Consider the following 57,671-nt stretch of genomic DNA (forward strand, 5'->3'; position numbering starts at 1 on the left):
CAACTTTTTTTCTGTTTGCCAATTTTTTCACCACAACGGTGTTTTATCCGGCAAAATGCCGGTGATTTGCTTTAAATCTGAACAAACTCTGCAGCAAATGCCTCAACCTGTTGCCAATCCGTGTATTCCACTTCTTTGGTGGTATCTGTCTCACCCTTTGTCATCTTCATAATCAGACGGATCATCATCCGGTCAAACCAGCCGTAACGCGGATACAGCAATGCCCCGGCGAATACAGTACAGACTGTCGGCTTCCAGGGTGTCGCGGCCAGGAATTTCCGGACATACACATTTGTCTCTGGTGTCCGTTTTTCCGGTTTACGGGCAGTCAGGTTCACACCAAAGAATGCGGTTTTCATCTGATTCAGTTGCACCGCGTGCAACTTCGCGAATTTATCCAGCGCCCGGTTAAAGTGACCGTAGCGGATAGATGCCCCGACCAGCACCTTCTCATACGGCGCCAGATTCAGCGGCTGATTATCCTGCAAAGAGCGGACATCGCACTCTGCCCCTGCTTTGCGTAAATGCAGGGCAATTTCAGTAATGATTTTTTTTGTCTGCCCGTCATGGCCGGAATAAAGCAACAAGTACGACATGAAACACTCCGTTAATCACGCCAGAACGTCGGCGTCAGCAATACCAGCAAAGTAAAGACTTCCAGACGACCAAATAACATCGTCACGACAAGAATCCATTTCCCGCCCGGATTCAGGGTTGTAAAGTTCTCACCCAGCGTACCCAACCCCGGTCCCAGGTTATTCAGTGTGGTGGCTATCGCAGAGAAAGCGGAAAACTCATCAACACCTGTCGCTATCAGTAACAGCATACTGACCACAAAGACCAGAGCATACGCGGAGAAGAATCCCCAGACAGCTTCGATAATGCGTTCCGGCAATGCCCGGCGGCCCAGCTTGATGGTGTAAACTGCATTCGGATGCACAAGGCGTTTTAGTTCACGCGCCCCCTGAAGGAACAGCAGCATAATGCGGATAACCTTCAGACCACCGCCGGTTGACCCCGCACATCCGCCGACAAATGCCGCACACAGCAGCAGCATCGGCAGGAACAGCGGCCATTTATAGAAACTGTCAGTGGAGAACCCGGCCGTTGTCGCCATCGAGACAACCTGGAAAAACGCCTGGTTGAGGGTTTGTCCCTCCGTAGCATAGACATCAAACTTCCACAAAACCAACGCACAGATCACGACCAGCACGAACTGGAGGGAAATAAACATCCGGAATTCCAGATCCCGCCAGTAAACTCCCAGGCTACGCCCGGTCAGTACCGCAAAGTGCAGGCCATAGTTACAGCCTGAGATCAGCAGGAAAATGGCAATGATGGTGTTAATTGCCGGACTGTTAAAGTAACCGATACTGGCATCATGAGTGGAAAACCCACCGATGGCGATAGTGGAAAAGCTGTGGGATATCGCATCAAAAACATCCATCCCCGCAAACCAGAGGGCAATTGCACAGACGATGGTGAGGAACACATAAATCAGCCAGAGGGTTTTTGCTGTTTCCGCAATCCTCGGGCGCATTTTATTATCTTTCAGCGGCCCCGGCATTTCCGCCCGGTACAGCTGCATTCCCCCGACACCCAGCAGCGGCAGGATAGCAACGGCTAATACGATGATCCCCATCCCGCCCAGCCACTGTAACATCTGCCGGTAGAATAAAATCGCTTTGGGCAGCGTGTCCAGCCCGACCAGTGTGGTGGCACCCGTTGTGGTTAGCCCGGAGAATGATTCAAAAAACGCATCTGTCACCGACAGGTTCGGGCGCTCAGAAAAAATAAAAGGTAATGCCCCGACACTGCCCAGCACCGTCCAGAACAGCACCACAATCAGAAAACCTTCTTTCGGTTTTAACTCACTTTTTTTATTGCGGTTCGGGATCCAGAGCAGCAGACCGATAATCAGTGCTGCCAGGAATGTCTGACTGAATGCTTTACCTGCACCGTCTTTATAGATAAGCGCCACAATCCCGGGAATGATCATGGTGACAGAAAAAATAATGACAAGTAACCCGACAATACGGGTTATGGCGCGAAAATGCATTGCAGCAGAGTCCTCAGAAATCAGTTTCCGGTGGTGTCATCAGGGCATTTAAGCTCAAACATCCCCCGGCTCAGGTCACGTAATTTATCACTAACCTCACTCAGTAAGGTAGCAGGAATCGAAATACGTAACGTCACATCCGAACCGAAATCACTGTTGATTATCGTACCATCCACCTGCCGGACCACTAATTCTGCCTGGCTGATAAAGCTGTAATCACAGGTTATTTCACAGATCACCTGCGGGATTTTAGTTTTCGTTACCAGCAGTTTCAGTGCCTGCTGAACCCCGCTGCCGTATGCACGGACCAGCCCGCCGGTGCCTAATTTTATTCCGCCGAAATAGCGGACAACCACCGCCGTAATTTCCCCGATTCCGCTGCCGAGCAGCGGTGCAATCATCGGTTTACCGGCTGTTCCGGTCGGCTCACCGTCATCAGAAAATCCCAGTTGCTGAGAATCATCCGGACGCCCCGCAACAAATGCCCAGCAATGGTGCCGGGCATCGGGATATTCATCTTTGACAGACTGAATAAATTGCTTTGCTTCATCCACCCCGTCCGTATGCTGCAACAGGGTGATGAAACGGCTTTTTTTTATCTCTTCAGTAAACATAACCGGCTCAGCCGGTATAAGGTACGATTTCATTACGGCAGATTCAGATCCCGCGTCATATTTTCCACACTGTTGTCATGGATAATAATGTTATCCTCAATACGGATACCGCCACAAGGTTTAAACTGCTCAATACGTTTCCAGTCAAAGTGCTGGCTGAACTTACCTTCACGCCATGGTGCCAGCAGAGACTCAATAAAATACAGTCCCGGCTCGATGGTCAGCACCATGCGCGGCTCCAGAATACGGGTGCAGCGCAGGAACGGATACATTGCCGGTGCCGCCAGATGCTCACCCTGATCATTCTGCATAAACCCGGCAGCATCATGAACCTGAAGACCCAGCGGATGGCCAAGCCCATGCGGCAGGAACGGTGTGGTTACCCCTTCACTGACCATAGCTTCCTCAGACATTCCGGTGATTATTTTATGTTTTTTCAGCAGTTTCGCGATGCGGTGATGCATCTGAATATGGTAATCGGTATAGCGGACCCCGGCTTTAATATCACCGATCAGTGACTGCTGCTCATCATTCAAATCTGATACCAGCTGTGCGAAATCGCTGTCAGCATCAGCAGCATATGTCCGGGTTAAATCTGCGGCATAACCATTGAATTCCGCACCGGCATCGATCAGGAAGCTGTGCCGTGTATGCGGTGCGTTTTTATTCAGTTTGGTGTAGTGCAGAACAGCGGCGTTTTCATTAATAGCAACAATATTGTCATAAGGTACATCAGTATCACGATGGCCGGTTGCCATCAGGTACGCCATATTGATATCAAATTCACTCAGGCCGGATAAAAAAGCCTCATGTGCGGCAAGATGCCCGTTAACCGCCATTTTTTGTGCTTCACGCATGCAGGCCAGTTCATAATCTGTTTTATATGAACGATGAAACGCAAAGAAATCCAGCACCGCTTTCGGGTTAATATGATTGCTGCTGATCCCCAGCGCTGCGGCGCGATCGGTGTTCGGCCCGATATACGCAGTGCGGGTTTTATCCTGTGATGCCAGCATGGAGGCAATATCACCGGCATTCTTCAGATGGATGACCTCAACTTCATTTGTCCAGTAAGAAGAAGGTAACGCCTCGACACTGTGCCAGTAATCAACCGGAGAATAGAACCATAATTTCGGTTTATTCACACCATCAGTCCACAGCCAGCAATACGGTACATCAGTTACCGGCACCCATGCTTTAAAATGCACGTTACTTTTAAAAGGATAGTCACGATCATCAAGAAAAATGCGTATCGGTTCACCGGAGTGGATCAGTAACGAATCCAGTTTCTCACGCGCAAGAATATCGCGGGTCCGCTGTAATAATGTTGCGATGTGCTCACGGTAGAGGGATGCCATTTTTTCCATGGGAATTGACCTTTTTTCATTATGATAGTGACAAAAGCTTAGCATGATCTCCGCGATTATGGATATGGCAGGCTATGTCATCCCCGGTTATTTACCGGGAATCTTCGGCGCGTCACGACGTTTTTCTTTTCTGTTTCTGCATATTGAGACATTTTGCGTGATCTTCAGCGCAAAAAATCATCATTTTATTTGCTTTCGTTAACAAAAAAATCACAATTACTCTATCTGGTCATACCACATGGTGTTCTCATCCTTTACGGGAGCGATGCAATATTTAAGGAGAACCGTATGCTTTATCACAGTGAATCAATGAAGGTCAGCTGGGAAAAAGAAGGAATTGCAAAACTTGTTTTTGATGCGCAGGGAGCGATAAACAAACTGGATACCCGGACAATTGCCTCACTGGATGAAGCCGTTGCCTGCCTTGAACAAACACCGCAGCTGAAAGGCCTGATTATTACCTCCGCCAAAGAGAGCTTTATCCTGGGCGCGGATATTACAGAATTTCTGACTCTGTTTAATGCACCGGCGGAACAGTTGACCGAGTGGCTGAATTTCGCCAACCGGTTGTTTAACCGGATTGAAGATCTGCCCGTGCCTACTGTCGCCGCACTGCGGAAATTCACACTCGGCGGTGGGTGCGAGTGCGCACTGACAACAGACTACCGCCTCGCCACTGACGATCTGCGTATCGGCCTGCCGGAAACCAAACTCGGGATAATGCCGGGCTTCGGCGGCTCAGTCCGTCTGCCCCGCCTGATTGGTTGTGATAATGCCCTTGAACTTATCACACAGGGGAAAATTGTGACTGCCGGTGAAGCGCTGAAACTCGGACTGACTGATGGCATTGTACAGGATGATGAATTGATTAACGGTTCACTGATGCTGCTGGAGCAGGCGATCAGTGGCCGGACTAACTGGCAGGCACAACGGCAGCAGAAAAAAGCGGCGTTACAGCTGCACCCTGCAGAATTACAGATGAGCCTTATCACGGCCAAAGCCCTTGTCCGGCAAAAGGCAGGAAAACATTACCCGGCGCCGATGGCTGCAGTAAACGGAATTGAAGCCGGAGCGAAACTCCCGCGCGATGAAGCATTGCGCTGCGAAACCGCGCATTTTGTACCACTGACCCGGACACTCACCGCCGGGGCTCTGGTCTCACTTTTCCTGAATGAACAATATGTTAAAGGCCTTACCCGCCAGCAGACGGTATTACGTGATGCCCCGGAACAGGCCGCTGTTATCGGTGCCGGTATTATGGGTGGCGGTATTGCTTACCAGTCAGCTTACAGCGGTATTCCGGTACACCTGAAAGATATTCAGCCCGCCGCATTGCAGGCCGGTATTGATGAAGCCGTAAAATTGCTGGAAAAACAGTGTCAGTCAGGAAAAATGACCGTGGTTCAGGCCGCCGGAATACGCGCCGCTATCCACCCTGTCCGCCATGATAATGAACTCAGTGACTGCGATATAGTGGTTGAAGCGGTTGTTGAGAACAAAGTCATCAAACAAAAAGTGCTGGCAGATATTGAACAACAGGTTAGTGAACACTGCATTCTGACATCAAACACCTCTTCGATCCCTGTCAGTGAACTGGCTCAGGCGCTGAAACGCCCGCACAATTTCTGCGGAATGCATTTTTTCAATCCCGTACCTAAAATGCCGCTGGTTGAAGTGATCCGGGGAGAGAAAACCTCAGACGATACAATCGCCGCTGTGGTGCACTACGCCCACAAAATGGGAAAAACACCGGTTGTGGTGGGAGATTGTCCGGGATTCTTTATCAACCGGGTACTGTTTCCGTATCTGAACGCCTTTTCTCTGCTGGTCTCCGGCGGAGCGGATATTAAAACGGTTGACCGTGTGATGGAACAGGAATTCGGCTGGCCGATGGGACCGGCGCTGTTGCTCGATGTTGTCGGACTGGATACGGCTAATCATGTACAGCATGTGATGGCTGAGGGCTATCCGGGCCGGATGGTCGTTGAAGAGCACAATGTCATCAGTCTGTTTGCCGGACTGAAACGGCTGGGGCAAAAAAGCCGCCTCGGGTTTTACCGCCATATTGATGACGGCAAAGGCCACCTGCAGAAACAGCCCGATGAGCAGCTCGAAGAAGTGCTTGCACCACTGGGACGCACGCCCCGTGACTTTACTGCAGACGAGATTATCGACCGCCTGATGATTCCGATGGTGAACGAAGTTATCCGCTGCTACGAGGAAGGCATTATCAGCAGCCCGGCAGAAGCAGACCTGGCTCTGGTCTACGGCCTTGGTTTTCCGCCGTTCCGGGGAGGTATTTTCCGTTATCTGGATGATACCAGCACCCGCGCTTTCTGTGAAAAAGCAGAGCAATACAGCACACTGGGTCCGCTTTATACCATTCCGGACAGTCTGCGGGCACATGCTGTTAATAACACTCCTTATTATCCGCAACCGGATAGTCACCCTGTTACTGCACAGTGAGGTTTATATGGAAAAAGTCATGATAATTGATGGTCTCCGCACCTCAATGGGCCGCTCAAAAAACGGTATATTCCGGCATGTCCGTGCGGACACACTCTCAGCAGAAGTGATGAGTGCAGTGATAAAGCGTAACAATATCAATGCAGCCGATATTGATGACATTATCTGGGGGTGTGTGCAGCAGACCGGGGAACAGGGGTTTAACATAGCCCGTCATGCCGCCCTGCTGACAGAGATCCCGCACACCGTGCCTGCCGTCACTGTGAACCGCCTGTGCGGTTCATCAATGCAGGCCCTGCATGATGCCGCCCGCCTGATTCAGACCGGTGACGGTAAACTGGCACTTGCAGGAGGTGTTGAACATATGGGTCATATCCCGATGACACAGGGTATCGATATCAATCCGGCTGCCGCACTGCACACGGCCAAAGCGTCCGGCATGATGGGGCTGACAGCCGAAGCACTGGCACGACAGTTTTCTGTCAGCCGTGAGTCACAGGATGAATTTGCTCTGCGTTCACATCAGCGGGCCGCACAGGCATTCCGTGATAGCAGATTCAGCCGTGAAATCCATCCGGTTCAGGGTCATAACCAGGCCGGAGTACCTGTCATTGCCACCCGGGATGAAACCGTACGCGATAACGGCAGTCTTGCTGAACTTTCGGCATTGAGTCCGGTATTTGATCCGGTCAGCGGTACAGTCACCGCCGGTAATTCCTCAGCAATCTCAGATGGTGCATCCGTAACTCTGCTGTCCGGGGAGCACTATGCCCGTGAGCATGGTTTATCTCCGCGGGCGGTGATTCGGGCGATGAGTGTTACCGGCTGTGAACCGGCACTGATGGGATACGGACCGGTACAGGCAACACAGGCAGTTCTGAAAAAGGCCGGGCTGACGCTGGCAGATATTGATGTTATCGAACTGAACGAAGCATTTGCGGCACAGGCACTTGCCTGCCTGAAAGGTATGGGATTATCTGACTGTTATGATGACAAAGTGAATCTGCATGGCGGCGCGATTGCACTCGGGCATCCGCTCGGCTGTTCCGGCACCCGGATTATCAATTCACTGCTGACGGTCATGGAGCAGCGGGATGCGCAGTTCGGCCTGGCAACGATGTGTATTGGTTTCGGTCAGGGGATAGCAACCGTGATTGAACGTGTCCGCAGCTGATCACTGAGAACGTTATAAATAACAGCGACGTTTTCTGCTTCATCACACGGCACAATACGTCGCTGATACTGCTTTAACTGTTTAGCTGACCTGTTATCAGCATACTCCCGCCGTCAGGGGGCGGGATTTTCTTTAAATAAACTCGAATGCATCACCAAACAGGCGGCCGGCATCTGCACCACGCTCCTGGCAGAAACGTTCGCGGGCGATTTTGGCCATTTCAAAACGACCGGCAATATAGATATCTTTTCCGGCCAGTGAACCAAAATCATCCAGCACCGCACTGAGCACAGTACCGGTGCGCCCGCGCCAGGTATCATCCGGCTGTTCAACAACAGGGATAATTTTCAGGTTCGGATGTGTTTCGGCGAGAGCCTGCAATTCACCGAGGTCATAGAGATAAACATGCTCTCTGGCACCCCAGTAAAACGTGATATCACGCTGCGAATTTTCTTCCAGTGCCGCCAGCAGAACAGAACGGGTGTAAGAAAAACCGGTTCCTCCGGCAATCAGGAGCATCGGTGCGTCACTGTTTTCCCGGAACCAGGCTTTGCCGTGCGGGATATCAATGGTCACCCGGCGGTTATCCAGGATCCGGTCCATCACCGCCATCGCATAAAGATTAAATTCGGATGCTCCGATATGCAGCTCAATTTCCTGCCGGGATGACGGCGCGGATGCCATTGAGAACGGGCGCTTATCCCGTTCATCCATCACCACCATCAGATATTGCCCGGCTTTGAATGAAAAATCACCATCCGGTAATAATTTTATGCGGTATACCGTATCCGTTATAGATTCAACAGAGGTAACTTTGCAGTTTAACGTTGCCATGTGCTCCCTCAATTATCGAGAATATTTAATTCGTCCCATATGGCGTCAACACGTTGTCTGACTTCATCGGTCATAACAATCGGTTTGCCCCACTCGCGCGAGGTTTCGCCGGGCCATTTATTTGTTGCATCCAGTCCCATCTTCGACCCCAGCCCCGATACCGGAGATGCAAAATCGAGATAGTCAATCGGGGTATTCTCCATCATGACAGTGTCCCGGGCCGGATCCATCCGGGTGGTGATCGCCCAGATCACATCATTCCAGTCACGGGCATTGATATCATCATCGCAGACAATGACAAATTTAGTGTACATAAATTGCCGTAAATACGACCAGACTCCCATCATGACCCGCTTTGCATGTCCCGCATACTGCTTTTTCATGGTGACAACGGCCAGGCGGTATGAACACCCTTCCGGCGGCAGATAAAAATCGACAATTTCAGGGAACTGTTTCTGCAGAATCGGCACCAGCACTTCATTCAGTGCCACACCCAGAGTTGCCGGCTCATCCGGCGGACGACCGGTATAGGTTGAGTGATAGATAGGTTCATCACGCTGGGTAATATGTGTGACCGTGAAGACAGGGAAATAATCCACTTCATTATAATAACCGGTATGATCCCCGTACGGCCCTTCCGGTGCGGTTTCGCCCGGCTCAATATACCCTTCAAGGATAATTTCAGCACCGGCAGGAACTTCCAGGTCATTAGAAATGCATTTCACCACTTCGGATTTATTACCGCGCAGTAACCCCGCAAAGGCGTATTCGGATAAGGTATCCGGAACCGGCGTCACCGCACCGAGAATTGTCGCAGGATCAGCGCCCAAGGCCACCGCAACAGGGAAACGTTCCCCCGGGTGTGCCTGACACCATTCCTGAAAATCGAGTGCGCCGCCGCGATGCGATAACCAGCGCATAATCAGTTTATTTTTCCCCAGAACCTGCTGGCGGTAAATACCTAAATTCTGGCGATCTTTAAACGGCCCCCGGGTGACGGTCAGTCCCCAGGTAATCAGCGGTGCCGCATCATCCGGCCAGCAATGCATAACCGGGATTTTTGTCAGATCCACGTCATCGCCGGTGAAAACATGCGTCTGACACGGTGCGGAACTCAGCCGTTTGGTCGGCATATTGAGAACCTGCTTAAACTTCGGCAGCTTATCGATAAGATCACGGAACCCTTTCGGCGGATCCGGTTCTTTCAGGAAAGCCAGCAGTTTACCGACATCATGCAGTGCTTTGACATCTTCCTGCCCCATTCCCATCGCAACCCGTTTGGTTGTGCCGAACAGATTACAGAGCACCGGCATTGAATAACCTTTCGGATTTTCAAACAGCAATGCAGGGCCGCCCGCACGCAGTGTGCGATCAGCAATTTCCGTCATTTCGAGGTAAGGATCGACTTCAGTTTTGATCCGTTTAAGCTCGCCCTGACTTTCCAGAATGGTGAGAAAATCTCTCAGGTCCCGATATTTCATTATGTTATTAATCTGTCAGCAGGTGGAAGGGACTCCATTATAGGAATCCCGCCCACTGTTACAAGTACAGGGATCAACAGCAGCGGAACGGAACCCGGTCTGCCAGGGCGCTGGTATCAAATTGTTCCGGGAATGTTTTGTTGTGCTGAAAGAGTTTGAATCCTTCATTTTTGCCGCTGAAGTAGTGCAGCTCATTTCCGGTGATATGGAAGCCGCTGCCTTCACGCAGCGCCACAACAATCTCATCCGGATTGATGGCACAAAATTCCGCAATCCGCTCATCACGGGTTTCACCCATATGGCCGCTGATGACCGCATCAATATAGTGAGGGTTAATCTGAACAGGGAACAGCCCCAGAGACGGCATCACCACACAGTTACGTACCGGCATATCATTGGTGGTCCGGATGCTCGGCGTGGCAACGTTACACCCGGCACTCCAGCCGATATACGGAATATTCCGTTCACGAATCGCGCGCTGGATTGGCACAACCAGGCCATTCTCATGCAGTAACTGATTCAGCAGCCAGGTATTTCCGCCGCTGACAAGAATGCATTCCGCATTTTCGACAGCCTGAACCGGGGAATCAAAATGTTCGATGCAGGTAACATCAATGCCCAGCGCTTCGGAAAGTTCACGGGCACGCTGGTCGTGATCTGCACGGATAACGGCATATGCAATCAGTACCGCAGAGCGGATCCCGCGGGTTTTTATCATTGCCCGGATGCGCTCCTGTGCATAGCTGAGCCATTGCGGATTACCGGAAAGTTTGCCGTTACTGAGTAAAAAAATGTCCATCGACATTGCCCTTATTATTCTGTCATTATAAATATGATAATTAGTTTATAACTCATTAAATGACATCATTCTACGGTAAAAAGCAACTCAAATAAGGGACTGAATTCACACTCATTTGTCTTAAATCACCATTTGTTGCATTCATAGTAAAACAAATTTGTTATTATCAGGCTTTATATAAGCCCCCGTTTGTGTTGGATAGCGTAATGAAGGATTGGTATTTATTGTACTGCAAACGCGGACAACTTCCGCGGGCAATGGAACATTTGCAGCGGCAGCAGGTGGAATGCCTGACACCGATGGCGAATATTGAAAAAGTGGTTCGCGGCAAACGTGTGACGGTCAATGAGCCCCTGTTCCCGAATTACCTGTTTATTTCTTTTGATCCCGAGACTATTCATACAACCACGATTAACTCAACGCGCGGCGTCAATCATTTCGTCCGTTTCGGACCACTGCCTGCCGTTGTTCCCGCATCATTGATTGAAGAGCTGAAAAATGCCGAATGTGTCAGCCTGTCAGAGCAAAATGTTCCGCAGCCCGGAGATATTGTGGAAATCACTGAAGGGATGTTTAAAGGCCTGGAAGCGATTTATCAGGAGCCGGACGGCGACACCCGCTCCGTGCTGCTGCTGACGCTGATCAGTAAAGAGCTGACCAAAAAAGTGGATAACACCAGCTTTATCCGGAAACTCTGAGTATCTCCGTCACCCGGAAACAAAAAACCGCCCTGTTATTAAGGCGGTTTTTACCTGAAGCAGTATCGCATTACTCTTCGGCTTCTTCATCCTGCGGTTGTGCTTTACTGCGCGGTACATAGAAACGGGCAAAGAACACACCGATTTCAAACAACAGATACATCGGGATAGCCAGCAGCGTCTGCGAGAACACATCCGGTGGTGTCAGCAGCATTCCCACCACAAAAGCCCCGACCAGAATATACGGCCGCTTCTGCTTCAGTGAGGCAACAGTCGTCGCACCACTCCAGCACAACAGGATAATGGCAATCGGCACCTCAAAGGAGATACCAAACGCCATAAACAGCGCCATGACAAAGCTGAGATAGTTATTAATATCTGTCGCAATGACCACATCCTGCGGTGCTGTCGAGGTAAAGAAACCAAACGCCAGCGGGAAGACAACAAAATACGCGAATGCCATCCCCATATAAAACAGCACGGTGCTGAAAAACAGCAGCGGCATTAACAACCGGCGTTCATGCTTATACAGCGCCGGTGCAATAAAAGCCCAGACCTGATACAGGATGTACGGTGCCGAAATAAAAATGGAGACCATAATGGTCAGCTTAATCGGCGCCAGGAACGGTGATGCAACATCCGTTGCGATCATGTTCGAACCCTGCGGCAGTTTGCTCACCAGCGGCGAGGATACCAGCTGATAGATATCATTTGAGAAATACGCCAGCGCAACAAACACAACAAAGACTGCAATCAGGCTGTTGAGAATGCGTTTTCGTAATTCGATTAAATGAGTGATCAGCGGTTGCGTGTCTTCAACAGCCATAACGTACTTTTACCGTAATCTATTAATGTTTCTGTGAATCTGACGCAGCAACGGTTACCGGTGACGGTGCAGGTTCTGTATCACTGACTTCCGGTGATGGCCGGACAGGGGCTTCCTCAGCAACGGCCGGAGATGGTGCTGCCGGAGCCGGATTTTCCGACGCCGGAGTGCCGGCTGATGCCGGACGGACAGACGGAATTTCAAGTTCCTGATCGGCCAGTGCTTCCGGGTCGAGCTGCTTTTTCAGTGTATCCACCGGTTCCTGATAAGAGCGGCGTAATGTATCAGCTGCTTCTTTCAGTTCATCCATCGACGCCTTCAATTCAGGTGAAATGGCTTTACCGGCCTGCTCTTCCATCTTTTTCAGGTTATCCTGCAATTCCTGAAGTTTGAGTTCCTGCGTCAGTTCATTCTGCACATTGGCAGCCATTGAACGCATCACACGGATCCAGCCGGCTACTGTTTTCACAGCAACCGGAAGGCGTTCAGGTCCCAGAACCACAAGTCCGATAACCAATACTAAGATCAGTTCACCAAAACCGATGTCAAACACGGGTTATACCTGCTCTTTGTTTTTATTCTCTGGCTGCTCAGCTGAATCAGCTTTCTTTTCTGCGATATTTTTTTGTTCAAAATCCGCGTCTTTTCCGGCTGTTGTTGTATCTGCTTTGTTCTGATCTTCATCACCGATAGCTTTTTTAAAGCCTTTGATAGATGCACCTAAATCAGATCCCAGAGTACGGAGTTTGTTTGTTCCGAACAGGAGTACAACAATCACAGCAATAATTAACAATTGCCAAATATTAATACCGGCCATTAGTTTTACCTCAAATTGATATGGACCTACTTACTTCATTATATACAACCACAGCCGTATACGGAAATACACGACATAGGCTGAAACCTTGCTTTAACTCAATCTTTACTTCATTTTACCGGATTGCCACCATCCTGTTACCCAGGTAAGTATACCAAAAAACATCAGAACCCAGGGTGCAACCGGTGCTCCGGCCAGATAGAATAAGCTCGCACAGACAAACAATGTCGCACCGATACCCAGTGAGAAATTTGCTTTCCGCTGAGCAGCCTGCTGCTGTTTCATCTGCTCTGCCAGCCGCTCAACACCGGACTGAAGACGGCGCTGCTGTTTAAGACTGTCATACACCAGTTCCGGTAATTCCGGTAGTTTTTCCGCCCAGAACGGTGCTTTTTCTTTGATACTACGGATCACGGCTTTCACGCCAATCTGACTTTTCAGCCACGATTCAAGGAATGGTTTCGCGGTTTTCCACAGATCCAGCTGCGGATAAAGCTGGCGTCCGAGCCCCTCAACATACAGCAGGGTTTTCTGTAATAAAACCAGTTGCGGCTGAACTTCCATATTAAAGCGCCGGGCGGTATTGAACAGGTTCAGCAACACATGACCGAAAGAGATTTCTGCCAGCGGTTTTTCAAAAATCGGTTCACACACCGTACGGATAGCAAATTCAAAATCTTCCACATTGGTATCCGGCGGAACCCAGCCGGAATCCACATGCAGCTCAGCCACTTTACGGTAATCACGGTTGAAGAAGGCAATAAAGTTTTCCGCGAGATAGCGCTTATCTTCTTTATTCAGTGAACCGACAATACCGCAGTCGATACCGATATACTGAGGATCGTCCGGATGCTCACGGCTGACAAAAATATTGCCCGGATGCATATCCGCATGGAAGAAGCTGTCACGGAAAACCTGCGTGAAGAAGACCTGCACGCCACGCTCGGCCAGCAGTTTCATGTTTGTGCCCTGCTCATGCAGAGCCGCAATATCAGAAACCGGAATGCCGTAGATACGCTCCATGATCAGCACATTTTCACGGCAGAGATCCGGATAAACCTCCGGCACATAGAGCATCGGGCTGTTTTCAAAATTACGCCGCAACTGAATAGCATTAGCCGCTTCGCGTTGCAGATTCAGCTCATCCAGCAGTGTTTTTTCATACTCGCGAACGACCTCTTTCGGCCGCAGACGTCTGCCGTCCGGTAACAGGGGAACCATGTTCGCCAGCCGGTACATCAGATGAATATCAGCCTGGATCACCGGCAAAATATCCGGACGGATCACTTTCAGTACCACCGCCTGCCCGTTTTCTTTCAGAACTGCAGTGTGCACCTGAGCAATCGAGGCGGATGCCAGCGGTGTGATATCAAAATCATCAAACCAGGTTTCCACCGGCCCTTCCAGGGCATCTTCAATGGTTTTCTTTGCCAGATTGCCGTCAAATGATGAAACGCGATCCTGCAACAGTGCCAGCTGGTCAGCAATGGCCGGCGGGAACAAGTCCCGGCGGGTGGAGAGCATCTGACCGAACTTTATCCACACCGGCCCCAGTTCCTGAAGCGCCAGACGCAGACGCTCACCCAGCACTTTGTCTTTATGCTTGTTCGGCATCCAGAACAGTGAACGGCGCCAGAGACGGATTGCCCAGCTCAGACGGTTTTTAGGGATCAGTTCATCCAGCCCGTAATTCAGGAGAGTGCGGATGATAAAATAGAGGCGTTTTATTTCACTCGGTCTCATACCCGGTTCCTGCTTTTTTTTCCAGACGGGCGAGGCGCATCTCAAGTTCATCTGCGGTTTGTGCAGCATCCGCAACTTCATCACAGAAATGAGCGGCTTCCAGCGCGGAAGGAGCAAGTGCCCACTCACGGGTGAGCGCGCCGGTCAGATATTCCTGCTGACGGCATACCGCCCGACGGATAAACTGCCCGCCTTTTACGGCAATCTGAGTCAGTGTCTGTGCGGCAATATCGCCGGTATACGGTGCCAGATAATGTGCCGGATCCCATTCCGCCATATCCAGCAGTGCTGAAAAGTGCTGAATGACCTGCATATCGCCGTCAATAATGACATCACCCTGCCGGATCAGAGCTGAAAGCTGTTGTTTGTCTTTCAGTTTCAGCAGCGTGAGAAAACGGGTTTGCAGCACACAGTCTGCCGGGTCTTCCCAGCGGGAAATCACATCCAGCTGTTTTTCACTGAAGATCAGCGTAAACTGCATATCCGGCTCTGTCAGCCTGAGGGTCAGTGTTTTGCCGGTCAGACGGGCGCGGGCCGGTTTCAGTACATTTTCACTGTACAACAGCCGGTTGAGTACCGTTTCCAGAAATCCGGCAACCACAGGGTAAAGTGCCTGCTGACTGACAGGAGACGGGATATTTTCTGCAAACGTATCAGCCATATCAGAATTTGAATCCTTTATGCAGCGCCACAATGCCGCCGGTCATATTGGTGTAGGAAACATGCTCAAATCCGGCATTTTCCATCATGCCTTTCAGGGTTTCCTGATCCGGATGCATGCGGATGGATTCGGCAAGATAGCGGTAGCTGTCCGCATCATTCACAACCGCCTGCCCGATACGCGGCAGCACGTGGAAGGAGTATGCGTCATATACTTTACTCAGCGGTTCAATCACCGGTTTGGAGAATTCCAGCACCAGCAGGCGGCCGCCCGGTTTTAACACACGGAACATGGAACGGAGTGCTTTGTCTTTATCGGTGACATTGCGCAGCCCGAAAGAGATGATGATGCAGTTGAAGTAGTCATCCGGGAACGGCAGTTCTTCGGCGTTCGCCTGAACATAATTCACATTGCCGACAACCCCGTGGTTACGCAGCTTTTCCCGGCCCATTTTCAGCATGGAATCGTTGATATCCGCGAGGATCACCTGACCGTTTTCGCCGACCATACGGGAGAATTTTGCAGTGAAATCACCGGTTCCCCCGGCAAGATCCAGCACCCGCTGACCACGGCGGACACCACTGGCATCAATAGTAAAACGTTTCCAGACACGATGGATGCCGAAAGACATCAGGTCATTCATCAGATCGTATTTTGCGGCAACAGAATGAAAGACGTTTGCCACCATACCTGCTTTTTCGTTTCTGTTAACAGTACGAAAACCAAAATCGATTGTATCCCGGGATTGCTCTTCCATTCTCTTCTTGCCTGTTTTGCCTGTGTGCATGAATTAGTGATCGGAAAAGTGTATCAGCCTTTACCGCAAAACCCTATGCCCATTGTGTTGTTCTGCGAAATTAGCCTGCTCCTCAGGCAGTTCATCCGCAGCGGTATCCTGCTGTTCACTGAGACGGGCTTTCTGCACCAGAATTTCATCCAGCGGGCGTTTTACCTCAACGCCCAGCTCACGGAAGCTTTCTGCCTGTGACAGCAGATTTCCCCGGCCGGTGGTCAGTTTTTTCATCGCCCCGTGATAGGTATTCTGGGCTTTATCCAGCGCCTGGCCGATACCGTCCATTTCCTCGGTAAACAGGCGGAGTTTGTCATAGAGACGGGCGGCACGCTGTGCAATTGCCTGACTGTTTTCATGCTGATGTTCATAACGCCAGAGATTGGCGATTGTCCGCAGCGCCACCAGCAGTGTGGACGGGCTGACCAGCATGATATTGCTTCTGAGGGCTTCATCCAGCAATACACTCTCCTGCCCGACCGCCGCCAGAAATGCCGGTTCGACAGGGATAAACATCAGTACATAATCCAGCGAGTTAATCCCGCTGAGATCCTGATATTCTTTGCGGCTCAGGCCGCGGATGTGCTGACGCACAGAGTTGATGTGTTCCGTCAGTGCCGTCTGCCGGGCTTCCGGGGTGTCACTGTTGAAGTAACGCTCGTAGGCCACCAGCGACACTTTGGCATCCACAATCACCTGTTTGTTCTGCGGCAGGTAAATCACCACATCGGGCTGATAACGGCTTTGCTGTTCATTTTTCAGACTGACCTGAGTGGCGAATTCATGCCCCTCGCGCAGACCGGAGGCTTCCAGGATACGGGCAAGAATAGTTTCCCCCCAGCTCCCCTGCATTTTGTTGTCGCCTTTCAGGGCATTGGTGAGATTGACGGCTTCCTGCGCCATCCGCAGATTGAGCTGCTGCAGGCGCTGAATTTCATGTGTCAGAGTGTGGCGCTCGCGGCTTTCCTGGCTGTAACTTTCCTGCACCTGCCGGTTAAAGTTATCCAGCTGTTCACGGAACGGGCGCAGCAGCATGGACAGGCTCTGGCGGTTGAGTTCATCTGTCCGGCGGCCGCTCTGTTCAAAAATACGGGCGGCCAGGTTTTCAAACTGAGTATTCAGGCGCTGCTCACTGTTAAGCAGCAACCGCTGTTTTTCTTCGGCGGCCAGGCGGCTTTCTTCCAGCCGGGTGGTCAGCTCACGGATTTCCGCTTCCTGTTGTGCACTGATATGACGGGCATTTTCCAGTGACTGTTCACGCTGCTCCCTGGCCTGCTGCCAGTATGCAGCCTGACGCCGGGTTTCATCCAGCAGAGCCAGTTGCGCAATATTATCCTGTAACAGCCGGTTTTTGTCCGCCAGCCGCTGTTGCAGGCTGAACCAGACCACACCGCCGCCCAGCAGAATACCGCTCAGAATGCCGATAAAACCATAAAGCCACTGAATATCCACGATGGCCGTCTCCTCCGCGAGTCACTTACGCCGCTTACGGTAAAATAGCACTGTACAGATGTCCACTGTCTTTTTGCTGTCCGCCGTTTTTTTCGGCGCGCCACGCAAAAATCAATGTAATCCGGTGAAAATGCGGCGCTATCCGCCCATCAGCCCGGCCATCCATTTCAGCCCGAACGCGCCGGGGGCCAGCAGGCCGAATGCCCAGATCACGGCAGAAGACAGGTTCGCCAGCTGAAAATGACGCTGCGGCATTGCACAGATCCCGGCCACCAGCGGTACCACCGCACGGAACGGCCCGAAGAAGCGCCCGAAAAAGACACCCCATATTCCCCATTTTTCAAAGAACTGATGTCCTCTGACCAGGGTTTGCGGGGAGCGGGAAATCGGCCACATATGACGGACATTATCCTTGTAGTAGTAGCCGATGTAATAGGAGATCCAGTCGCCGAAAAAGCCACCGGTGGCCGCCGCGAGGAAGACCGGCAGAAAATTCAGCCCTCCCTCCCCGATCAGCGCCCCGACTCCGAGCAGAATCACTGTTGCCGGAAACAACAGGGAAAGGAATGCGAGAGATTCACCGAATGCCAGCACGAAAACGATCGGCAATGCCCAGATCTCATGTTCACGGACAAATGCGGTAACGGTGGTGATAATATCTGCCGGTGCCAGAAAATCCCCCTTATTGTCTGATATTACTCAAGGAAATGGTTGCGGATTTTGTCGCGGACTGCTGTTGTCAGCCCGATATCTTTCGCCAGCCAGGTATCAATACTGCCATAATGAGAGTGAATACTTTTCAGTGCGGTATTCAGGAAATCAGGCTGTACGGAGTAAACATAGGCGAATTTCTCCACCACCGCTTCCGGCATGGTTTTCGCGTGTTCCGCCAGCAGTTCATGGCGGTAAGGTGCCAGCGTGTCATTGGTCAGCAGGTAATCTTCCATCACCATATCGGTATCCGCGCCGAGTGCAAACAGCACCAGTGCCGAACCCACACCGGTCCGGTCTTTACCGACCGCACAGTGCTGCACAATGCCGCCTTTTTCCGGGTTGCGCAGCATATCGCCGAGTGCATGATACGCAGGGTTGCCCAGCGGCAGCAGTTCATAGAGGCGCAGCATAAAAGCTTTCGGATCAAACCCCGTCAGCGCTTCATTGCCGAGTTTCTCAAGGTTAGCATCCACTTCCTTTGACATCGGATTTGCCGGTGCGTTCGTGTACAGCGCGCCATTCCAGAGACGATCCGGTTTATCAGCAATTTCGCCGCTGTCGCGGTAATCCAGGATCTGAAACAGATTCTGCTCTGTCAGGCGGGTTAAGTCGTTGTCGCTCAGGCGATCCAGCGCCCCGGCACGGAACAGCAGGCCGGGTTTGATTTTACTGCCGTCCGGCAGCACTTTGTTTCCCAGGTCACGAAAATTGATCCCGCCGTCGAGCGGCAATACAGAAGGATGCGGTAATGGCTGTCTGGTCATTGATACCTCTTTATCATTATTATCAGTATGTTCGGCACGATCACTGTATCAGATTTACAGAATGAATGATTAAAAAAAAGCCGCATCACCGGAAAACCCGGCGATACGGCTTGATTCATGAAACCGGTGACGATCAGATGAGATGACGGGCGGCTTCCACCACAATATCCAGGGTATTGGATTCGGTTTTCTTCATCTTCGCTTCATCAGGAATTTCCTGCTGGGTGCGGTTAACGATAACGCCCGCAACCATCCCGGCACGCAGCCCCTGGCTGGCACACATGGTCAGCAGTGTGGCGGATTCCATTTCAAAGTTCATCACGCCCATTTCCTGCCACTCTTTCATTGATCCTTTGAACCGGCGGGTCACACGGCCGCTGAAGGTATCATAACGCTCCTGGCCCGGATAGAAAGTATCAGAAGAAGCGGTCACACCAATATGAACTGTTGCTTTGGCTGCTTTCGCCGCATTGACCAGCGCGGTGGTGCATTCAAAGTCAGCCACGGCCGGGAATTCCATCGGTGCGAAATGCAGGCTTGCACCATCCAGGCGCACAGCCGCCGTGGTCACAAGGACATCACCGACATTAATGTTTTCCTGAATCGCACCGGTGGTACCGATACGCAGGAACGTGCGGATCCCCAGCTGTGCCAGTTCTTCCACCGCGATAGAGGTGGACGGGCCGCCGATACCGGTTGAACAGACGATTACTGCTTTGCCGTCCAGTTCGCCGCGCCATGAGGTGAATTCACGCAGAGACGCGAGATGAACAGGATTATCCATCAGGCGGGCAATTTTTTCGACCCGGTTCGGATCGCCCGGTACGATAGCCAGCGTCGCACCCTGTAAATCTGCTTTAGTCAAACCTAAATGAAATACATCAGCCATCCTGAACTCCTTAGCGAAAAAATGATTATTGAGGACACTGTAACGTGTCACCACACAAAATTTAGTGATTATTATCACTTCATTGATACATGACGATGAATCAATTACATAAAAATGAGATTCAAATCACATAAACAACGGTTTATGCTGAAAATGTCGCCGTACTGCTCTCTGAAAAAACAAAACACAGGTTGATTTTTTATCCGCCTCACTCTACTATCCGCACCATTCCGGCACGCGATGCGTGCTGACAATCACTTTCAGAACGTAAGGAGGTTCATATGACAACATTACTGTGCACTCTTTGCGGGCTCTTGCAGAACTGATTATCACACCGGTATTACAGCGTTATTTCCCCGTATTACCCGTCCCTGTTACCTCTCTGTTTCTTCCTGACTGCCCGCCATAAACCCAAATTTTCACTATTTTCCGGAATGGATTATGGGCAATTATATGCATTTTGTCGCGCCGGGCGTCTCTTATATCGCCTCGGATGCGACGTGGATCGAAAGTAACGCGATCCAACAACTGATCACCACCGCACAATTACCGGGTATGACGGCTGTTGCCGGTATGCCGGATCTGCATCCCGGCAGAGGCTATCCGGTGGGTGCGGCATTTTTCTCTGAAGGCCGTTTTTATCCCGCGCTGGTCGGTAACGACATCGGCTGCGGTATGGCGCTGTATCAGACTGAGCTGAAAGTCAGCAAACTCAACGCGGACAAAGCTGAAAAGCAACTGCGCAGCATGCATGACCATGCGGACGCAGACTGGCTGGCAGAGCATGTGAGCGATCACTTCGCATCACATCCGTTTGCCGCTTCTCTGTCTTCTGTCGGCGGCGGGAATCATTTTGCTGAGTTTCAGCAAATCGATAAGGTCTGTGATGACGGCCTGTTTGCCGCGTCCGGGCTGGATAAACAGCGTGTGATACTGCTGGTTCACAGCGGTTCACGCGGGCTGGGGCAGATGGTTCTGCGTCATCATGTTGAGCAGTTCAGCCACGACGGGCTGACAGAGAACACGCCGGAAGCGGCGGAATATCTGGCAGCACATCAGCAGGCGCTGGATTTTGCACAGCACAACCGGGCGCTGATTGCACTGCGGATGATGCAGCAGTTGCGTACCAACGGTGAGGCAATACTCGATATCAATCACAACCTGGTGGAAGCCTGCACGGTGAACGGCCGTAACGGCTGGCTGCACCGGAAAGGGGCAACCCCGGTGGATCATGATTATGTGGTGATCCCCGGCTCACGCGGTGATTACAGTTATCTGGTGAAACCACATGCAACCGCTGACAGCCTTTACTCTCTCGCGCACGGCGCGGGACGTAAATGGATGCGCACCGAGTGCAAAGGACGCCTTTCTCACCGCTATACCCCGGCGCAGTTATCCCGTACCGATCTCGGCAGCCGGGTGATCTGCGCTAATAAGCAGCTGATTTATGAGGAAGCACCGCAGTCCTATAAATCCATTGAGACTGTGATTGAAAGCCTGTCAGGTGCCGGGCTGATTACCGTGGTGGCGCGGCTGAAACCGTTGCTGACCTACAAAACGAGCGGGGAGTGCTGCTGATGTTATTACAGTTTTCTGCCGCTCACGGCCCGGAAGAGTGCTGTCTGGCGGTGAAGCACGCGCTGCGCCTCTTTTTGCAGGAGGCTGCACAGTCGTCGGTCACAGTGATCTTTGCGGAGGAAATGCCGTCACAGCACGGCCTGCATTCCGCCCTGCTGTCACTGGACGGAGAACATGCGGATGCTCTGGCGGATCGCTGGTGCGGGACATTGCAGTGGCAGTGTGCCAGCCCGCTCCGCCCGAAACACCGGCGTAAAAACTGGTTTATCGGCATCCGTCGTTTTACTGCACCGCAGGCAGTATCAGACAGTGAGATTGTCTTTGAACGTCTGAAATCACAGGGGCCGGGCGGCCAGCATGTGAATAAGACAGAATCCGCTGTCCGTGCCACGCACATTGCCACCGGTATCTCGGTTAAAGTGCAGTCTGAACGCAGCCAGCACGCCAACAAAAAACTGGCCTGCCGCCTGATTGAATGGCATCTGAGCCAATATCAGCAACAGCAGTCCGCATCACTGAACGGCGAGCGCCACCGGTCACATCACCAGATCGAGCGCGGCCGGGCGACACGCTGCTTCAGCGGGCCGGATTTCCGTCCGGTCAGCTGACAGCACATAACACAAAGCCGGTCATTACTGACCGGCTTTTTTCTTCTTTATATATAAATAAACTCAGCGGGATGTCAGCGGATTTTCCCGCAGACGGCGCGCCGCTTCCACCATGTTCGCCAGGGCTTTGCGGGTTTCATCCCAGCCGCGTGTTTTCAGGCCGCAGTCCGGGTTAACCCACAGACGCTCCACCGCAATCTTATCCGCCGCTTTGCGCAGCAGGGCTTCAATCCACTCCACTTCCGGCACATTCGGCGAGTGAATATCATAAACACCCGGCCCGATTTCATTCGGATAATCGAAATCTTCAAATGCTTCCAGCAGTTCCATATCCGAGCGTGATGTTTCAATGGTGATCACATCCGCATCCAGTGCCGCAATAGAATCCATGATGTCATTGAATTCGCAGTAACACATATGGGTGTGGATCTGGGTGTCATTATCCGCGACCGCCGCATTCAGCCGGAAGGCATCTACCGCCCAGGTGAGATACTCCGCCCATTCTGCCCGGCGCAGCGGCAGCCCTTCGCGCAGTGCCGGTTCATCTATCTGGATAATACCGATCCCGGCTTTCTGCAAATCGTCCACTTCATCACGCAGCGCCAGAGCGATCTGTTTGGCAATGGTTTCACGGCTGACATCTTCACGCGGGAATGACCAGCAGAGAATGGTTACCGGCCCGGTCAGCATGCCTTTCACCGGCTTGCTGGTGAGGGATTGCGCGTAGGTCGCCCAGTCAACGGTGATCGGTTCCGGACGGCTGATATCACCGATAATCACCGGCGGTTTCACACAGCGCGAGCCGTAGCTCTGCACCCAGCCGTTCTGCGTAAAGACATAGCCGTCGAGATGCTCGCCGAAATACTCCACCATGTCATTACGTTCCGCTTCGCCGTGAACCAGCACATCCAGTCCGAGCCGTTCCTGCTCATTAATCGCCTGCTTAATATGTTCAGAGATATTAGTGCGGTAGAACGCTTTATCGATATTCCCTTTTTTGAAGTTCAGACGCAGCCCGCGGATTTCCGTGGTTTGTGGGAAAGATCCGATTGTGGTGGTCGGCCACAGCGGCAGGTTAAAACGGCGGCGCTGTTCCTCTGCGCGTTCGGCATACGGCGCGGCGCGTTCGCTGTCGCGGGCGGTTACCGCCGCCAGCCGGGCAGCCACCGCAGCATTGTGAACACGGGAAGAATCACGGCGGCGGGTAATCGGGGCACTGTATTCCGCCAGCGCGGCGATATCATCTGCCGAGCCGCTATTGACCGCGCGGGTCAGCAATGCCAGTTCCTCACATTTCTGCTGTGCGAAGGCAAACCAGCTTTTGACTTCTTCATCCAGTTTGGTTTCATCACGCAGGTCAATCGGGCTGTGAAGCAATGAGCAGGATGTCCCGATCCACAGGTCACGTTTTCCGGCCAGCGGGGCGATTACATCATATTTCTGCCGCAGATCGGCACGCCAGACGTTGCGCCCGTTAATCAGGCCGGCAGAGAGCAGCCAGTCGGCCGGTAATGCGTCGTGGATGGCCTGAATATCATCACTGCCCGCGACAAAATCGACGTGCAGCCCCTGCACCGGTAACTCACGGATCAGCGGTAAGTGATGGCTTACTCCGTCAAAATAAGTGGTCAGCAGCAGTTTTGCATGTCCCTGCAAAGCATCATATGCCGTACGGTAAGCATCCTGCCACTCCGGCGGCAGATCCAGCACCAGAGCCGGTTCATCAATCTGAATCCACTCAATACCGCGCTGCGCCAGCTTTTCCAGCACGTTTTTATAGGCTTCTGACAGTGACGGCAGTAATGATAAGCGGTCAAACTGAGCCCCTTTCACTTTGCCGAGCCACAGATAGGTTACCGGGCCGAGCAGCACTGGTTTAACCGCAAAGCCCTGCTCCAGCGCCTCATCCACCTCGTCAAACAGCTGCGGCCAGCTCACGGTGAAGGTTTGCCCGCGCTGAAACTCCGGCACAATGTAGTGATAGTTGGTATTAAACCATTTGGTCATTTCCGCCGCAGCCGCCGGTTCACCGGAAGGTGCACGGCCGCGGGCAATACGGAACAGGGTATCGAGGTCAATTTTCCCGTCGGCACCGGCATGGCGTGGTGGCACATTACCGAACAGCAGGCTGGTGCCGAGAACATGATCGTACCAGGCGAAATCCCCGACCGGTAATAATTCAACCCCGGCCTCTTTTTGCAGCTGCCAGTGACGGCGGCGTAATTCACGGCCGTTATCGCGCAGCTCATCCTGTGAAATCTGTCCTGCCCAGTAACCTTCAAGCGCTTTTTTCAGTTCTCTTTTCAGACCGATGCGCGGAAAACCCAGAGTGTGATTATGTGTCGTCATAAAAAATCCTATCATTTAGCCATCCAGATGTTTACACATCCATAATCAACGGGTACTGTATAAGAAACAAGCGCAAATTCTTCATCGCTAACCTGAAGGTTCCTCATGATAGAAATAAAACATTTAAAAACAATTCAGGCACTGAATCAGTCAGGGTCGCTCGCGGGAGCAGCAGGTGCGTTGCATCAGACACAATCCGCCCTTTCCCATCAGTTCAGTGAACTGGAGCACCGGCTCGGCTACCGGATTTTTATCCGCAAAACCCAGCCGCTGCAATTCACCCCGCAGGGACAGGTACTGTTACAACTGGCGGAGCAGGTACTGCCGCTGGTGAAAGATGCCATCCGTGAATGCAATGAGCCGGGACTGACCGCGCTGCGCGTGGCGATTGAGTGCCACAGCTGCATTCAGTGGCTTACCCCCGCACTGGCGCATTTCCGCGAAAGCTGGCCGCAGATTAATGTCGATTTCACTTCCGGGGTCAGTTTTGATCCGCAGCCGGAACTGCTGAAACGCGAACTCGATGTGGTGCTGACATCCGATATTGATGAGCAGCACAACGGGAAGCTGACATACACGCCGCTGTTTGATTATGAGGTGAAACTGGTGGTGGCACCGGATCATCCGCTGGCCCGCCGTCTGCATATCCAGCCGCAGGATCTGACCGCAGAAACCCTGCTGATTTATCCGGTACAGCGTCAGCGCTTTGATATCTGGCGGCGTTTCCTGCAACCGGCCGGTGTTTCCCCTCAGATAAAAACCGTGGATAACACCCTGCTGATGATCCAGATGGTCGCCGCCCGCATGGGGATCGCCGCACTGCCGCACTGGGCGGTGGAGAATTTTGAAAGACAGGGAATGGTGGTGACCAAAACCTTAGGTGAAGGATTGTGGAGCCGGCTGTATGCCGCAAACCGCAGCGGGGAACAGCGCCAGCCGGCTGTTGAGTCGTTTATTCGCGCGACGCGTCAGCACGCGGTGGACAATCTGCCTTTTGTAAAGACGGCTTCAGTATCCATACCCGGTGCACCCACAGGGATGCCACAATCAGGGTTGCGCCAATGCTGAACGTGAGCCAGTTTGGATGCTGCTGCCAGATGGCAAAGTTCACCAGTAATCCCGCCGGAACCATCATGTTGTTCATGATCGCGAGTGTTCCGGCGTCCACCTGTGTGGCGCCGTAGTTCCACATAAAGTAGCCGATTCCGGAAGCACCTATTCCCAGCCACAGCAGGACACCCCACTGTAACTGCGTGGACGGTATTTTAGCGAAATTACCGAACAGCAGCCAGCCCGCCAGCGCCACCACACAGGCACCGAGGTAGAACCAGGAAAACGCCGTGCGCTGCACCAGCGGATGCACTTCCATCAGCCGCTTGTAACCGACCTGACCGATGGCAAAGAAGATATTCGCCAGCTGTACCAGAATCAGCCCCGTCCAGAAAGAATCACTGAGATGATCATAGCGGATCACCGCCGCACCAATCACCGCCAGCAGCGAACTGAACACATAACCCCAGCGCAGACCACGCCGCTCCAGCAGGTCATAAATCAGTGTCACATACAAGGGTGTCAGCACGGTAAACAGCAGGAATTCCGCAACGGTCAGGTAATTGTAGGCATGGAAAACAAAGAGATACATAATGCCGAGCTGACAGGCGCCCACCGCCATATACATCAGAATGACTTTCGGGGCGATCCCGCGCCAGCGCAGAAACGGCAGAAAAACCAGTGCCGCCAGCGACACACGGACTAACACAGAGAACCAGCTGTCCACCTGACCGGCGAGATACTCGCCAATCAGGCTGAACGATGCGGCCCACAGAATTGTGGTAATAATCAGTAACGGCATCGGTTATGTTTCTTTCTCAACCAGCAGGGCTTCCAGCAGATCCAGGTCATGCAGCAGCAGTTGCAGGGTTTCATTGCTGATATTACGGGTCGCACGCTGGTGATACAGCTCCCCGCGCTCGGCACGCAGTGCAGTCAGACGGAAACGGCGCTCCAGATCTTCCACCTGGAGATTATATTCCATCTCATCATCACCGGCAGTACGCCGCCTGAGATGCCCGGCTACCCTGGAGGCCACTTCACTGATAGCTTCCGCATCCAGCGCCTCGTCCGAACTGGCGGACAGACGCTCTTCCATCTTGCCGATACTGACAATCGCCACTTCCGCCATCGCCGCTTTCGCCGCGCGGATTTCATTGGCATCCGCCTGTTTATCCCCGACATGCATCCCTTTGAGCAGGAACGGCAGCGATACCACCCCCATAAAGAGCGAGAAGATAATCACCCCGGCGGCGATAAACACCATCTGATAACGCGCCGGGAACGGTGTGCCGTCCGGCAGGAACAGCGGGATAGAGAGCACACCCGCCAGGGTTATCGCCCCGCGTACCCCGGCAAATGATGCCAGCCACAGTTCACGGGTGGTGTAGAAGGTGAAATCCAGCGGCTTGCGTTTTAAGGTCAGGCGGCTGACGGTTTTCATCATCCACAGCCAGCAGAAACGCAGCACCAGCAGAGCAAAATAGATAACGATAACGGCGGTAAACAGCATCCAGGTTTCCACGGTCGGATCCAGCTCCGCCTCAATCACCGACACCTGCCAGATCCCCGGCAGTTGCAGGCCGAGCATAATAAAGACCAGGCCGTTAAAGACGAATTCCAGCATCCCCCAGACATTATCCGCCCGCAGACGCATCGCCAGCGGCGCATTGCGGATAACCCCGGATTTACTGATGGTCATCCCCGCCGCCACGGCCGCCAGGATACCGGACACACCGATGTGTTCCGCAATCAGATAAGAGGCGAACGGCAGCAGTAACATAAAGACGATTTGCGTGGCCGGGTCATCCCCGCTCCAGCGGCTCATCAGGCGCAGTGACTTACTGTACAGCCAGGTAACTGCCACCCCCGCCAGCAGGCCGCCGATTGCGACTTTGAAGAATTCCAGCGTGACACCGGTGACGGAGAAAATCATCGTGCCCATGACAATCGCCACGGCAAATTTCAGCGCGACCAGGCCGGAGGCGTCATTCATCAGCGCCTCCCCTTCCAGAATGCCCATCATCTGTTTCGGAATGCGCCCTTTGCCGACAATCGACGACAGCGCCACGGCATCTGTCGGAGACAGCACCGCCGCAAGGGCAAAGGCCGGGATCAACTCAATCCCCGGCATCAGCCAGTAGATCAGATACCCGATACCGATAACAGTGACCAGCACCAGGAACAGCACCAGGATGAAGATTTCCCGCCCTTTCTGCATAAATTCCCGGGTCGGGGTTTTCCAGCCGTCAACAAACAGCAACGGCGGTATCAGCAGGACGAGAAACAGTTCAGGGTCGAACGTGACATGCAGACCAAACTGCGGGAAGGCAAGCAGAGCCCCCATCGCGATCTGAATGATGGGTAACGGAATACGATACGGGATCATTTTGGTGAGAACACCGGACACCGACACGACCAGAATCAAAATAAGAATCGTAAAGAATATTTCCATATTACCCTTACTGAACTTAGGGCTTCATCAGCCCGCTGACAAAAAGATACTGTTAATAACGGCAAAAAAACCGCAATAAGACCCCGGAGGAGAAAAAATTACCGCCGGTTGCCACTATCATACAAAAAAAAAGCAGTGGCGGATGCGTTATCCGCCACTGCTATTTTATCTTCTCAGGCCATTAATTCGGGCAATTAATTAGTATTTTGAGACAAATCGTAGAAATAAAGCGTATCGTCACCACCAGCATCCGTTAAGTGGTGATTTATCACTTAAATTGCCCAGCCGCCAGCATAAAACGCCACCAGTGCCGCTGCGATAAGAACAGTGCCGATATTCAGCTTACGCCATTCACCCCCGGCGATACGGCCGATAACCAGTGAGGCAAAGCCCAGCATAATCCCGGTCACAATGTTACTGGTCAGAACAATAAACACCGCACACAGCAGACCGGACATGGAGCCGACAAAGTCACCGAAATCCAGTTTGCTGACATTGCTCAGCATCAGCAGGCCGACATACATCAGCGCCGGTGCCGTGGCATAGGCCGGAACCAGATAAGAAAGCGGGGAGAGGAACAGAATCAGCAGGAACAGCACCCCGACCACGGTCGCGGTCAGCCCGGTACGGCCACCCGCAGCGGCACCGGCCGCAGATTCGATATACACCGCCGCAGGCGCCGCGCCGACCACGCCGGCCACAATGCTGCTGACGGAGTCTGTCGTCAGGGCTTTACCGCCGTTAATGATCTGATTATCTTTATCCAGCAGATTCGCCTGACCGGCGACCGCACGGATAGTGCCTGTCGCATCAAACACCGCTGTCATAACCAGCGCCAGTACCGTCGGCAGAACCACCGGCTTCAGTGCGCCCATGATATCCATGCTGAAAAAGAGTGACAGCCCGTCATCACCGAGGGATGGCAGTTTGAAGAAGCCCTGATATTTCACATTCGGGTCAAAAATCAGCCCGATAACGGAAATCGCAATAATCACCAGCAGTACTGCACCCGGCACTTTCAGGCGTTCCAGACCGAAAATCACCGCCAGACCCGCCAGTGCAATCATCACCGGGAAAGAGGTGAAATCCCCCAGTAACACCGGCATGCCCGCACCCGGGTTTTTGACCACAAGGTCAATATTGGTGGCGGCGATCAGCAGCAGGAACAGACCGATACCAATCCCCGTGCCGTGGGCAATACCCATCGGGATATTGCGCAAAATCCATGTCCGGATACCGGTGACAGAGATCAGGGTAAACAGCACCCCCATCAGGAAGACCGCGCCCAGTACGACCGGGATCGGGATATTCTGACCAAGTACCATGCTGAATGCGGTAAAGGCGGTCAGGGAAATCGCACAGCCGATAGCCATCGGCAGATTTGCCCATAACCCCATCAGCAGGGAGCCGAACCCGGCCACCAGACAGGTGGCGATAAAGACCGCCGTATGCGGGAACCCCGCCTGGCCGAGCATGCCCGGCACAACAATCACAGAGTACACCATCGCCAGGAATGTGGTCAGCCCGGCCAGAACTTCACGGCGGACAGTAGTGCCGCGCTCAGTCAGTTTAAAAAATTGGTCTAATTTGCACCCGCTTTGCGGCTGTGTCGCAGACATGTCATCACCTGTGTTAATGAATTTTGTGTCACATCACGTAAACGATTGCGTTTTCAGAAAAAATCCGCCGGTTTCCGGATAGAAAAACCGGACACACACGACGCAAACGTTTGGCTTTTTACAGAGAAAAGATGTGATTTTTTGAGGCAAACGATTATCTTAGGAAAAATCCTGATAATCAAGGCCAAATCCGGGAATTTTTTCACCTCTGTGCCGCTGACGGGTTATCATCATCCGTCCCGGTGCCTGATGACGGAATAGATGATGAAACTGACCGCTTTTCTCCTCCCTGTAAGCCTGCTCTGTTCTGCATTACCGGCAGCACAGGCGGCGATCACCCCGCTCAGCCCGGACACCTGCCGCGCCATGACAGCGCTGGGTATTATCACGCCGGAAAACCCGGTGCCCTGTGAACGGCTGGTCAATGTGGATGTCCGGTTTATCACCTTTGAGGGCGAAACCCGCACCGGCACCATTACTGTCGCCGATATTATTGCCCCCGAAACGGAAGCGCTGTTTGATGAGTTGTACCGGCAAAAATTCCCGCTGCACAGTGTGCTGCCGATAGAGACCTTCGGCGGCGATGATGAGGCATCCATGGCCGCCAATAATACGTCAGCATTTAACGGTCGCCGTCAGGCAAGTCAGAAGGCCTGGTCAAAACACGCTTACGGCATGGCGATCGATATTAATCCGCAGCAAAACCCTTACCGCTTCCGCGACAAAAACAGCCGTGTGACCATCAGTCCGCCGCAATCTGCTGCGGCGCTGACCAACAGAGAAAATATCCGTAACGGAAAAATGGAAAACGTGCTGCCGCTGGTTTTCAGTCACGGTTTTCTCCGCTGGGGCGGGGAATGGAAAAATCCGGTGGATTATCAGCATGCGGAGATCGGCAGTTTTACTTTTATCAACCACCTGCTGTCCCTGCCGCTGGCGGAGGCACAGGCGCAATACAGTGCCTATGCCGCCCGCTACCGCGACTGCTTCAGTAAAAGTAAAACCCCGGACGAGCAACAGCGCGCCCGGCAATGTGCTAAAAAAGTGCTGCGCTGACGGCTGTCAGTGTACCAGGTTGCTGATAAGCAACGTCAGCCCGGCCAGCAGGATCACCATATTCAGAAAACGGAAAAATGCCTCTTTCGGGATACGCATGGTGATATGCCGCCCGAGGACAATTCCCGCCACCATCGCAGGCAGGAACAGCAGCGCGGTAATAGCTATTTCGCTGTTCCGGTAGATCCCCATGATCAGGAAAATAATCACGCGGGTTAATGTACTGAAGCCGATCAGGGTAGTCTGCGTGATACGGAAGCGGTTTTTATCCTCAATCCGCCCGGCAAAATAGATGGCATAGACAAACCCGCCGGCCCCGAACAGCGCACTCAGAATACCGCCGCCGATCCCGAACGGAATAATGTATTTCTGCGGGTAATGCCGCACAGCTTTCTTAATAAAGAGGGAATAGAGTGCATAGAGAACAATAAAAGCACCGAGGAACACCGCCAGCAAATCAGGATGAGTTTTCAGCAGGATCGCCGCGCCAATCAGACTGCCGCCTATCATCAGCGGCACCATCCACTTCAGCTCGGCAAAATCGGCTTTGCGCCCGTCGCGGGTGACATTAATCACCGCCGCGCCCAGATCCATCAGCGCCAGCATCGGCACAATGTGTGAGACAGGAATAAAGAAGGCCAGTACCGGGCTTGAGATCAGCGCAGAGCCAAAGCCGACCATGCCGAAGACCAGATAACCGAAGAAGAGAACCGTAAAACAGATGAAAAAATCTGCCCATGGCAGGGTATAGATCATGGTGAGCACCCGTTTAATGACATATGTTAATTATCACCATGCCGGATGCTTTCATCTGATAGTATCACCTGTCAGACCTGTTTTTCCGGAAAATCACGGCTTACCGTTGTACAACAAGTGTGCAATACTAACAGGGTTTCCCTGCAAATTTCATTGGTATCAATTACATTATGCTAAAAACCAGTGCCCACATCGGCCAGAAAGTCAAACTGCTGCGTCAGGCGCGTAACCTGTCGCTCAATGATCTTTCAAAACTCTCCGGCATCTCGAAAGCCGCGCTGTCCAAACTGGAATCCGGTGATTCCAATCCGCGTATCGATACACTGGAGGCCATTGCCGTCGCACTGCGTTTTCCGCTGGGGGATCTGTTTACCGCCAGTAATGAAGGTTATCCCCGTTACGAAAAAAATAAAGTCTTTAAAGGGGAATATGCGGAAGATTTTAAATTCCGTGTCGGCATGGGGAATATTTCGGAGATCTGGCACCTGAAGATGATCCGCGGCGCAATTATTAACAGCCCCGCGCACAGCACCGGCACCCATGAGCATATTCTTATCCATCAGGGTACGCTGATGATGCGCTTTAATGAAGATCAGACTGTGCTGCTGGAACCGGGGGATTTCTATGCGTTCTCCTGTGATATTCCCCACTCTTATATCTGCATGGAAGGCGAGCTGAGCGGCACGCTGATTATGTCCTATTCCCATATCGGCCAGACATCGCCGTAACCACAGACAAAAAACCGGGCTTATCTGCCCGGTTTCATCATTCTACTGAATGTATTTATTCAGTTGCTCAAAGATACTGATGTCTTCGTTGTATTTTACGTCCTGCACGTCTTCCAGTTTTTCCACCTGACTGACCATCTGGCTTAGCCGATCATCCGATTTCACCAGCAGCCAGATATGGCTGTGATCCTGTCCCGGCAGCGGCAGACACAGAATACCGTCCACGTTAAACGCCCGGCGGGCAAACAGACCGCAAATGTGCGTCATAACACCGGGGTGGTTGCGGACAACCAGTTCCAGAGCGATAGGCTGATTATTTTTTTCCATGATTCTGTTCTCCGTCATCAGGCTGTGACCATATCGATATTGGCATCACCCGGCAATACCATCGGCCACACTTTTTCACTGACATCGATTAATGCGTGGATCAGACACGGCCCGGGACGCTCAATCGCCGCCTGCAATGCAGCATGCGGATCACTCTCTTTATTCAGATCACAGGTGTGTAATCCGAAGCCTTTGGCAATTGTCACAAAATCAGTCTGATACGGATAGGCAGATGCCACAATGTGCTCGTTGAACATCAGTGTCTGCTGCTGGTGAACCATCCCCAGCGCCTGGTTGTTCATCAGAATAATTTTGATATCCAGGTTATGCTCGGCGGCGGTCGCCATCTCCTGGATATTCATCATAATACTGCCGTCTCCGGTAAAGCAGACGATCTTGCGTGACGGCTCTGCCAGTGCGGCACCAATCGCCGCCGGTAACCCAAAGCCCATCGTTCCGAGCCCGCCGGAGGTCAGCCACTGACGCGGACGGCATAACGGATACGCCTGTGCTACCCACATCTGGTGCTGACCGACATCGGTGGTGATGATGGCATCATTATCCACCGCATCCGCCACAGCGGCGATCAGTCCGAAATGGCTTAACGGATCGGATTTATTAATCTGCTCCAGCGGGAACTCCTGTTTGATCTGCGCGATATGATCGTTCCACGTCTGACGGGCATTCACCTCAATCTGCGGCAGCAGCATGGCGAGCACCTGTCCGGCATCCGCGTTGATCGCGATATCCGGTTGTTTGATCTTGCTGATCTCCGCGCGGTCGATATCCACATGAATAATTTTGGCATCCGGACAGAACTGCTCCGCCTTACCGATCGCGCGGTCATCAAAGCGTGCCCCGACCACAATCAGCAAATCCGATTCCTGCAAAATCATATTGGTATAACGCGCACCGTGCATGCCCAGCATCCCCAGATAGAGCGGATGCTGCTGCGGGATGGTGCCTAATCCCATCAGTGTCATGGTGGTCGGCAACCCGGCACGCTCGGCGAAGCTCTGTACCAGCTGCTGGGACTGCGAAGCCACAATACCGCCGCCGATATACAGAATCGGGCGTTTTGCCTGATTAATCATCGCGGCAGCTTCAGTGACTTTTTCCGCATCAAACAGCGGCAGCGGATCTTTCGGCATGATTGGCGGTAATTCATCAATCTCAATGATGGCTGCCTGAACATCTTTCGGCACATCCACCCAGACCGGTCCCGGACGGCCGGATTCCGCAATACGGAATGCATCGGCGATAATGCCCGGCAAATCCTGAACATTGCGCACCAGGTAGTTGTGTTTGGTGATAGGGATAGACATGCCGTAAGTGTCCACTTCCTGGAAGGCATCGGTACCGATCATCGGCGAGGAGACCTGGGCGGTGATACAGACCAGCGGAACGGAATCCAGTTTGGCATCCGCAATGGCGGTCATCAGGTTGGTCGCACCCGGCCCGCTGGAGGAGATACACACTGCCGCTTTGCCGGTGGTGCGGGCGATACCCTGTGCGATAAACCCGGCGCCCTGCTCGTGACGGGCGAGGATATGCCGGATCCGGCTGTTGCCCAGCGCATCATACAGCGGCAGTGCCGCCCCGCCCGGGATACCGGACACAGAGGTGATCCCGTGCTGTTCTAACATGCGGATAATTAATTCCGCCCCCGTCATCCGGGTTTTTGCCTGAGTCTGCTGTGAAGCTCCCATAACATCATCCTTTTCTTAACAACCGGTTCAGTTTCGCGGAGCCTGACATAAAAAAACCCCGCTCGGTTTACGCCGGCGGGGTTAGTGATCCTGTTGCTGATCCCAGCCCGTTACGGCGCGCTGCCGACGACCACCACCACTACCACACGCACGACGACAACCGCGTCTGATAGCGCGGTTGTTAGTAGTACGTTTTGCGGACGGGTGAATGGTTTCACGGGATATCTCTCAACAGTAAATTGTGTATGAATAAATTCGGTTCGTACTTTAAAAAAACATAAGAATGAAATCTGTACAAGCCTTTTTTCATTTATTTTTTATTCAGCCGCTGAATTGTGATCGCCATCACTGATAAATCACTGCCATAAAACCCAAAAACAACTAACAAATTGATTTATAAATATATATTAAAATATCCAATTTACTTCAGCAGTGTGAAACAGCACTATTTCACAAGGAAAACAGCGATAAAAAAGGAAAGGTAATCATAACGCGGAGCTATAAAACTCAATTTAAGGAAATTGCAGCGGAATATATTGCAGTGAAATAACCGGAAGCAGCGTGTGTTCACATTATCGCTGTCAGTCACTAAAAACCGTTTCTTTATCAGTTTTATTGCTCAATGGGATAAAAGTCCGGCTTTACTCATCCGGCCAGTCCGGAAAAAAACATCATTTTAATGTGATTCATTTGTTACAAATAAGCTTTAAAATTACATTGAAATTACAAAACAGGCCAAAACAACCATTTTTATGTGATTTAAATCACATATAATTACTATCGTGATTGTCACGTTTCAGGTTTACCGATAAAACGTAATCCGACACATGCTCTTTAAGCCTCTTATCGCATTTTTATAAAAATTGAGTATATAACTTATTGATACCCAATGATTTTATTGGGTTTTTCTTTAATTAAGCGCAAACATACATCCGATTACGCAGACACTTATAATAAAAATACCCGTTATGATGAAAAATCAGACGAACAGGACAAAAACAGGACTTATAAAAACATAAGCTACACTGCCTGTTAACCCCGGGCAATCTCATGTGTTCATCCAACGGCATGAGACATCACCCCTTACTGTCACCGACATAAGGGGTATTTTTTTGTCTGTTCCGGGCTGCGGTCAGAAAATCCGGGCAAAAAAATACCCCGCAGATGCAGGGTACTTTCAGCGGATCCGGATCAGAACGGAATATCGTCATCGAAATCCATTGGCGGTTCATTGCTTTGCGGTGCTGCTGCTGCCGGCTGCTGTGCCGGGCGCGGGTTGCCGCCGCCGCTGAACTGCTGGGATTGTTGTGGCTGCTGTGGCTGACCCCAGCCGCCGCCCTGAGACATATTGTCGCCACCGCCGCTGCGGCCGCCCAGCATTTGCATGCTGCCGCCGATATTCACCACGACTTCCGTGGTGTAACGCTCCTGGCCGCTCTGATCCTGCCATTTGCGGGTCTGGAGTGAACCTTCGATATAAACCTGTGAACCTTTTTTCAGATATTCACCGGCAATTTCTGCCAGTTTGCCGAAGATCACCACACGGTGCCATTCGGTCTTCTCTTTCATTTCGCCGGTTTGTTTATCACGCCATGATTCTGATGTCGCCAGTGTGATGTTGGTAACCGCACCGCCGTTAGGCATGTAACGCACTTCCGGATCCTGACCCAGGTTCCCGATAAGAATGACTTTGTTGACGCCTCTGCTGGCCATGAAATACTCCCGATGAAATTGTTTAAAACATATAAGGATCTAGTCTAACACGTCTGAGTGGCTTTTTTGAAACGGTAATCTTTTGCCGTGATTTCCTTTGCAGATTTGCGTGTCTTCTCTAAAATCTGCTGCGCAAAATACAATCAGCTGTCAGGCAAATGCTGCTGAGATTATACACAGATTTCTTCTGATACTGGATATCCATTCAGTAAATTATGTGCAATAATATCAGGCTGAATAAATTGTTCGCTATCTGAAACTCCCGGGAAGTGGTACATGGATAATATCGATATACGGGGCGCCCGCACCCACAATCTGAAGAATATCAACCTCATTATTCCGCGTGATAAACTGATTGTTATCACGGGGTTATCCGGCTCCGGGAAGTCGTCCCTTGCCTTTGATACACTCTATGCCGAGGGGCAGCGCCGCTATGTGGAATCCCTGTCCGCCTATGCGCGTCAGTTCCTGTCGCTGATGGAAAAACCGGATGTGGATCATATTGAAGGGCTTTCCCCGGCAATTTCCATCGAGCAGAAATCCACTTCCCATAACCCGCGTTCCACCGTGGGAACAATTACTGAAATTCATGACTATCTGCGTCTGCTGTTTGCCCGTGTGGGTGAGCCGCGCTGTCCGGATCACGATATTCCGCTGACGGCACAGACGGTCAGTCAGATGGTGGATAATGTTCTGACCCTGCCGGAAGGCAAACGCCTGATGCTGCTGGCGCCGGTCGTCAAAGAGCGCAAAGGCGAACACACCAAACTGCTCGATAGCCTGGCGGCACAGGGCTATATCCGTGCGCGGATCGACGGGGAGATTTGTGATCTCTCTGATCCGCCGAAACTGGAATTACAGATCAAACACACCATCGAAGTGGTGGTTGACCGTTTTAAAGTCCGGGATGATCTGACACAGCGCCTGGCGGAATCCTTTGAAACTGCACTGACACTGTCCGGCGGTACGGCCATTATCGCCGATATGGAAGATAACAGCGCCGAAGAGCTGGTATTTTCAGCGAACTTTGCCTGCCCGGTCTGCGGATACAGCATGAGTGAGCTGGAGCCGCGCCTGTTCTCCTTCAACAACCCGGCAGGTGCCTGCCCGACCTGTGACGGTCTGGGTGTTCAGCAGTTTTTCGATCCGGATCGCGTGGTGCAGAACCCGAATCTGTCACTCGGCGGCGGGGCTATCCGCGGCTGGGATCGCCGTAATTTCTATTATTATCAGATGCTGATGTCCCTGGCGGATCATTATAAGTTTGATATTGAATCCCCGTATTCAGAGTTACCGGCCAAAATTCAGAAAGTGATCCTCAATGGTTCAGGCCGTGAATCCATTGAGTTTAAATATTCCAATGACCGGGGTGATGTGACAGTCCGTCATCATCCGTTCGAAGGTGTGCTGCACAATATGGAGCGCCGTTATAAAGAAACGGAATCCATGGCAGTGCGCGAGGAACTGGCCAAATATATCAGCAACCGTCCGTGTATTTCCTGCGGCGGCACCCGTCTGAAAAAAGAAGCCCGCTTTGTGTTTGTCGATAACACCACGCTGCCGCAGATTTCTGATTTCAGCATCGGACATGCGATGGATTTCTTTAATAACCTGAAATTCAGCGGCCAGCGCGCGAAAATCGCCGAAAAAGTCCTGAAAGAGATTCAGGATCGCCTGAAGTTCCTGGTTAACGTCGGCCTGAATTACCTGACACTCTCCCGCTCCGCAGAAACCCTGTCCGGCGGCGAGGCTCAGCGTATCCGCCTTGCCAGTCAGATCGGTGCCGGTCTGGTCGGTGTGATGTATGTGCTGGATGAGCCGTCAATCGGGCTGCATCAGCGCGATAATGACCGCCTGCTGGAAACCCTGATTCATCTGCGCAATCTCGGTAATACCGTGATTGTGGTGGAGCATGATGAGGATGCTATCCGCGCCGCTGATCATATTATCGATATCGGCCCGGGCGCGGGTGTTCACGGCGGGGAGATTGTCGCCCAGGGGTCACTGGAGGATATTATCGGCACGCCGGATTCCCTGACCGGGAAATTCCTCAGCGGCGAACGCAGGATCAGTATCCCGGAAAAACGCAATGTGGCCGATCCGGCCAAAATGCTGACCATCACCGGTGCCTGCGGCAACAACCTGAAAAATGTGACCCTGAATCTGCCGGTCGGCCTGTTTACCTGTATCACCGGGGTTTCCGGTTCAGGGAAATCCACCCTGATCAATGACACGCTGTTCCCGATTGCCCAGACACAGCTCAACGGCGCGACCACCATTACGCCTGCACCGTATAAGTCTGTCGAAGGTCTGGAACATTTTGATAAAGTCATTGATATCGACCAGAGCCCGATCGGACGGACCCCGCGCTCAAACCCGGCGACCTATACCGGCGTGTTTACGCCTGTCCGCGAACTGTTTGCCGGCGTACCGGAATCCCGCTCACGCGGTTACACACCGGGACGGTTCAGTTTCAACGTCAAGGGCGGCCGCTGCGAAGCCTGTCAGGGTGACGGCGTACTGAAAGTGGAAATGCACTTCCTGCCGGATGTGTATGTGCCGTGCGACCAGTGCAAAGGCAAACGCTATAACCGCGAAACCCTGGAAGTGAAATACAAAGGGAAAAATATCCACGAAGTGCTGGATATGACTATCGAGGAAGCCCGCGAATTCTTCGATGTCGTCCCGGCGCTGGCGCGTAAATTACAGACCCTGATGGATGTCGGACTGTCTTACATCCGCCTCGGGCAGTCGGCAACAACCCTCTCCGGTGGTGAAGCGCAGCGGGTGAAACTGGCGAAGGAACTCTCCAAACGCGGCACCGGGCAGACACTCTATATCCTCGATGAGCCGACCACCGGTCTGCACTTCGCGGATATCGAACAACTGCTGGCGGTACTGCATCAGTTGCGCGACCAGGGCAACAGTATTGTGGTTATCGAACATAACCTCGATGTGATTAAAACTGCGGACTGGATTGTGGATTTAGGTCCGGAAGGCGGCAGCGGCGGCGGTGAAATCCTGATCGCCGGTACCCCGGAAGAGGTGGCGGCATGTGAACGCTCACACACCGCCCGCTTCCTGAAGCCGATCCTGAAAAGAGGATATTAATCTTTTCTGATTCTGAAAATACCGCAGCGTTCGCTGCGGTATTTTTTTGTCCGCTTTCCGTGCTGGTGAAATAATAAGCAACCCGTGATAAAATAAAGTATCAGGCAACCACCGGAAACAGGAGGCGGACATGGCAAGCGGATGGGCAAGTGATTCTGCTGTTCAGGAGCAGATTGATGCCACACTGGATGATGCGGTCGCGCGGGTGCGCAGCCAGCTGGTGACAGGGGAAAGCGCGCTGTTTTGTGAAGAGTGCGGTGACCCGATCCCGCAGGCGCGGCGTGATGCAATACCCGGTGTGCAGTTGTGTGTGAATTGTCAGGCAGAAGCGGATAAAAAGCAGGCCGCATTCAGCGGCTATAACCGGCGCGGCAGTAAAGACAGTCAGCTACGCTGAAACAGGCGCGGAACAGAATTATTCCGCGCATCATCATTTCATTGCTGAGGATTAACGGCTGACCGCCGCAAAAGCCTGCGCAATCGCATCCACATTATGACGGTTCACCCCCGCCATACAGACACGCCCGGAACCGACCAGATACACCGCATGCTGCTCACGCAGTGCGGTAACCTGCTCCGGACTGAACCCAGTGTAACTGAACATCCCGCGCTGATGCAGAAGATGATCAAAGTTCTTCTCCGGCAATGTGTTTTTCAGTGTATTCACCAGCACTGTCCGCATCTCTGCGATCCGGCTGCGCATGGTGTCCACTTCCGCCAGCCACTGTGCTTTCAGCGCAGTATCATTCAGCACTTCAGAGACCAGTTTTGCCCCGTAAGACGGTGCACTGGAATAGACACGGCGCACACCCGCTTTCAGCTGACCCAGCACCCGCTCTGCTTCATGTTGTGTCGGGCAGAGGACTGACAACCCGCCCACACGCTCACCGTACAGTGAGAAAATTTTTGAGAACGAGTTACTGACGAAACACGGTACCTCTGCCGCCGCCATGGCGCGGATAGCATAAGCATCCTCTTCCATACCGCCGCCGAAGCCCTGATAAGCAATATCCAGGAACGGGATCAGCTCCCGCTTTTTCACCACCGCGACGACTTTGTCCCACTGCTCCGGTGTCAGATCGGAACCGGTCGGGTTATGGCAGCACGGATGCAGTAAAATGACGCTTTTTGCCGGTAACGTCTCAAATGTTGCCAGCATCTCGTCAAACTTCACACCTTTGGTCTGCGGATCAAAATACGGATAATAATGAGTTTTAAATCCTGCTCCGGCAAAGATCGCCTGATGGTTTTCCCATGTCGGATCACTGAGCCAGACATCCGATCCCGGGAAATAACGGTGCAGAAAATCCGCGCCGATCTTCAGTGCACCGGATCCGCCCAGAGTCTGGATCGTCGCCACGCGGCCTTCGCGGATAAGCCCGCTGTCATCGCCCAGCAGCAGCGTCTGTACCGCGCTGCGGTAAGGAGCAAAACCTTCCATCGGCAGATACAGGGAGGCCCCGGTATCCTGCGCGTTATAGCGCTGTTTCGCCTGTGCGATGCTGTTCAGTTGCGGAGTCACCCCGGAATCGTCGTAATAGAGGCCAATACTGAGATTGACCTTCTCCTTCCGGGGATCCTGTTTGAAATGCTCAACGAGCGTTAAGATCGGGTCGCCGCCGTAGGCGTCTACATGTTCGAACACAAGCGATACTCCTGATTGTAATTTTTCTCACTATCAGAACATATCGCGTCAGATTTTATTCGTCCAGATATTCCATTGCCACGCGGGAGGTCAGCTTGGTGATCAGTTCATAGGCGCTGATACCGCTGGCTTCTGCGATTTGCTCTACCGGCAGTGAATCCCCCCACAAAATGACTTCATCACCCGCTTTATCACTGCAATCCGGCCCCAGGTCGATAGTTATCATATCCATGGAAACACGCCCGGCAATGGGAACACGGCGCCCGTTAATTACCACCGGTGTGCCGGATGGCGCACTGCGCGGATAGCCATCACCGTAACCGACGGCAATCACACCCAGGCAGGTGTCACGATCACTGACCCAGGTACCGCCGTAACCGACCGCTTCCCCGGCTTTATGTTTACGCACAGCAATCAGGCGGGATTTGAGGGTCATCACCGGTTTGAGGCCGTAATCACCGGCTTCGGTACCGCTTTTCGGTGACACGCCGTACAGAATGATCCCGGGACGAACCCAGTCGAGGTGCGCCTGCGGCCAGTAAAGAATACCACCGGACGCGGAAATCGATTTTTCCCCCGGTTTATCAGCAGCAAATGCCATAAAGCGGGTGATTTGGGCTTCTGTCGGCTGTGCGTCATCTTCATCAGCGCGGCTGAAATGGCTGATGATATTCACCGGCTGCTGTACGTTTTTGCATTTACACAACCGCTGATAAAACGCTTCTGCTTCTTCCGGACGCACGCCGAGACGGTGCATACCGGTATCAATTTTCATCCAGACTTTCACCGGATCCGATAACTGCACCTGCTCCAGCGCCACTAACTGCTCTTCAAAATGAACCGCCACTTCCAGACGACTGGCAACAATCACCGGCAAATCCGCCGCATCGAAAAAACCTTCCAGTAAGATGATAGGTTTAACAATACCACCGGCGCGCAACGCGTGCGCTTCGCTCAGACGCGCCACCGCAAACGCGTCCGCCTCATTGAGTTCACGGGCGATTTCGACTAATCCGTGGCCGTAGGCGTTTGCTTTGACCACCGCAACATGACGGCTGTCCGGTGCCAATTCCCGGATCCGCTGCCAGTTGTGGCGCAGCGCACCACGGTCAATGACGGCTGTTGCCGCTTTCATAGGGGTTCCTTGGTTAGGGGTTGTTGATGTCTTGTTTGTTATCAGGGTTATTATGCCGTCCGTACTATATTCAGACGGTTTATTCATCGTCATAACTCGGCCCTGCATAGTTATCAAAACGCGACCACTGGCCGTTGAAGGTCAGACGGACGGTTCCGATAGGGCCGTTACGCTGCTTACCGATAATGATTTCAGCCACGCCTTTCAGATCACTGCTTTCGTGATACACCTCATCACGGTAGATAAACATGATAAGGTCGGCATCCTGCTCGATAGAGCCGGATTCACGCAGGTCGGAGTTTACCGGGCGTTTATCGGCACGTTGTTCCAGACTACGGTTCAGCTGGGACAGCGCGACCACCGGTACCTGTAATTCTTTGGCCAGTGCTTTCAGGGAGCGGGAAATCTCAGCGATTTCCAGGGTACGGTTATCAGAGAGAGACGGTACGCGCATTAATTGCAGGTAGTCGATCATAATCAGGCTTAAGCCGCCGTGCTCACGGAAAATCCGCCGTGCGCGGGAACGGACTTCGGTCGGGGTCAGGCCGGAAGAGTCATCAATATACATATTGCGCTTTTCCAGCAGAATACCCATGGTGCTGGAGATGCGCGCCCAATCCTCATCATCGAGCTGCCCGGTACGGATACGGGTCTGGTCAACGCGGGAAAGGGAAGCCAGCATACGCATCATGATCTGGTTGCCGGGCATCTCGAGGCTGAAAATCAGCACCGGTTTTTCTTCGGTCATGGCGGCGTTTTCACACAGGTTCATGGCGAAGGTGGTTTTCCCCATGGACGGACGCGCCGCAACAATAATTAAATCAGAAGGTTGCAGACCAGCGGTCTTTTTATCCAAATCCTGATACCCGGACGATACCCCGGTCACCCCGTCATGCGGCTGAGCATAAAGTTTTTCGATCTTCTCGACGGTTTCTTCCAGAATTGCCTCGATCCCCTTCGGCCCTTCATCTTTATTGGCACGGTTTTCGGCGATCTGGAACACGCGGGATTCCGCCAGATCGAGCAGATCCTCACTGGAACGCCCCTGCGGATCGTAACCGGCATCGGCGATCTCATTGGCGACAGAAATCATATCGCGGATCACCGCACGTTCACGGACGATATCAGCATAAGCATTAATGTTCGCCGCACTTGGCGTATTTTTCGAAAGTTCTGCCAGATAGGCAAAACCACCGACATTTTCCAGCTCGCCGCCGGTTTCCAGTGCTTCAGACAGAGTGATCAGGTCAATCGGCCGTCCCTGCTCGAGCAGGCGCTGCATCTGACTGAAAATCGTCCGGTGCGGGCGGCTGAAAAAATCCTCGCCGGTCACACGTTCAGAGACATTATCCCAACGCTCGTTGTCCAGCATCAGTCCGCCGAGAACGGACTGCTCGGCTTCCAGGGAATGCGGCGGTAATTTCAGCCCTTCCATCTGATGGTCACGGGGTTTGTCGGTCTTGGTGTCCTTGGGATATCTGGCCATGAAACTCTCTTACTTATCAGTGCGTCTGCCGGGGAGAATACCTGCGTCCCTGAACGGGACAGAGCGGGTAGTATAGCCCTCCTTTGCCGCTGATTGCACGAAGCTTGAGTAATTTTCAGTGACATGCAATTATGCCAAATACAATAAATCATATGATTAACTGTCCCGCTTACTGTTTCTGCGCTGTTTGCAGGTAAGTGGTCACTCTTTTTTTCCGAATGAGGTTCCCTCCATGGCTAAACGTATTGAATTTGATGCACCCGGCGGTACCGATGTGCTGGTTTATCGTGACTTTACGCCGGCAGATCCGGCACCGGGTGAAGTTCAGGTGGAAAACAAAGCAATCGGTGTGAACTATATTGATACCTATTTCCGCAGCGGCCTGTACCCTGCGCCGGTATCCCCTTCCGGTGTCGGCTCTGAAGCCGCTGGTGTGGTGGTGAAAACCGGTGCAAACGTAAAACACATTAAAGTCGGTGACCGCGTAGTTTATGGACAGTCTCCGCTGGGTGCGTACAGCGAAATCCATAACGTGCCGGAAGAAAAGCTCGCCATTCTGCCGGACGGTATCAGCTTTGAAACGGCTGCTGCCTGCTTTATGAAAGGTCTGACCGCGTTTTATCTGCTGCGCAAAACCTATGAGGTAAAAGCCGGGGAAGTCTTCCTGTTCCACGCGGCTGCCGGTGGTGTCGGACAAATCGCCTGCCAGTGGGCCAAAGCGCTGGGCGCGAAGATGATCGGTACCGTGGGTTCTGATGAAAAGGCGCAGAAAGCCAAAGCCGCCGGTGCCTGGGAAACCATCAACTACAATAAAGAAGACATTGTTGAGCGGGTGCTGGCACTCACTAACGGTGAAAAAGTCGGTGTGGTATATGACTCTGTCGGCAAAGACACCTGGCTGCCGTCACTGGACTGCCTGAAGCGCCGCGGCCTGATGGTCAGCTACGGCAACGCCTCCGGCCCGGTCACCGGTGTTGACCTGGGGATCTTAAATAAGAAAGGCTCACTGTATGTGACCCGCCCTTCTGTCTTTGGTTACATCACCAACCGTGAAGAACTTAACGAAGCCAGCAAGGCAATTTTTGATCTGATCCTGAGCGGTAAGCTGACTATTTCCATCCCTGCGGATCAGGTTTACCCGCTGAAAGACGCCGCACTGGCACACAAACGCCTGGAAGGCCGTGCAACGACCGGATCCAGTATCTTAATTCCTTAAGATATATATTATTTAATTAATAATAAAAACTCTCGTTATTAAATGAGGGTTTTTATTAATAAATACCTCTGGTTCATATTAAATTTGTATATTTATTTTTATTGATTGTTTAACACCGGATATTTATTCTTATTTCTCTTTCACTAATAAAAGGAATGATTATGAATAATACGGAAATAAACCATCTTGTTGATTTCATCTATCAGGATGACAGAATCACAAACGCTGAATTCCAGATGATTCGTGATGAAGCGGATAAACGCTTTGATGCCATTCTTGAATGTTACGGTAAAAACAATAGCTTATCTGCATTTCAAAAATCTGCAGATGTCACTGTACAATTAATGCAGGAAAGCTTTTTTATTCTGAAAAAGAAAGCTGAAACACCGGAACAGAAAGACGAAATCAAAGACGCATTCAATGCACAAATCAGTTATATCATCGCATGCTATAACCGTTTCTTTGATTCATTATAATTGAAACAAAATGAACTCTCTGTTCAGAGAGTTCATTATTCATCTGATAATTATTCAGTTATATTTTTTCGGGTAACAAATTCCAGTGCCGCTTCAATCACACGCAGATCTGCCCCGGCTTTATGGGCATTTTCACTCAGATGACGACGCCACTGACGCGCCCCCGGGATCCCCTGGAAAATCCCCAGCATATGGCGGGTGATATGGCCGAGATAAGTCCCTGTCGCCAGTTCCGCCTCAATATAAGGATACATCGCTTCCACCGCCGCGACCGTATCGGTCACCGGCAGTGCCGCATCAAACAGGGCATTATCCACCTGTGCCAGGATTGACGGATTCTGATATGCCTCACGCCCGACCATCACGCCATCCATATACTGCAGATGGGTTTTCGCCTCTTCCAATGTTTTTATCCCGCCGTTAAGCGCCATAGTCAGATGCGGAAAATCTTTTTTCAATTGATATACACGAGGATAATCCAGCGGCGGAATCTCACGGTTCTCTTTCGGGCTCAGACCGGAGAGCCAGGCTTTACGGGCATGGATGACAAACATCTCACAACCGCCGCGCTCCGCCACGGTACCGACAAAATCACACAAAAATTCGTAACTGTCCTGATCATCAATCCCGATCCGGGTTTTAACGGTAACAGGAATATCTGTCACATTCCGCATTGCTGCGACACAATCCGCCACCAGTGACGCATTGCCCATCAGACAGGCACCGAACATCCCGTTCTGCACACGGTCAGACGGACAGCCGACATTCAGGTTGATTTCATCATAACCGCGTTCCTGTGCGATTTTCGCACACTGAGCCAGTGCCGCCGGGTCACTGCCGCCGAGTTGCAATGCAACCGGGTGCTCCGCTTCGTTATACGCCAGATAATCCCCTTTCCCGAACAGAATCGCCCCGGTGGTCACCATTTCGGTATACAGCAGCGCGTGGCGGCTGAGTTTACGGTGAAAATAACGGCAATGGCGATCAGTCCAGTCCAGCATGGGCGCAACGGAGAAACGGTTAAGGTTCTTATAGCCGCCAGTAGTGCGTAACTGCTGGTTTTCAGTGGTTTTTTCTGTTGGTGTGTTTTGGTGCATGGTGTATCCGGGATCTCAGTACATCAGTCAGAAAGAAAAACAAAGGCGGAGTATATCACAGAGGTATGATATCTCCGCTTTCTGCATCACGCCTGCCGCTGTTCCTTTTTACTCACCCGGTACGCATTCCATGCCAGCAGGGCGCCGCACAGCATAGTGACGGCCAGTGCAGTTTTCGGCGGTAAGGGTGATGCGATAGCAACCAACGTCAGCACTGCGCCGCCCGCCATCTGCATAAACCCCACCAGTGCAGAGGCAACACCGGCGTTATCAGAATAAGGCTCCAGGGCATAGCTGGTTGCCGGTCCCATAATAAAGGCCAGCCCGGCACAGGCTGCGGCCACCGGCAGCATATAGATCAGCCAGTGATTCTGTATTTGTGCGGAGAACAGTACCGGGCTCAGTGCCAGCGCAATGCACCCCAACACCATCAGTACACCACCGGAAACCAGACAAACAGGCCGTCCGGCTCTGCGGATCACCCGGTTGGCGATCATACTGATCCCCATAATCCAAAATCCGTTAGCGCCGAACACAACCGAAAACTGTAACGGGCTGAGTGCCGCGTCGCCCATCAGTACCGCCGGAGCCAGGGAAACATACGTTAATACCATTCCCATTGTCCCGGCATTCACCAGGGAAAAGATCAAAAACCGCTTGCTGAACAACACAGAAACGAGGCTCTTCAGCGGGTTCTCTTTATGCTGAGCACTGCTTTCCGGCCGGGTTTCCGGCAGATATTTAGCCGTCAGAATCAGCAGAATAAAAGCATACAGCGCCAGGAAGCCAAAAGGCAGCCGCCAACCGTAATATTCCGCCATAATACCGCCCAGCAGCGGCGCCAGCGCCGGAACAATATTTAATGTCCCGTTTAAAAAGCCGAAAGCACGTGCCGCTTCGTTGCCGTTAAAGCAATCGCGGACACAGGTAAAAGCAACCACTGAGGTACAGCAGACACCCGCTCCCTGAATTAACCGGGAAGCGATAAACATCCCCGGAGTCACCGCAAAGGCAGCAGTCAGGGAACCGGCGATATACAATACCATGCCCACCATCGCCATCGGTCTGCGGCCGAATTTATCCACCAGGTGACCGGAAATCAGCTGACCTGCGCCTAATACAAGAATAAACAACGAGATAGTTGACTGAATCAATGACTCACTGCTGCCCAGGCCTTTTGCAATTGCCGGAATAGCCGGTAAATAAAGATCAATACCCAATGGTCCCAATAACACGATAACTAACAATAAAAGCAATAAATTCCGCATACCGTTAAATTTCACTCATCACCTGACGACAGCAAAAAATACACGTAATTGTTGTTTTTTACAACCATCACTTATAACTAAACCTGTGAATTAAAAGAAAAAACAATGCTGTATATTTCATTATATAGTGAAATTACAATCAACCTGGATTTTTTATTTAATGAAGGAATAGATTTCCGCCAATATTACTTATTTTATAAGTAAACAAAATAACACATATCAATACAATTACTGACAAATATTATCGCCTGATTTTATGTATTTTATGGAAATATTCAGATATTTTAACCTTTGTATTTTCTCATAATACCCTCAGAGAATTTAACAAACTATCTTCAGCCATATTGTAAGACAACAATCACACTTCCGGGTTGTCTGTCATTCCGCTAAAGCATGAAAAGGTAGTTAAATCACCCATTTTGAACTCAAAATCAGCATCAATATCTTTATATTAGGTATAATCCCGACTAAATATCAGAATATTCCGCTTACTCATCATTCGTGTAAGATGTTAAAAACCGGGTATTCTTTGTAACAACATGAAATCGCTGAGGTTATAGTGTTAATACGTAGTATTCTCGTCTTTATTGTTTATTATTTGTTGCTTTTTTGTATCTATTACATATTAAAAGGGTATCGATTATACTTTTTAAAGAAACTATTTGAGGAAATAAATACGTCAAGTTAAATTTTAACATTATTAATGACAACCGTTTATCTTCATAATTTATGACAATATATGATAAATATGAGTTGGCAATGTTTATTGGCGGCAAAATAAAATGTCAGCGACTGAAAAACTGTCTGACAGGTAAAGAGCTTTCAATAAAAATTAATATCTCACAACAGCAGTTATCCCGTTATGAAACGGGAGCAAGCTTAATTCCTCTGGATAAACTGTTAATGCTTGCAGACGTCCTGAATATTAGTGTTAGTTATTTTTTTGATGAAATGGGTTGTGATGAAGAATAAGTTTAATTTGACAAACATTAATATATTATTGTTTAACCAGACTGACAGATGATAATGAGTAATAAAACAGATAATAACCTGAACACCAGCATTAATGAGATGTACAAGCTTATCGGCGGGCAAATCCGCAAAATGCGCAGGATCACCGGAGTCACATCAACAGAACTGGGCAATCTGATTGGTGTATCACAACAGCAAATCTCCCGTTACGAAATCGGCAGCACAAAAATTTCACTGGAAATTATTCTGAGGATCTCCCAGGTCTTCGGCGTCTCCCCTTACTACTTTATAGAAGACAGTCTGCTGTTCTTTACCCGCCAGCACCTGCCGGATGATGATAACGTTATCCCCCGCAGTACCGACGCCGGTGTAAATACGGAGCCGGAGACCCGGCCACCGGAACACTGAGTGTGTGACAGCACCGCTGATGCGGTGCTGTCTGTTTATACCGGCTGAGTGGTTACATCCAGCCACTGTGCGTTTGTCAGTTCCGCCAGCCGCGCAGGTGTCAGCCGGACAGCGGAATTAGCCGACCCCGCCGCAGGTAATACCGTGTCATACTCACGGAGTGAATGATCCGCATAAACGGTCAGCGGTACCGGCAGCCCGAACGGACAGACTCCCCCGACCGGATGGCCGGTGAAATGCACCACTTCCTCTGCATTCAGCATTTTGGCCTTGCAGCCGAACTGTGTTTTGAATTTTTTATTATCCAGCCGGGCGTCCCCTGCCATCACAATCAGAATCGCGCTGTCATCCGTCAGCTTAAAAGAGAGTGTTTTGCAGATCTGACCGGGGCGGACACCATGAACTTCTGCTGCCTGAGTGACAGTGGCAGTCGGCTGTGTGGTCTCAATAATCGTAACATCCGGGGCATGCGTGCCGAACCAGGCACGAACCGTTTCGATACTCATTCAGGACTCCGTTTTATTATCATGTGCTTTTTATGTGTTTGCACCAACAGCTCACCATAATTTGCCCTGAATTGACAGCCCTTTTTTGACAAAATAGCGCGGATACCGGTTATTCTGCCGGAATTCATGTTAGAGTGGGCTGTTCATATATTTATTGATTAGCGGAAGGTGATGTCATGCAATCTGTTGATATTCAGACTTTATTAAAAAAAGCAGAAGTACTGTGTCTGTCACGCAGTGTGCGCATGACGTCTCAGCGAAAGTCGATTCTGCAGCTGATTGCCGGCCAGCCCGGAGCCATCAGTGCTTATGAGCTGCTGGATCTGCTGCGCGAAACCGAGCCGCAGGCAAAACCGCCGACAATCTACCGCGGTCTGGAATTTCTGCTGGAGCAGGGATTTATCCACAAAATTGAGTCCACCAACAGCTTTGTGATGTGTCCGCATTTTGATAAACCCAGCCATACTTCAGTACTGTTTATCTGCGATCGCTGTAACAGTGTGACAGAGCGGGACGGAGAAGCGATTGATTCACAAATCAGTCAGCTGGCGGACGCCGCACAATTTCATATCCGCCACAGTGTGATTGAGGCACACGGATACTGCCGCCCTTGTTATGATATTGAATCCTGCACCCGCAGAGATAAATGCCTGCATGACCATGAACATGACGAACCGCGTAAACGCGGACGCTGAAAAACAAAAACCACAGTGTCCGTCTCCGGCGTACTGTGGTTTTTAAGCGGATACCGTTTCAGGCGGCTGTCCCGGAAATCAGTGCCAGTCGTTATTACGGATCACACCCACTGCCAGACCTTCAACAGTAAAGTTCTGTTCCCGTAAATCCACCACGATCGGGCTGAATTCTTCGTTTTCAGCGTGCAGCTCAATCTTGCTGCCCACTTTCTTAAACCGTTTGACTGTCACTTCATCTTCGATACGGGCAACCACCACCTGGCCGTTATGCACGTCCTGGGTTTTATGCACCGCGAGTAAGTCACCGTCCATAATACCGATATCTTTCATTGACATACCATTTACCCGCAGCAGGAAATCTGCACTCGGTTTAAACAGCATCGGGTCAATCTGATAACGGCTTTCGATATGTTCCTGTGCTAATAAAGGCTCACCTGCGGCCACACGGCCTATTAGTGGTAAACCTTCATCCTCTTCTTCTTCCAGAAGCAGACGGATCCCCCGGGAGGCCCCGGAGACAATCTCAATGACGCCTTTACGCGCCAGGGCTTTCAGGTGCTCTTCCGCCGCATTCGGAGAGCGAAAACCCAGGCGTGCCGCAATTTCTGCACGCGTCGGTGGCATGCCCGTCTGCGAAATATGGTCACGAACAAGGTCATAAACCTGTTGCTGCCGTGCCGTCAGTGCTTTCATTTCGCCCCCTGTTTGTTTATACAGTCAGGCTGTGAGTATATACAGGTATTCCGGGATTGGGAACCATAACATGAGGAAAATACGTGTTACGCCGCAGGTTTCACAAAAAATCGTCTGTTAAAGACGCTGGAACCAGCTGATAAACAGCATAATCCAGACAAACAGCCCCAGTAATGCGGCGATAAATACTGCAGCAGACCCCATATCTTTGGCCCGGCCGGACAATTCATGATATTCCGTACCGATACGGTCAACCACGGCCTCAATCGCACTGTTGATAAGCTCAATCACCACCACCAGTACCACAGAACCAATCAGCAGCACCCGTTCAACGGCCGTAAAAGAGAAAGCAAAGGCAATAATGACGGCCGGGATCAGCGTCAGCAATTCCTGCCGGATAGCGGCTTCGTTTTTCCATGCCGCGATAAGTCCTTTCTTTGAATAACCTGCCGCTTTAATTAATCGTATAAATCCGGTATTTTTTTTCATTTCTGTCACTGTAAATAATCTGATTATCTGACTAATCGCCACTATTTTTCCGCGATTTTATTGCTGCCGCAACACAGATCTGGCTTCGCCTTTCTGGTATGCTGAACGCGAATTGTCAACAAGAGGCTTCATACATTTATGTCACTTTGGCGTAAAATATACTATAACGTATTGAATTTACCATTAAAACTATTGGTAAAAAGCAAGCCGATCCCGACGGATCCGGTCAATGAGCTGGGGCTGGATACACAACGTCCGACACTCTATGTTCTTCCTTATCACTCTAAGGCGGACCTGCTGACACTGCGCCGTCAGTGTCTCGCACAGGGCATGCCGGATCCGCTGGAAGATAATGTCATCGGTAATACCACATTGCCGGGTTATGTCTTTATTGATGACGGCCCGCGTGTGTTCCGTTATTACGCCCTGAATCCGCGTAAGGATTCCGTCCATATTTTCCACGCCTATCTGGATCTGCACCGCAATAATCCGGCGCTGGATATTCAGATGCTGCCGGTCTCTGTGATGTTCGGTCGTTCACCGGGCCGCGAGGGACACCACGGTGTGCCGCATCTGCGTCTGTTAAACGGGATCCAGAAATTTTTCGCCGTGCTCTGGCTGGGACGCGACAGTTTTGTCCGCTTCTCACAGCCGGTGTCCATGGGCGCAATGGCCTCTGAACACGGTACCGACACTATTATCGCTAATAAACTGGCCCGTGTCGCCCGTATTCACTTCTCGCGCCAGCGTATGGCCGCTATCGGCCCGAAACTGCCGGTGCGTCAGGAGCTGTTCAATAAGCTGCTGAAATCCAAAGCGATTGAAAAAGCTGTTGAGGACGAAGCGAAAGCTAAAAAAATCACCATTGAAAAAGCACGTCAGAATGCCGTTTCCATGATGAACGAAGTGGCTGCTAACTTCACCTATGACGCCCTGCGCGTGGCTGATCGCGTTCTCGGCTGGACCTGGAACCGCCTCTATCAGGGGCTGAATGTCCATAATGCGGAGCGGGTGCGCCAGCTGGCACAGGACGGCCATGAGATAGTGTATGTGCCCTGCCACCGCAGCCACATGGACTACCTGCTGCTCTCCTATGTGCTCTATCATCAGGGCCTGGTGCCGCCGCATATCGCCGCCGGGATTAACCTCAATTTCTGGCCGGCGGGACCGATTTTCCGCCGCCTCGGTGCTTTCTTTATCCGCCGCAGCTTCAAGGGCAACAAACTGTACTCCACCGTTTTCCGTGAATACCTGAGTGAGCTCTTCTCACGCGGTTATTCCATCGAGTACTTTGTCGAAGGCGGCCGTTCCCGTACCGGGCGTCTGCTGGAGCCAAAAACCGGCACATTATCGATGACGCTTCAGGCTATGCTGCGCGGTGACTCGCGACCTATCACCCTGGTGCCGGTCTATATCGGCTATGAGCATGTGATGGAAGTGGGTACTTACGCCAAAGAGCTGCGCGGTGCCACCAAGCAAAAAGAAGGTTTTATGCAGATGGTGCGCGGCCTGCGCAAACTGCGCAACCTCGGCCAGGGTTATGTGAACTTCGGGCAGCCGATTCCGCTGTCACAATACCTGACAAAACAGGTACCGGAATGGCGTGAGGCGATCGATCCTGTCGAGCCGCAGCGTCCGTCCTGGCTGACACCAACCGCCACATCTCTGGCTGATAACATTATGGTGAGCATCAATAATGCCGCCGCCGCGAATGCTATCAACCTGTGTACCACGGCTCTGCTGGCTTCCCGTCAGCGCGCACTGACCCGCGAACAGCTGATCGAACAGCTCGACTGCTATCTCCAGCTGCTGCGCAATGTGCCGTATTCCCCGGACAGCACCACCCCGGCGAAGAGTGCGGAAGAACTGCTGGAACACGCATTGCAGATGAACAAGTTCGAGGTTGAGAAAGACAGCCTAGGGGATATCATCATTCTGCCGCGTGAAAATGCGGTACTGATGACCTACTACCGGAATAACATTCTGCATATGCTGGTACTGCCGTCTCTGGTGACCAGTATCCTGATCCATCACCGCCGCGTCAGCACCGATACTCTGCGTGAACATGTCGGGATGATCTATCCGCTGCTGAAAGCCGAACTGTTTATGCGTTACAGTCAGGAAGAGCTGCCGGCGATCCTCGATACCATCATTGATGAACTGTGTCGTCAGCAATTAATCTGCCGCCGTGATGATAATATGCTGGTCATTAACCCGGCCCGTATCCGTCCGTTACAGCTGCTGGCAGCCGGGATCCGCGAGACATTACAGCGTTATGCGATCACCCTGTCGCTGCTGAATGCCACCCCGGAAATCAGCCGTTCGGCACTGGAAAAAGAGAGCCGGATGCTGGCACAGCGCCTGTCGGTTCTGCACGGTATCAACGCACCGGAATTCTTCGACAAAGCCGTGTTTGCCACCCTGGTCGGCACACTGCGTGAAGAAGGCTATATCAATGACAATGATGATGTGATTGAAGCCAACGCCGGAGAGTTCTACAACGTGCTGGCGGAGCTGATGTCACCGGAAGTCCGTCTGACTATCGAAAGTGTCAGCCTGGAGCCGGAAGAAGCTGTACCGGCAAAAAGTGACGACAGTAATCCGTCTGACTGACGCTGAGAACAAAAAAAGGAGACCGGATAACCAGTCTCCTTTTTTATTGCCGGTTATCTGCACTTACAGATAACTGACCAGCATGCCGAGAAACAGAATAAACCCGACATAGTTATTATTCATAAAGGCCTGAAAACACGGGTCGCGTTCGCGATCGGCCATCAGCCGCTGCTGATAGACAAATAACGCCCCGGCCAGCAGCAGGGACCAGTAGAAGATCCCGGACAGATTAACCATCAGCCCTATCCATAACAGCATCAGAATCATTACCAGCTGCAATATGCCGATAATCATCTTATCAAAGCGCCCGAACAGGATAGCCGTGGATTTCACGCCGATTTTCAGGTCGTCGTTGCGGTCCACCATCGCGTACTGAGTGTCATACACCACAGACCAGACAATATTGACCGCAAACAGCAGCCAGCACTCTGCCGGCAGCGATTCACTGACCGCCGCAAACGCCATCGGAATCGACCAGCCGAAAGCCGCGCCGAGCACCACCTGCGGCAGATGGCTGACCCGCTTCACAAACGGATACACCCAGGCCAGCGCCAGCCCGGCGACTGACAGCCAGATGGTCATCGTATTGAGCGTCAGTACCAGTCCGAATGACACCAGCACCAGTACCGCAAACAGAATTTTGGCTTCTTTTTCCGTGACATCACCGCGCGGCAGCGGACGGTTTTTGGTGCGTTCCACCGAGCCGTCAAATTTCCGGTCGGCGAAATCATTAATCACACAGCCGGCGGCTCGCATACTGAACACGCCAATGGTAAAGATGATCAGAATATGCCAGTCCGGGACACCCCGGGCCGCTATCCATAACGCCCAGTAGGTCGGCCAGAGCAGTAACAGTGAGCCAATCGGGCGGTCTGTCCGCATCAGACGGCTGTATGCCTGCCACTTGCTGCGTACCATGCTTCGTTCCACGTTATTCTTCTCCGAGATATTCACTTATGCGGGGTATGCCGGAGAGGCCGGCAGAAAAACTTCAGTCAGCAGCAGCGGTTTACCGGCCAGGCACAACCGCGAACAGCGGGCCCAGTGGGTTTCTGACAGCCCGAAGCGGATATAATCCCGCGTCAGACAACCGCTGGTAAAGAGATAGCGCCCGAGCGGCACATTTCCCATTTTCAGTAACTGCTGCTCTTCCCCTGTCAGCGTCTCCTCCGGTACCACTGTCCGGCCGGTCAGCCAGGGAACCCCGTCACCATATAACACCACCTCCCGTAACCAGTAGCGTGCACTGCCGGGCAGATGCATCTGCTCTTCTTCAGTCAGCGCTTCACGGGAGATATATTTTTCACAATACGGTTTTACCGTCACTTCATTGCAGTGCTGTTCAAAGCGCCGCGTCATTGACCCTAATTCTGATAACCAGTCCAGCACCCCGGCGGGGATCATTTCCGCATTATCAAACCAGCGGATGGGGGGTGTTATCACTGTTTGTGTCATGAATGTATCCGGTTATCAGGGGCATAATATGCGTTCTGATACACTTTAACAAAACCCGGCAGGAAATGAGCGCGTTACTGAAAATTTTTTGCTAAAAATAAAGCCGCTCTGCATTGTGCAGAGCGGCTTTGTTTATAAAACGCACGGTTAAAGTAAATTCAGCACTAACGCCAGTTTTTAAACCGGTTAATCAGGCCGTTGGTTGAGCTGTCGTGGCTCTCAACCGGCTTGTCACCCGCCAGTTCCGGCAGAATGCGGTTTGCCAGCTGTTTGCCCAGTTCGACGCCCCACTGATCAAACGTATAGATATTCATAATCACGCCCTGAACAAAAATCTTATGCTCATACATGGCGATCAGAGCCCCGAGGCTGAACGGAGTAATGGATTTCAGCAGGATGGAGTTGGTCGGGCGGTTACCCTCAAAGACTTTAAACGGCGCGACATAATCCATTTCAACCGGATTTTTGCCCTGTGCGGCAAACTCCGCATCCACCTGTTCACGGGTTTTGCCGAAGGCCAGTGCTTCGGTCTGCGCGAAGAAATTCGACAGCAGTTTACTGTGATGATCCCCCAGCGGATTATGGCTCTGAGCCGGTGCGATAAAATCACACGGGATCAGTTTGGTACCCTGATGGATCAGCTGATAAAACGCATGCTGCCCGTTGGTGCCGGGCTCACCCCAGATAACCGGACCGGTCTGATGAGAAACCACCTTACCGTTACGATCCACATATTTCCCGTTGGACTCCATATTGCCCTGCTGGAAATAGGCCGCAAAGCGGTGCATGTACTGATCATAAGGCAGAATTGCCTCTGTTTCCGCACCGAAGAAATTGTTGTACCACAGACCAATCAGCGCCAGCAGCACCGGAATATTCTGTGAGAATTCAGTTTCGGTGAAGTGCTTGTCCATGGCATACGCACCATCGAGCAACTGCGTGAAGTTGTCATAACCGACAGAGAGCACGATAGACAGACCAATCGCCGACCACAGGGAATAGCGCCCACCGACCCAGTCCCAGAACTCAAACATATTGGCGGTATCAATACCAAACTCAGCTACTGCATCCGCATTAGTGGACAGCGCGGCAAAGTGCTTCGCCACATGCGCCGGGTCTTTGGCCGCCGCCAGGAACCAGTCACGCGCGGAATGGGCGTTAGTCATGGTTTCCTGGGTGGTAAAAGTTTTGGAGGCGATCAGAAACAGTGTGGTTTCCGGATCCAGCGCTTTCAGGGTTTCGGCGATATGAGTACCGTCAACATTAGAGACAAAATGCATGCCCAGATGATTTTTATACGGACGCAGCGCCTCTGTCACCATATAAGGGCCGAGATCAGAGCCGCCGATACCGATATTCACCACATCGGTAATCGGCCTGCCGGTATAGCCTTTCCACTCCCCGCTGATGATCCGCTCACTGAACACGCGCATTTTTTCCAGCACGGCGCGAACCTCTGGCATCACATCCTGCCCGTCAGTCATCACCGGGGTATTGTCACGGTGGCGCAGCGCGGTGTGCAGAACCGCACGGTTTTCTGTCCGGTTGATCTTCTCACCGGAAAACATACTGCGGACAGCCCCACGCACATCACACTCTTCAGCCAGTGCCAGCAGCTTATCAAGCGTTTCCTGTGTGATACGGTTTTTGGAATAATCCACCAGCATTTCTTCGCCGAACGTGGCAGAAAAACGGCTGAACCGGTCGTTATCCTGCGCAAATAAGTCGCGGAGATGCACAGTTTTCATTGTGTCGTAATGCTGTTCCAGCGCCTTCCAGGCCGCAGTATCAGTGGGGTTAATATTTTTCATTGCAGCTCTCTTTTCATTGAAAACCAAAACTGAATCGTGTCAACAAAGTGTACTCTGTCCTGACGATAAAGGTGTTATGCATCTGTCATTCCGTGATATTGCTCAAAAAACAGAAACAAAACCAGCGCCGGAACCGAATATCGCAAAAAACGATAATTTGCCTGTCATTATGAAAGATATTGATTATCCGTTAATCAATATTGACTCATTCCGGCAATCCCGATAATTCTATCAGTGTAACACAGCTCACATTTTTCACTTTACGGGATAAGGGAATTCATTATGGCGTCAGTATCTTCCGCGCCTGCTCAGCAGGTCATCGCAAAATTCGGTGGTACCAGTGTGGCAAATTATGACGCCATGCAGAAAAGTGCCGGGGTCGTTCTGCAGACCCCCGGTGTGGCACTGGTGGTGTTATCCGCCTCCGCCGGGATCACCAATGCATTAATCGAATTAGCTCAGGGATGCCCGCGCGCGCAACGTGAAAAATGTCTGAAAC

General features: G+C 51.8%; 53 protein-coding genes (1 of these 53 running past the window's edge). 17 read left to right on the top strand and 36 right to left on the bottom strand.

The features are described from left to right. Positions 1 to 71: 71 nt before the first annotated feature. The 4 genes from hemG to pepQ are packed head-to-tail and all read right to left on the bottom strand — an operon-like array spanning position 72 to position 4,040. Positions 72 to 596 (bottom strand): menaquinone-dependent protoporphyrinogen IX dehydrogenase, encoded by a 525-nt coding sequence (hemG, locus tag X965_RS16280; protein ID WP_025154667.1) that lies wholly within the window; start codon positions 594 to 596, stop codon positions 72 to 74. 11 nt (positions 597 to 607) lie between these two features. Next, complete coding sequence (trkH, locus tag X965_RS16285) at positions 608 to 2,059, bottom strand: Trk system potassium transporter TrkH (RefSeq protein WP_036418904.1); 1,452 nt, start codon at positions 2,057 to 2,059, stop codon at positions 608 to 610. Between the two features lie 20 nt (positions 2,060 to 2,079). Further along, positions 2,080 to 2,706: an IMPACT family protein gene (locus X965_RS16290; protein WP_004238215.1), complete on the bottom strand. Its 627-nt coding sequence runs from the start codon at positions 2,704 to 2,706 to the stop codon at positions 2,080 to 2,082. Next, positions 2,706 to 4,040: a Xaa-Pro dipeptidase gene (gene pepQ, locus X965_RS16295; protein ID WP_004238216.1), complete on the bottom strand. Its 1,335-nt coding sequence runs from the start codon at positions 4,038 to 4,040 to the stop codon at positions 2,706 to 2,708. The genes X965_RS16290 and pepQ overlap by 1 nt, the downstream gene beginning before the upstream one ends. Before the next feature lie 288 nt (positions 4,041 to 4,328). On the opposite strand from pepQ, the gene fadB reads away from it, so the two are divergent. Together fadB and fadA are read left to right on the top strand one after the other, a co-directional pair. Continuing rightward, on the top strand, positions 4,329 to 6,506 hold the full coding sequence (gene fadB, locus X965_RS16300; protein ID WP_004238219.1) for a fatty acid oxidation complex subunit alpha FadB: 2,178 nt from the start codon (positions 4,329 to 4,331) through the stop codon (positions 6,504 to 6,506). 7 nt (positions 6,507 to 6,513) lie between these two features. Then, the gene (gene fadA, locus X965_RS16305; RefSeq protein WP_004238221.1) at positions 6,514 to 7,680 is read left to right on the top strand and encodes an acetyl-CoA C-acyltransferase FadA; all 1,167 of its coding nucleotides are present in this window, start codon (positions 6,514 to 6,516) and stop codon (positions 7,678 to 7,680) included. Between the two features lie 132 nt (positions 7,681 to 7,812). On the opposite strand, the gene fre is transcribed toward fadA, so the two are convergent. The 3 genes from fre to pepE all read right to left on the bottom strand — a co-directional run bounded on the left by fre (position 7,813) and on the right by pepE (position 10,794). After that, on the bottom strand, positions 7,813 to 8,514 hold the full coding sequence (fre, locus tag X965_RS16310; protein ID WP_004238223.1) for an NAD(P)H-flavin reductase: 702 nt from the start codon (positions 8,512 to 8,514) through the stop codon (positions 7,813 to 7,815). 8 nt (positions 8,515 to 8,522) lie between these two features. Further along, entirely contained in the window at positions 8,523 to 9,995 is a 1,473-nt protein-coding gene (ubiD, locus tag X965_RS16315) for a 4-hydroxy-3-polyprenylbenzoate decarboxylase (protein WP_004238225.1), read from the bottom strand. 73 nt (positions 9,996 to 10,068) lie between these two features. Next, positions 10,069 to 10,794 (bottom strand): dipeptidase PepE, encoded by a 726-nt coding sequence (pepE, locus tag X965_RS16320; RefSeq protein ID WP_015422427.1) that lies wholly within the window; start codon positions 10,792 to 10,794, stop codon positions 10,069 to 10,071. Between the two features lie 206 nt (positions 10,795 to 11,000). Between pepE and rfaH the strand changes: the two genes are divergently transcribed. Continuing rightward, entirely contained in the window at positions 11,001 to 11,492 is a 492-nt protein-coding gene (gene rfaH / locus X965_RS16325) for a transcription/translation regulatory transformer protein RfaH (protein ID WP_015422426.1), read from the top strand. Between the two features lie 70 nt (positions 11,493 to 11,562). On the opposite strand, the gene tatC is transcribed toward rfaH, so the two are convergent. The 10 genes from tatC to udp form a co-directional block, all read right to left on the bottom strand. Continuing rightward, the gene (gene tatC, locus X965_RS16330) at positions 11,563 to 12,318 is read right to left on the bottom strand and encodes a Sec-independent protein translocase subunit TatC (protein WP_004238228.1); all 756 of its coding nucleotides are present in this window, start codon (positions 12,316 to 12,318) and stop codon (positions 11,563 to 11,565) included. 22 nt (positions 12,319 to 12,340) lie between these two features. Then, positions 12,341 to 12,871 carry a Sec-independent protein translocase protein TatB gene (gene tatB / locus X965_RS16335; protein ID WP_036418908.1) on the bottom strand — a complete coding sequence of 177 codons (531 nt, stop codon included), beginning with the start codon at positions 12,869 to 12,871 and terminating at the stop codon, positions 12,341 to 12,343. Positions 12,872 to 12,874: 3 nt separating this feature from the next. Next, positions 12,875 to 13,135: a Sec-independent protein translocase subunit TatA gene (gene tatA / locus X965_RS16340; protein ID WP_004238230.1), complete on the bottom strand. Its 261-nt coding sequence runs from the start codon at positions 13,133 to 13,135 to the stop codon at positions 12,875 to 12,877. Between the two features lie 105 nt (positions 13,136 to 13,240). After that, the gene (gene ubiB / locus X965_RS16345) at positions 13,241 to 14,878 is read right to left on the bottom strand and encodes a ubiquinone biosynthesis regulatory protein kinase UbiB (RefSeq protein WP_004238231.1); all 1,638 of its coding nucleotides are present in this window, start codon (positions 14,876 to 14,878) and stop codon (positions 13,241 to 13,243) included. Next, positions 14,865 to 15,539, bottom strand: a complete 675-nt coding sequence (locus X965_RS16350) for an SCP2 domain-containing protein (RefSeq protein ID WP_036418910.1) — start codon at positions 15,537 to 15,539, stop codon at positions 14,865 to 14,867. Before X965_RS16350 ends, ubiB begins: the two co-directional genes overlap by 14 nt. A 1-nt stretch (position 15,540) precedes the next feature. Further along, positions 15,541 to 16,296, bottom strand: coding sequence for a bifunctional demethylmenaquinone methyltransferase/2-methoxy-6-polyprenyl-1,4-benzoquinol methylase UbiE (gene ubiE, locus X965_RS16355; protein WP_004238233.1), 756 nt, complete (start codon positions 16,294 to 16,296; stop codon positions 15,541 to 15,543). A 60-nt stretch (positions 16,297 to 16,356) separates the two neighbouring features. Continuing rightward, positions 16,357 to 17,781 (bottom strand): DNA recombination protein RmuC, encoded by a 1,425-nt coding sequence (rmuC, locus tag X965_RS16360; RefSeq protein WP_036418913.1) that lies wholly within the window; start codon positions 17,779 to 17,781, stop codon positions 16,357 to 16,359. Between the two features lie 138 nt (positions 17,782 to 17,919). Further along, on the bottom strand, positions 17,920 to 18,453 hold the full coding sequence (locus tag X965_RS16365) for a DedA family protein (protein ID WP_036418915.1): 534 nt from the start codon (positions 18,451 to 18,453) through the stop codon (positions 17,920 to 17,922). A 23-nt stretch (positions 18,454 to 18,476) separates the two neighbouring features. Further along, the gene (locus X965_RS16370) at positions 18,477 to 19,259 is read right to left on the bottom strand and encodes a tyrosine-protein phosphatase (RefSeq protein ID WP_036418918.1); all 783 of its coding nucleotides are present in this window, start codon (positions 19,257 to 19,259) and stop codon (positions 18,477 to 18,479) included. Between the two features lie 133 nt (positions 19,260 to 19,392). Then, complete coding sequence (gene udp / locus X965_RS16375; RefSeq protein ID WP_004238238.1) at positions 19,393 to 20,148, bottom strand: uridine phosphorylase; 756 nt, start codon at positions 20,146 to 20,148, stop codon at positions 19,393 to 19,395. A 441-nt stretch (positions 20,149 to 20,589) separates the two neighbouring features. Between udp and X965_RS16380 the strand changes: the two genes are divergently transcribed. Together X965_RS16380 and prfH are read left to right on the top strand one after the other, a co-directional pair. Next, on the top strand, positions 20,590 to 21,726 hold the full coding sequence (locus X965_RS16380) for an RNA ligase RtcB family protein (RefSeq protein WP_036418921.1): 1,137 nt from the start codon (positions 20,590 to 20,592) through the stop codon (positions 21,724 to 21,726). Continuing rightward, the gene (gene prfH / locus X965_RS16385; RefSeq protein ID WP_004238240.1) at positions 21,726 to 22,334 is read left to right on the top strand and encodes a peptide chain release factor H; all 609 of its coding nucleotides are present in this window, start codon (positions 21,726 to 21,728) and stop codon (positions 22,332 to 22,334) included. The genes X965_RS16380 and prfH overlap by 1 nt, the downstream gene beginning before the upstream one ends. Before the next feature lie 63 nt (positions 22,335 to 22,397). Here the strand turns inward: prfH and metE are convergent, their stop codons facing one another. After that, complete coding sequence (gene metE / locus X965_RS16390) at positions 22,398 to 24,683, bottom strand: 5-methyltetrahydropteroyltriglutamate--homocysteine S-methyltransferase (RefSeq protein WP_036418924.1); 2,286 nt, start codon at positions 24,681 to 24,683, stop codon at positions 22,398 to 22,400. Between the two features lie 105 nt (positions 24,684 to 24,788). Between metE and metR the strand changes: the two genes are divergently transcribed. Next, positions 24,789 to 25,751: an HTH-type transcriptional regulator MetR gene (metR, locus tag X965_RS19065; RefSeq protein WP_004241557.1), complete on the top strand. Its 963-nt coding sequence runs from the start codon at positions 24,789 to 24,791 to the stop codon at positions 25,749 to 25,751. On the opposite strand, the gene X965_RS16395 is transcribed toward metR, so the two are convergent. From X965_RS16395 to X965_RS16405, 3 genes are all read right to left on the bottom strand, one after another. Continuing rightward, positions 25,636 to 26,535, bottom strand: a complete 900-nt coding sequence (locus tag X965_RS16395; protein WP_015422422.1) for a carboxylate/amino acid/amine transporter — start codon at positions 26,533 to 26,535, stop codon at positions 25,636 to 25,638. The genes metR and X965_RS16395 overlap by 116 nt on opposite strands. A gap of 3 nt (positions 26,536 to 26,538) precedes the next feature. Beyond that, entirely contained in the window at positions 26,539 to 28,188 is a 1,650-nt protein-coding gene (locus tag X965_RS16400) for a Na+/H+ antiporter (protein WP_004238243.1), read from the bottom strand. A 272-nt stretch (positions 28,189 to 28,460) separates the two neighbouring features. Beyond that, positions 28,461 to 29,807, bottom strand: coding sequence for an NCS2 family permease (locus tag X965_RS16405; RefSeq protein WP_004238244.1), 1,347 nt, complete (start codon positions 29,805 to 29,807; stop codon positions 28,461 to 28,463). A 261-nt stretch (positions 29,808 to 30,068) separates the two neighbouring features. Between X965_RS16405 and X965_RS16410 the strand changes: the two genes are divergently transcribed. Then, positions 30,069 to 30,863 (top strand): M15 family metallopeptidase, encoded by a 795-nt coding sequence (locus X965_RS16410; protein ID WP_036418931.1) that lies wholly within the window; start codon positions 30,069 to 30,071, stop codon positions 30,861 to 30,863. Positions 30,864 to 30,869: 6 nt separating this feature from the next. Here X965_RS16410 and X965_RS16415 read toward each other — a convergent pair whose 3' ends face one another. After that, on the bottom strand, positions 30,870 to 31,619 hold the full coding sequence (locus X965_RS16415; protein WP_036413660.1) for a sulfite exporter TauE/SafE family protein: 750 nt from the start codon (positions 31,617 to 31,619) through the stop codon (positions 30,870 to 30,872). 170 nt (positions 31,620 to 31,789) lie between these two features. On the opposite strand from X965_RS16415, the gene X965_RS16420 reads away from it, so the two are divergent. Continuing rightward, positions 31,790 to 32,347, top strand: a complete 558-nt coding sequence (locus X965_RS16420; protein WP_004238248.1) for a helix-turn-helix domain-containing protein — start codon at positions 31,790 to 31,792, stop codon at positions 32,345 to 32,347. Between the two features lie 42 nt (positions 32,348 to 32,389). On the opposite strand, the gene ilvN is transcribed toward X965_RS16420, so the two are convergent. The 3 genes from ilvN to X965_RS16435 all read right to left on the bottom strand — a co-directional run bounded on the left by ilvN (position 32,390) and on the right by X965_RS16435 (position 36,096). Further along, a complete protein-coding gene (gene ilvN, locus X965_RS16425) occupies positions 32,390 to 32,674 on the bottom strand; it encodes an acetolactate synthase small subunit (protein WP_004238249.1) in 285 nt (94 codons plus the stop codon). A gap of 17 nt (positions 32,675 to 32,691) precedes the next feature. Next, entirely contained in the window at positions 32,692 to 34,383 is a 1,692-nt protein-coding gene (ilvB, locus tag X965_RS16430; RefSeq protein WP_036418934.1) for an acetolactate synthase large subunit, read from the bottom strand. A gap of 1,191 nt (positions 34,384 to 35,574) precedes the next feature. After that, the gene (locus tag X965_RS16435) at positions 35,575 to 36,096 is read right to left on the bottom strand and encodes a single-stranded DNA-binding protein (RefSeq protein ID WP_004238253.1); all 522 of its coding nucleotides are present in this window, start codon (positions 36,094 to 36,096) and stop codon (positions 35,575 to 35,577) included. Between the two features lie 276 nt (positions 36,097 to 36,372). On the opposite strand from X965_RS16435, the gene uvrA reads away from it, so the two are divergent. Both uvrA and X965_RS16445 read left to right on the top strand, forming a co-directional pair. Beyond that, a complete protein-coding gene (gene uvrA / locus X965_RS16440; protein ID WP_036418937.1) occupies positions 36,373 to 39,207 on the top strand; it encodes an excinuclease ABC subunit UvrA in 2,835 nt (944 codons plus the stop codon). 130 nt (positions 39,208 to 39,337) lie between these two features. Continuing rightward, a complete protein-coding gene (locus X965_RS16445) occupies positions 39,338 to 39,604 on the top strand; it encodes a DksA/TraR family C4-type zinc finger protein (RefSeq protein ID WP_036418940.1) in 267 nt (88 codons plus the stop codon). Between the two features lie 51 nt (positions 39,605 to 39,655). On the opposite strand, the gene X965_RS16450 is transcribed toward X965_RS16445, so the two are convergent. The 3 genes from X965_RS16450 to dnaB form a co-directional block, all read right to left on the bottom strand. Next, on the bottom strand, positions 39,656 to 40,852 hold the full coding sequence (locus tag X965_RS16450; protein ID WP_036418943.1) for an amino acid aminotransferase: 1,197 nt from the start codon (positions 40,850 to 40,852) through the stop codon (positions 39,656 to 39,658). 55 nt (positions 40,853 to 40,907) lie between these two features. Then, positions 40,908 to 41,987 carry an alanine racemase gene (alr, locus tag X965_RS16455; RefSeq protein ID WP_036418946.1) on the bottom strand — a complete coding sequence of 360 codons (1,080 nt, stop codon included), beginning with the start codon at positions 41,985 to 41,987 and terminating at the stop codon, positions 40,908 to 40,910. Between the two features lie 79 nt (positions 41,988 to 42,066). Beyond that, positions 42,067 to 43,473 carry a replicative DNA helicase gene (gene dnaB / locus X965_RS16460; RefSeq protein WP_015422419.1) on the bottom strand — a complete coding sequence of 469 codons (1,407 nt, stop codon included), beginning with the start codon at positions 43,471 to 43,473 and terminating at the stop codon, positions 42,067 to 42,069. 232 nt (positions 43,474 to 43,705) lie between these two features. Between dnaB and X965_RS16465 the strand changes: the two genes are divergently transcribed. Then, a complete protein-coding gene (locus tag X965_RS16465; RefSeq protein ID WP_036418949.1) occupies positions 43,706 to 44,689 on the top strand; it encodes an NADPH:quinone reductase in 984 nt (327 codons plus the stop codon). A gap of 161 nt (positions 44,690 to 44,850) precedes the next feature. Next, positions 44,851 to 45,165 carry a hypothetical protein gene (locus X965_RS16470; protein WP_004241541.1) on the top strand — a complete coding sequence of 105 codons (315 nt, stop codon included), beginning with the start codon at positions 44,851 to 44,853 and terminating at the stop codon, positions 45,163 to 45,165. A 50-nt stretch (positions 45,166 to 45,215) separates the two neighbouring features. Here the strand turns inward: X965_RS16470 and dusA are convergent, their stop codons facing one another. Beyond that, the gene (dusA, locus tag X965_RS16475) at positions 45,216 to 46,262 is read right to left on the bottom strand and encodes a tRNA dihydrouridine(20/20a) synthase DusA (protein ID WP_036418952.1); all 1,047 of its coding nucleotides are present in this window, start codon (positions 46,260 to 46,262) and stop codon (positions 45,216 to 45,218) included. Between the two features lie 86 nt (positions 46,263 to 46,348). Then, the gene (locus tag X965_RS16480) at positions 46,349 to 47,530 is read right to left on the bottom strand and encodes a multidrug effflux MFS transporter (protein WP_036418970.1); all 1,182 of its coding nucleotides are present in this window, start codon (positions 47,528 to 47,530) and stop codon (positions 46,349 to 46,351) included. A 759-nt stretch (positions 47,531 to 48,289) separates the two neighbouring features. Here X965_RS16480 and X965_RS16485 point away from each other — a divergent pair. Further along, on the top strand, positions 48,290 to 48,502 hold the full coding sequence (locus tag X965_RS16485) for a helix-turn-helix domain-containing protein (RefSeq protein WP_004241538.1): 213 nt from the start codon (positions 48,290 to 48,292) through the stop codon (positions 48,500 to 48,502). Positions 48,503 to 48,556: 54 nt separating this feature from the next. After that, positions 48,557 to 48,910, top strand: a complete 354-nt coding sequence (locus tag X965_RS16490; RefSeq protein WP_004241537.1) for a helix-turn-helix domain-containing protein — start codon at positions 48,557 to 48,559, stop codon at positions 48,908 to 48,910. 35 nt (positions 48,911 to 48,945) lie between these two features. Here X965_RS16490 and X965_RS16495 read toward each other — a convergent pair whose 3' ends face one another. Beyond that, the gene (locus X965_RS16495; RefSeq protein ID WP_004238268.1) at positions 48,946 to 49,416 is read right to left on the bottom strand and encodes a YbaK/EbsC family protein; all 471 of its coding nucleotides are present in this window, start codon (positions 49,414 to 49,416) and stop codon (positions 48,946 to 48,948) included. A 176-nt stretch (positions 49,417 to 49,592) separates the two neighbouring features. On the opposite strand from X965_RS16495, the gene zur reads away from it, so the two are divergent. After that, entirely contained in the window at positions 49,593 to 50,111 is a 519-nt protein-coding gene (zur, locus tag X965_RS16500; RefSeq protein WP_036418954.1) for a zinc uptake transcriptional repressor Zur, read from the top strand. Positions 50,112 to 50,189: 78 nt separating this feature from the next. Here the strand turns inward: zur and lexA are convergent, their stop codons facing one another. Beyond that, positions 50,190 to 50,804 carry a transcriptional repressor LexA gene (gene lexA, locus X965_RS16505; RefSeq protein WP_004238270.1) on the bottom strand — a complete coding sequence of 205 codons (615 nt, stop codon included), beginning with the start codon at positions 50,802 to 50,804 and terminating at the stop codon, positions 50,190 to 50,192. A 117-nt stretch (positions 50,805 to 50,921) separates the two neighbouring features. Beyond that, positions 50,922 to 51,293, bottom strand: a complete 372-nt coding sequence (locus X965_RS16510) for a diacylglycerol kinase (RefSeq protein WP_036418973.1) — start codon at positions 51,291 to 51,293, stop codon at positions 50,922 to 50,924. Between the two features lie 138 nt (positions 51,294 to 51,431). On the opposite strand from X965_RS16510, the gene plsB reads away from it, so the two are divergent. Next, positions 51,432 to 53,906, top strand: a complete 2,475-nt coding sequence (gene plsB / locus X965_RS16515; protein ID WP_015422417.1) for a glycerol-3-phosphate 1-O-acyltransferase PlsB — start codon at positions 51,432 to 51,434, stop codon at positions 53,904 to 53,906. A gap of 63 nt (positions 53,907 to 53,969) precedes the next feature. Here the strand turns inward: plsB and ubiA are convergent, their stop codons facing one another. From ubiA to pgi, 3 genes are all read right to left on the bottom strand, one after another. Beyond that, the gene (gene ubiA / locus X965_RS16520; RefSeq protein WP_004238273.1) at positions 53,970 to 54,824 is read right to left on the bottom strand and encodes a 4-hydroxybenzoate octaprenyltransferase; all 855 of its coding nucleotides are present in this window, start codon (positions 54,822 to 54,824) and stop codon (positions 53,970 to 53,972) included. A gap of 36 nt (positions 54,825 to 54,860) precedes the next feature. Next, positions 54,861 to 55,361: a chorismate lyase gene (gene ubiC, locus X965_RS16525; RefSeq protein ID WP_004241531.1), complete on the bottom strand. Its 501-nt coding sequence runs from the start codon at positions 55,359 to 55,361 to the stop codon at positions 54,861 to 54,863. Between the two features lie 164 nt (positions 55,362 to 55,525). Then, complete coding sequence (gene pgi / locus X965_RS16530) at positions 55,526 to 57,172, bottom strand: glucose-6-phosphate isomerase (protein WP_036418957.1); 1,647 nt, start codon at positions 57,170 to 57,172, stop codon at positions 55,526 to 55,528. A 282-nt stretch (positions 57,173 to 57,454) separates the two neighbouring features. Here pgi and lysC point away from each other — a divergent pair, with 282 nt between their 5' ends. Continuing rightward, positions 57,455 to 57,671, top strand: the start of a protein-coding gene (gene lysC, locus X965_RS16535; protein WP_036418961.1) for a lysine-sensitive aspartokinase 3. It continues 1,151 nt past the right edge of the window; only the first 217 of its 1,368 coding nucleotides appear in the window; it begins with the start codon at positions 57,455 to 57,457; its stop codon lies off the right edge, out of view.

Source organism: Morganella sp. EGD-HP17, assembly GCF_000512315.2.
GTDB lineage: Bacteria > Pseudomonadota > Gammaproteobacteria > Enterobacterales > Enterobacteriaceae > Morganella > Morganella morganii.

Coding starts and splice junctions, on each gene's coding strand:
- hemG (WP_025154667.1), bottom strand. CDS start 596: ATGTCGTACTTGTTGCTTTATTCCGGCCATGACGGGCAGACAAAAAAA.
- trkH (WP_036418904.1), bottom strand. CDS start 2,059: ATGCATTTTCGCGCCATAACCCGTATTGTCGGGTTACTTGTCATTATT.
- X965_RS16290 (WP_004238215.1), bottom strand. CDS start 2,706: ATGAAATCGTACCTTATACCGGCTGAGCCGGTTATGTTTACTGAAGAG.
- pepQ (WP_004238216.1), bottom strand. CDS start 4,040: ATGGAAAAAATGGCATCCCTCTACCGTGAGCACATCGCAACATTATTA.
- fadB (WP_004238219.1), top strand. CDS start 4,329: ATGCTTTATCACAGTGAATCAATGAAGGTCAGCTGGGAAAAAGAAGGA.
- fadA (WP_004238221.1), top strand. CDS start 6,514: ATGGAAAAAGTCATGATAATTGATGGTCTCCGCACCTCAATGGGCCGC.
- fre (WP_004238223.1), bottom strand. CDS start 8,514: ATGGCAACGTTAAACTGCAAAGTTACCTCTGTTGAATCTATAACGGAT.
- ubiD (WP_004238225.1), bottom strand. CDS start 9,995: ATGAAATATCGGGACCTGAGAGATTTTCTCACCATTCTGGAAAGTCAG.
- pepE (WP_015422427.1), bottom strand. CDS start 10,794: ATGGACATTTTTTTACTCAGTAACGGCAAACTTTCCGGTAATCCGCAA.
- rfaH (WP_015422426.1), top strand. CDS start 11,001: ATGAAGGATTGGTATTTATTGTACTGCAAACGCGGACAACTTCCGCGG.
- tatC (WP_004238228.1), bottom strand. CDS start 12,318: ATGGCTGTTGAAGACACGCAACCGCTGATCACTCATTTAATCGAATTA.
- tatA (WP_004238230.1), bottom strand. CDS start 13,135: ATGGCCGGTATTAATATTTGGCAATTGTTAATTATTGCTGTGATTGTT.
- ubiB (WP_004238231.1), bottom strand. CDS start 14,878: ATGAGACCGAGTGAAATAAAACGCCTCTATTTTATCATCCGCACTCTC.
- X965_RS16350 (WP_036418910.1), bottom strand. CDS start 15,539: ATGGCTGATACGTTTGCAGAAAATATCCCGTCTCCTGTCAGTCAGCAG.
- ubiE (WP_004238233.1), bottom strand. CDS start 16,296: ATGGAAGAGCAATCCCGGGATACAATCGATTTTGGTTTTCGTACTGTT.
- X965_RS16370 (WP_036418918.1), bottom strand. CDS start 19,259: ATGACCAGACAGCCATTACCGCATCCTTCTGTATTGCCGCTCGACGGC.
- udp (WP_004238238.1), bottom strand. CDS start 20,148: ATGGCTGATGTATTTCATTTAGGTTTGACTAAAGCAGATTTACAGGGT.
- X965_RS16380 (WP_036418921.1), top strand. CDS start 20,590: ATGGGCAATTATATGCATTTTGTCGCGCCGGGCGTCTCTTATATCGCC.
- prfH (WP_004238240.1), top strand. CDS start 21,726: ATGTTATTACAGTTTTCTGCCGCTCACGGCCCGGAAGAGTGCTGTCTG.
- metE (WP_036418924.1), bottom strand. CDS start 24,683: ATGACGACACATAATCACACTCTGGGTTTTCCGCGCATCGGTCTGAAA.
- metR (WP_004241557.1), top strand. CDS start 24,789: ATGATAGAAATAAAACATTTAAAAACAATTCAGGCACTGAATCAGTCA.
- X965_RS16395 (WP_015422422.1), bottom strand. CDS start 26,535: ATGCCGTTACTGATTATTACCACAATTCTGTGGGCCGCATCGTTCAGC.
- X965_RS16400 (WP_004238243.1), bottom strand. CDS start 28,188: ATGGAAATATTCTTTACGATTCTTATTTTGATTCTGGTCGTGTCGGTG.
- X965_RS16405 (WP_004238244.1), bottom strand. CDS start 29,807: ATGTCTGCGACACAGCCGCAAAGCGGGTGCAAATTAGACCAATTTTTT.
- X965_RS16410 (WP_036418931.1), top strand. CDS start 30,069: ATGATGAAACTGACCGCTTTTCTCCTCCCTGTAAGCCTGCTCTGTTCT.
- X965_RS16415 (WP_036413660.1), bottom strand. CDS start 31,619: ATGATCTATACCCTGCCATGGGCAGATTTTTTCATCTGTTTTACGGTT.
- X965_RS16420 (WP_004238248.1), top strand. CDS start 31,790: ATGCTAAAAACCAGTGCCCACATCGGCCAGAAAGTCAAACTGCTGCGT.
- ilvN (WP_004238249.1), bottom strand. CDS start 32,674: ATGGAAAAAAATAATCAGCCTATCGCTCTGGAACTGGTTGTCCGCAAC.
- ilvB (WP_036418934.1), bottom strand. CDS start 34,383: ATGGGAGCTTCACAGCAGACTCAGGCAAAAACCCGGATGACGGGGGCG.
- X965_RS16435 (WP_004238253.1), bottom strand. CDS start 36,096: ATGGCCAGCAGAGGCGTCAACAAAGTCATTCTTATCGGGAACCTGGGT.
- uvrA (WP_036418937.1), top strand. CDS start 36,373: ATGGATAATATCGATATACGGGGCGCCCGCACCCACAATCTGAAGAAT.
- X965_RS16445 (WP_036418940.1), top strand. CDS start 39,338: ATGGCAAGCGGATGGGCAAGTGATTCTGCTGTTCAGGAGCAGATTGAT.
- alr (WP_036418946.1), bottom strand. CDS start 41,987: ATGAAAGCGGCAACAGCCGTCATTGACCGTGGTGCGCTGCGCCACAAC.
- dnaB (WP_015422419.1), bottom strand. CDS start 43,473: ATGGCCAGATATCCCAAGGACACCAAGACCGACAAACCCCGTGACCAT.
- X965_RS16465 (WP_036418949.1), top strand. CDS start 43,706: ATGGCTAAACGTATTGAATTTGATGCACCCGGCGGTACCGATGTGCTG.
- X965_RS16470 (WP_004241541.1), top strand. CDS start 44,851: ATGAATAATACGGAAATAAACCATCTTGTTGATTTCATCTATCAGGAT.
- dusA (WP_036418952.1), bottom strand. CDS start 46,262: ATGCACCAAAACACACCAACAGAAAAAACCACTGAAAACCAGCAGTTA.
- X965_RS16480 (WP_036418970.1), bottom strand. CDS start 47,530: ATGCGGAATTTATTGCTTTTATTGTTAGTTATCGTGTTATTGGGACCA.
- X965_RS16485 (WP_004241538.1), top strand. CDS start 48,290: ATGTTTATTGGCGGCAAAATAAAATGTCAGCGACTGAAAAACTGTCTG.
- X965_RS16490 (WP_004241537.1), top strand. CDS start 48,557: ATGAGTAATAAAACAGATAATAACCTGAACACCAGCATTAATGAGATG.
- X965_RS16495 (WP_004238268.1), bottom strand. CDS start 49,416: ATGAGTATCGAAACGGTTCGTGCCTGGTTCGGCACGCATGCCCCGGAT.
- zur (WP_036418954.1), top strand. CDS start 49,593: ATGCAATCTGTTGATATTCAGACTTTATTAAAAAAAGCAGAAGTACTG.
- lexA (WP_004238270.1), bottom strand. CDS start 50,804: ATGAAAGCACTGACGGCACGGCAGCAACAGGTTTATGACCTTGTTCGT.
- X965_RS16510 (WP_036418973.1), bottom strand. CDS start 51,293: ATGAAAAAAAATACCGGATTTATACGATTAATTAAAGCGGCAGGTTAT.
- plsB (WP_015422417.1), top strand. CDS start 51,432: ATGTCACTTTGGCGTAAAATATACTATAACGTATTGAATTTACCATTA.
- ubiA (WP_004238273.1), bottom strand. CDS start 54,824: ATGGTACGCAGCAAGTGGCAGGCATACAGCCGTCTGATGCGGACAGAC.
- ubiC (WP_004241531.1), bottom strand. CDS start 55,361: ATGACACAAACAGTGATAACACCCCCCATCCGCTGGTTTGATAATGCG.
- pgi (WP_036418957.1), bottom strand. CDS start 57,172: ATGAAAAATATTAACCCCACTGATACTGCGGCCTGGAAGGCGCTGGAA.